Genomic DNA, 57,671 nt, shown 5'->3' on the forward strand with positions numbered 1-57,671 from the left:
AGAGGTGGTCCCACATGTTTGAACAACTAAAAGCTTATTTATAAGTGATACTCTGCTCTAGTTAAGCTACCTTATTTTGTTGTGGTAGCTGGTCATAGTAAAACTCATCTGGAGTCATTTTGTCCAGACTCGAATGAGGTCGTTTCAAATTATAAAATTCAAAATATGCGTTTAATTGCTTCTTCGCATCCAAAACATTGCTGTAGGCTTTGAGATACACCTCTTCATATTTAACGCTCCGCCATAATCGTTCAACCATCACATTATCAACCCATCGACCTTTACCATCCATGCTGATTTGGATGTCATTTGATTTCAATACATCAATAAATGCATCACTGGTAAACTGACTGCCTTGGTCTGTATTAAATATTTCAGGTCGACCATATTTTTCAATAGCTTCATTTAATGTTTCTATGCAAAATGTAACCTCCATACTAATCGATACTCTATGCGCAAGTACCTTGCGGCTATGCCAATCAATCACAGCACATAAATAAACAAAGCCTTTTGCCATAGGGATATACGTTATATCCGTAGACCACACTTGATTACTGCGCTGAATAGCCAATCCTTTGAGCAGATATGGATATTTGCGGTGAGCTTGATTAGCCTGGCTTAAATTTGGTTTGCAATATAACGCATTAATGCCCATTTTCTTCATTAAAGTACGTGTATGACGTCGTCCTATATGATGTCCTTGACGATTCAACAAATCACGCATCATACGGCTACCTGCAAAAGGGTATTGCATATGTAACTCATCCATACACCGCATCAGCTTCAGATCTGATGCACTCACAGGTTTTGGGCGATAGTAATAACAACCACGGGAGACTTTCAGCAGCTGAGCTTGCTTAGATACTGAAATCTGAAGTGAGTCATCGATTAACTTTTGTGGTTGAAGCGGCCCAGTTTCTTCAACACACCTTCTAAAAAATCAATTTCTAATGCCTGCTCACCGATTTTTGCATGTAGTTTTTTTAGATCGATGGGTGGTTCTGTTGGAGCTTTTGATTGATCGAAAGCTTGCGAGGAAGCTGAAATCAGTTGATTTTTCCAGTCGATAATTTGGTTTTGATGAACATCAAATTCAGCACTCAATTCAGCAAGTGTTTTTTCTGCTTTAATCGCAGCAAGTGCTACCTTAGCTTTAAAATCATTTGAATGATTTCTTCTTGGTCTACGTGCCATAAAATACTCCATATATTGATGTTTATAACATCATTTGGGGAGCAAAATATCACTTATAAGTGTTGTTCAAATTTCCTGATCCACCTCTGTTGCAGTTTTGCATGACTTTACAGGGACTTATAAGGCAGGTTGGATTTTTCATTTATGTAGTGTGATATTGGTCATTGTGTTAGTGGTAAGGCTAGCTCCAAGAAGTTATAACAAAATTCACTAATAAAGGTTTAGGTGAGTAAAGAATATTACGGACCTAAAGAAATACTATTTTGAAGGGAAGATGGTTAAAGAAAAGTGATAGGATAATATTGAAACTTTTAGTTTTTAAATGAACACAACAATATTTGATTTTTATGACATCTTCTTTGAAAAAAATAGCTTTATTAAAACAGGGCTTAGGAAAAAATAGTCCATTCGCAGCAGGTAGGCAAGGAACATTAGAGGCGATTGAGCATTTAGGTTATGTACAGATTGATACCATATCTGTCGTTGAACGTGCTCATCACCATATATTGTGGAGTCGAGTGCCAAATTATGATTTAAGCCATTTAAACAGTTTGGTTCGTGAGCGGCAGATTTTCGAATATTGGTATCATGCGGCCTCTTATCTTCCTATGAAAGATTATCGATATGCATTACTGGCAATGATGTCTGTCAGAAAAGGGGAAAGTCGCTATTTTAATAGAGGCGATCAACACCTTATGAATGAAATTCTGGCACGTGTACGTGCCGAAGGTAAAATTCGGTTAAGGGATATTGATAAGAAAAATAAAGAGAGTTTAGGGAATTGGTGGAATACCGGTCCAGGCCGCCGTGCTTTTGAGCAGTTATATATGCAAGGTGACCTGATGATCTGTGAACGTAACGGTATGGAAAAAGTTTACGATTTGACTGAACGCTGCCTACCTGAAAATATTGATTTAAGTTTGCCTACGCTTTACGAATATGCTCAGTATTTATTTAATAATACGCTTCGAGCTCATGGTGCATTTACGTGGAAACAATTGGTTCATTTAAAGAAAAATGATTTAAAAGAAACCATGCGTGTCGTGCTAAAAGAGCAGATTGATGCAGGTGTCGTATCAACGATTAAACTTGCCGACGGACAAAATTTATATGTTGATGTAACTGCAATAGAGCAACAATTGGATACTGATTTTGGTCTAAAAATACTTTCGCCTTTTGATAACTCTCTTATTCATCGTGACCGTTTAACTTCTTTATTTGAATTTGATTATCGGATCGAATGCTATGTGCCAGCGGCCAAACGGGTATTTGGATATTTTTGTTTGCCTATTCTTTATCAAAATGAGTTAGTAGGACGAGTCGACTGTAAAGCACACCGGACAGTAAAAGAACTAGAAGTGATTAGTCTACATTTAGAAAAAACGGTAAAAGATAAAGAGCATTTCTTTTTTGAATTAGATCAGGAACTCAAGCGTTTTGCAGCATTTAATCAATGCTCAAATGTGAATGATAAGGTAGTCAAACTCATTCGCAGCAAGCTTTAAGTACCAATCTAATTGGATGTCAAAAATGATTAAAGCTAAAACACCAAAAGAGTGAAAATTTTTGGTGTTTAACTTCGCTTAGTTCAAAGACATACGGTATTGAATAACGCCGGGCTTTTGTGCAATCCAATCATAGAGCTTTTGGGCTGTTTGATTACTTTCTTGAGTATGCCAATATAAACGTTCACAGCTATGTTCGGTGGCTTGCTTCTGTACATACTCAATAAGTTGTTTACCAATTTGTCGTCCACGAACTTCAGGTGATACATACAGATCTTCTAAATAACAGTAGTTATTTTCTGCCCAAGTAGACCGATGAAACATATAAGTGACAAAACCTAAGATACGTTCTTTATTTTTGGCAACTGCACAATAAATAGGTTCTTTTTCATCGAAAAAACGATCCCAAGTCATTTTTGTGATATGGAGGGGTAAATTGACCTGATAGAAATTTTGATAGGCAACCCAATATTCTAACCATTGAGTATAGTCTTGTTGTTGAACTGGCGAGACTTCGATCGTTTCATTTTGAATCATAATTACACTTCATTCTGACTAATTGATGAAATTATATATTGGATATGAATGTTTTATAGAAACATTAAAGTATTAAAAACTAACACAATAAATTTGATGAGAAAAGAAATTGCTTATTTTTATAACTTTCTAAAATAAAATTTTTTTTATTAATCTTATTTTAAGCTAGCTTTATTATTCTAATAAAACAAAGCTCGTCTAAGTACACCTTTTAGCCACATTCTCCAGATGTGGCTCTTTTTATTTGCGGTTAGAAAATCTAGAAGTAAATAAATATGATTAAATATTTATTTTTGAATCTCTATAAGTTTTTTAATCATTTTCCATTGCATTACTATAAAACTTAACACCTATTTTAATGCGATCTCGACCATTACTCATACGCCAGCGATTCGTATCACGTAGGGAATACACGCAGCCACAATATTCTTGTTGGTAAAATTCTTCACGTTTACTAATCTCAATCATGCGGCTAGAGCCACCATTTTTTCGCCAGTTGTAGTCCCAGTACTGAATATCGGGATAGTGTGAAGCAGCGCGAATCCCGCAATCATTGATTTGCGCCATATTTTTCCATCTTGAAATCCCTAAAGAGCTGCTGATTAGACTAAACCCATTTTCATAAGCATATAAAGCGGTACGCTCGAAGCGCATATCAAAACACATGGTACAGCGGATACCGCGTTCAGGTTCATTTTCCATACCTTTAGCACGGGCAAACCAATTATCGGTGTCATAATCTGCATCAATAAAGGGGATATTATGTTTTTCTGCGAAGCGGATATTTTCTTCTTTACGAATGAGATATTCTTTTACCGGATGAATATTAGGATTATAAAAGAATATAGAAAAGTTTATATTAGACTCAATTAATGACTCCATTACTTCTCCAGAGCAGGGAGCACAGCAAGAATGGAGTAATAATTTATTATGTCCAGATGGGAGTTCGAGTTTTTGACGTTGAATAGCCATAATTAAAAAATAAGTTATATTTTTATATATTTTAGATTTTTTAACTGCTTATAAAAATGAATTTTTTTCAATTAATGATGAAAATATCTAATCTTTATTATTTGTGCTGAATAATAAAGTATTTTTTAATTTTATTACATATAATAAATAATATATTATATTTGCGTAATATTATTAAAAATAATTTTAACTTTCTATTGTCAAAAAAGTACACTCTATAGAAAATAGGAATAATTTTATATTTGTGTAACTATTTGTCTTTTATATATTTATCTACTTAGTTTTAGCTAGAAAAATTGTGTGATGAACGTCTCAAATAAGTATTATTTTTTAAATTTAAATATTTTTTTAGATTTATATTTTTAATAAATTTATACTAAAACAGTTATTCTATTTTTCTCATTTGAGTATGTGATATTTTAAGATATGGACGATTGGCAATGTAAGTATTGTAATGGTTACATTATGGTTAATCATTCAAGGATAGAGGTAGGGGAAAAAGTTTACTTTTTGGTATATAAATTCGATGCAAAAAATGAAAGAAAAAAACTATATAAAAAAGGAACTGTAATTGCACGTTGCGATAGTATTTTACATATCGAATCAAGAAAAAAGACATATAAAATAGAGGAGGCTAAAGTCTATCCTTTAGGTGCACCTATGCCATTTGTTTATAATATGTTCTGGATATGTGGTTGTGAAAACAGACCATAATATTTTTATTGAATCTAAAATGAATAGTGAATTTAAATAATTTTGATGATTTTTTATTCAATTTTGCAAATTATAGTTTTTAATTTTTATAAATAACTTAAATTGCTGAACGGTTAAAGTTAGATTGCAATTTGACAAAATTTTAGCATCCTTTTATAAGACCTCAACTAAGCTTGAGATTAATAAAAAATGAGTGAAAGGAATCAAAGTCGTTTGTTAACGGTTGGTGAGGTTGCAAAACGTAGCGGTGTTGCGGTTTCAACCCTTCATTTTTACGAATCTAAAGGTTTAATTAAAAGTATAAGAACTAATGGTAACCAACGCCGTTTTACTCTAGTGGTGTTACGTTACATTGCGATTATTAAAATTGCTCAAAAAGTTGGTATTCCATTATATGAAATAAAACAAGCCCTAAGTAAATATCCGATGGGTTCTAAATTAACTGCACAACAATGGAAAGAGCTATCTCTCGATTGGCGGAAGAATTTGGATGAGCGTATTCAAAAACTCACAAGACTCAGAGATGAAATGGATTGGTGTATTGGATGTGGTTGTTTGTCATTAGAACAATGTCCATTAAGGAATCCAAATGATGTGTTGGGACAAGAAGGTGCCGGGCCACGTATTTTAGAAAGACCATAGAAGATAAATTTTATTGTTAGATATAACGCATCATAATTTAACATTTGCAATAGAGAATTATTTTGTAAGTTGCTCTCTATGAAGGTTTTTTATTGTAAACAAGTCATATAAAACATAAATTTTTTTGATATCTTTATTTCTTTTAGTAAGAAGCAAAATTTATGAAAAAAATTATCTTTCTTGGTTTAGCGCTTGTTTCGTTAACGGCTTGTTCATCAGTACAACATAAAGATTCAACTCCTCCAAAAATTGGTTCACCAAATCCTGCTAGTCAATATTGCGTTGACCAAAGCGGGAAATTAGAAATTAGAAATGAAGCAAATGGTCAGGTAGGTTATTGCCATTTGCCAAATGGACAAGTCGTCGAAGAGTGGAAATTATTCCGTGATAATCAGGCGAACTGTGTTTCAGAAGAAGCTCAAAAATTAGTTGGGCTATCTGGTTTAACTGATGATCAAATTAAGCAAAAAACGAAGTCAGAAATTGTTCGTAAAGTTGCTCCAGGTCAACCGATGACAATGGATTATCGTTCAAATCGTGTAACTGTCACAATTGATCCAACTTCTAAAAAAATTACTCAAGCAACATGTGGTTAATTCTTTAATTAAAGAATTAATTTAAGTTCAAACAAGAAGGCCTGTCAAAAGACAGGCTTTTTTTAGGCAGCCAAATAAATTGTTAAGCTTAATCACATAATTTTTCATAATGCACAAAAACCTGTTAAACCTCATTCAAAGAAAAACAAACATAGGTGCTAAGTTTTAAGTTCCTTTTAAATCATGTGTAGGAACGAGCTATGATGCAAGCAATGTTTTTCTTTAGTGCTGGAGCAGTTTTTGGTTATTGCTATCGTCATTACGATGCTAAAGTTAAAAAAGCCATTGATTCAAAATAAATGATTAAAAAGCCTGCTTCTTGAGTAGGCTTTTTTCTTTTTATTATTCCCACCCATTGAATAGAACATATTTTAAGTAATCATAAAAAAAGCCCCTAGCGGACTAGAGGCAGAAAAACTTCAGATGCAGGTAACAGGTGAATTATGCATCTGAGTTAAGTAGGTTGTATCAAACCATGTAGAGCACTTTACCAGTAAAAATGAGTAAAAATAGGGATGTGCGACTAATGGCTAATGTTTTCTGTATCTTTTTTAACCATTTTTGAAAGTAAATAATTTTCTTCAGACCCGTTTAATTTTTGAATCTTTATTATTAATAAATCAGAAAAAAGCTTTCAAAACATATCCTATTTATCAGTTCTACAGTTTTTATCTTTGTTTTTTATACGTTTTTTTAGATGAAAAGAATTTTAGAACAAAGACTATTCTTTTTTATGTATATCGTATACGATATATGAAGAATGATTGGACAGCTATTGATACCCATTCCATAACTTTTGAGATGGATTAACTCAAAAGTACAACTACCAATAGTTTTAACTATATTACTGAGGAATAATTATGAGTAATATCTTCACAGGATGTATCCCGGCGCTAATGACTCCATGTACTCCTAACCGTGAGCCAGATTTTGATGCGCTTGTGAAAAAAGGGCATGAACTTATTGAAGCGGGAATGAGTGCGGTAGTGTATTGTGGTTCAATGGGCGATTGGCCTTTATTGACCGAAGCTCAACGTCAAGAAGGTGTAGCACGACTTGTAGCTGCTGGTATTCCGACAATTGTGGGTACTGGGGCAGTTAATTCAAAAGAAGCAGTTTCTCATGCAGCTCATGCAGAAAAAGTAGGTGCACAAGGGCTTATGGTAATTCCACGTGTATTATCACGTGGTGCATCACCAACTGCACAAAAGGCACACTTTTCTGCGATTTTAAAAGCTGCTCCTAGCTTACCTGCGGTAATTTACAATAGCCCGTATTATGGATTTGCGACTCGTGCAGATTTGTTTTTTGAATTACGCCGTGAATTTCCAAACTTAATTGGTTTTAAAGAGTTTGGTGGTGCTGCTGATATGCGTTATGCAGCTGAGTTCATCACTTCTCAAGATGACTCTGTGACATTAATGGCTGGTGTAGATACTCAAGTTTTCCATGGTTTCGTTAACTGCAATGCAACGGGAGCAATTACGGGCATTGGTAATGCTTTGCCTAAAGAAGTTTTACAGTTGGTTGACCTTAGTAAGAAAGCTGCAGCAGGCGATGCGAAAGCTCGTCGTTTGGCACAAGAATTATCAAGCGCTTTAGAAGTTTTATCGTCTTTTGATGAAGGTACTGATTTAGTCCTTTATTACAAGTACTTAATGGTACTTAATGGCGATAAAGAATATACCTTACATTTTAACGAAACGGATGCGTTGAGTGAATCACAACGTAAATACGTTGAAACTCAGTATGAATTATTCCGTACTTGGTACCGTAACTGGTCAGCTGAAATCTAAGCAAATATCTATAAAAAAAGAGGCTAAAGATTTAGCCTCTTTTTTTTACTTCTATTATTTATTTTTTAGTGAGAACTATAACGCATAGGAAAATGAGAATTAAACCTAAATAACTATTCATTGTTAAACTTTCGCCTACGACAACAACTGCCAATAAAGCTGCCACAGGAATTTCGACCAAAGCTAACGTCATGGCTTGACTGGCTGGAATACGTTTTAAACCAAAGCTAAAAAATAAATAGCCTAAGAACATAGGTACGATTGGGATATAAAGGGCTACCCAAATATTATTTGGATAATTAAATAGGTGAGTTGCTGTAATTAATAAAGTAGGTAATAACAGAACTGCTGAAATCCCAAAGATCACGCCCATGGCAGCTCTTGAGTCGATGCCTTTATGGATTAAGTTTTTCATAATCCATGAATATGTTGCATAACTCAGACTTGAGAGTAAGCCAAAAAATACACCTAATAGCCGTTCGGATTGGACGCCTTGATGTTGGTGACTATGTTCGCCTGCATATGAGAGTAAAACAACTCCTAAAAAGCCAAGAATAAAACTGATAAGCCATTTTAAAGAAAGCTTACGTTTATCTAATAGCCACTCAAGCATAACTGAGAACAAAGGGGCGCAGCCAATTGAAATAACAGTACCAATAGAAACACCAGCTAATGAAACCGAGGAATAAAAAGCAAACGGACAAAGAATAGAAACAATGACGGCAATCAAAACTTTGGTCTTATAGTCAAAAAGCTTTCGGTAATCTTTTTTAATGGCTTTTAAACTTAAAAATGTATGAATTAAACCACCGAAGCCCACAGAAATGGTAGCAATCACAAGTGGACTGATGCCCTTTGCAAAAGATGCTGCTGTGCCTGCCGTACCCCATAGAAAAGCAGCAAATAGTACAGATAAGAAACCCGTATAATAAGTCAGGGAAAATTTTGCTTCTGTTGGCGTACTCATATGAAGTGACTCAAACTCTGAAAGTTTTATGCAGCAAGATTTCTACAAGATAATAATTTTTACCTTGTAAGGAATAATCAGCTCAATGGATAAGAATTTTTGACAGTTTCCCGTCAAGAGAACAGAGTAGTATGCTGGTATTTATGACAATTTGCTTGGTTAAATACACTAAAATAATGACGATTTCGGCATAGTCTAATAATAGTTTTGTGAATTAAATGGTATAAAGTATACTTTGTATATGAATGATTTTAAAAATTATTAGTTTATAGTGATATAAAAGTAGTTTTTAAAAGCTTTATATGAAGGATAAGCCGTACCGAAAATGATGCTTTCAAAGCAATAATTTCATTATGGTGGATGACTAAAATTATCATCCTTTTGTTTGTGTCATATTTTGAGGTTAAGAGAATATTCGTGACGCTACCATCTTTTAATGTATCAAATCTTGGTGCAATGCCTTCGGTATCTGAAGTTATTGTCAAATATATTAGAGAAGCAATTATTGCAGGGCATATTGCTGAAGGTGAGCCTATCCGTCAGGATGAAATTGCCAAGCTATTTAATGTCAGCAAAATTCCGGTACGTGAAGCCTTAAAGCAACTTGAAGCCGAAGGCTTAGTAGAGTTTATAAAAAATCGCGGTGCAATTGTGACCCGTATTTCTGAAGAAGAATTAGCACAGATTTTTGAAGTCCGAGTGATGTTGGAAACGAAGCTGATTCAGCTCGCCGTGCCAAATATGACAGAAGAAACTTATAAAAAGGCAGATGAAATTTGTAATGCCTTTATCGATAACATGGATATTGGAAGCTGGACCACACTAAATTGGCAGTTACATGCCTGCCTGTATGAACCAGCACAACGGCCTTATATGCTCGGATTAATTCGTTCTATTTACGATAAAATTGAGCGCTATTTAAGATTGCAGATGAATGTTTCCGAAGGCAAATCACGTGCAAATGATGAGCACAAAGAAATTGTGAAAGCCTGTAAAGCCAAGGATGTTGATTTGGCGGTTAAGTTAATTGAAGAGCATATTAATGGTGTTTGCCAATCACTTTATGAGCACTTACCTCACCATAAAAATGTGAAAAAATAAGCGCTGCATTCTTTATCATTTCAATTAGGCCAATGGCCTAATTTTTTTGTCTTTATTTTAGCTGGAGTAAGTTTTCACTATGCTGATTTCGTCATAGATTTATAAGAAAACGATCAAGCTTGCTGTTTTCAGATCAGTCATCCTAAAGGAAAATGTAAGGATACTTCTATGAAAACAGTAAAAATTTTGGACTCTCATACTGGTGGCGAACCAACACGATTAGTACTTGAAGGTTTTCCTGATTTAGGCACAGGAGATATGGAAAGCCGCCGAAAAATATTATCAGAACAATATGACCATTTCCGTAGAGCAACCATGCTAGAGCCGCGCGGTAATGATGTGTTGGTTGGCGCATTATTGTGTAAGCCAGTGAATCCCAAAGCGAGCGCGGGCGTTATTTTCTTTAATAACACGGGCTACCTAGGCATGTGTGGTCATGGCACGATTGGTTTAGTGGCTTCGTTAGCACACTTGGGAAAAATACAAGTTGGTACACACTTAATTGAAACTCCAGTAGGTGATGTTGAAGCGACATTGCATGAAGATCATTCAGTGAGTGTGCGAAATGTACCGGCATATCGTTATAAAAAAGCAGTCGAAGTTGATGTTGAAAAATATAGAAAAGTTACTGGTGATATTGCATGGGGCGGTAACTGGTTCTTCTTGATTAATGATCATGGTCAACGTGTTGCAAGTGATAATTTAGATCAACTTACTGAATATGCGTGGACGGTTAGACAAGCGCTTACGGCACAAGGAATAACCGGTAAAGATGGGCAAGAAATTGACCATATCGAATTATTTGCGAGTGACGCCGAAGCAGACAGTAAAAATTTCGTGCTTTGTCCAGGCAAGGCCTATGACCGTTCACCGTGTGGAACCGGAACAAGTGCGAAAATTGCTTGCTTGGCCGCAGATGGCAAACTTGAGCCAGGAAAGTTATGGAAACAAGCCAGCATTATCGGTAGCCAGTTTATTGCCTCGTATGAACAAGCAGGGGAATATGTGATTCCAACCATTCGTGGTGAAGCTTACATGAGTGCCGAAGCAACTTTATTTATGGATGAAAATGACCCATTTGCTTGGGGTATTCAGCTATGAGAACCGATGCCATCGTCATTGGGGCAGGCATTGTAGGTGCTGCATGTGCTTATGAATTGGCTCGGCAAGGGTTAAATGTGCAAGTTTTGGATGCTCGGATCGGTGGTGCAACAGCCGCGGGCATGGGGCATTTGGTCATTATGGATGACTTGGAAGCCGAATTAAAACTTAGTCATTGGTCAGTTCAGCTATGGCATGGATTAGGACAAGAGCTTTCGGAAGAATGTGCCTATCGCCAAACGCCAACTTTATGGCTGGCAAGTAGCGCAGAAGAAATGCAGATTGCTGAGGAAAAATATCAACGTCTCACTGCACAAGGTGTCCGTTGCCAACTTCGAAACGCAGATGAAGTTCATCAGCTTGAACCTCACTTAAAGCAGGGTCTTTATGGTGGTTTAGAAGTTTTTGATGATGGAATTTTATATGCACCTTGTGCTGCTGAATGGTTATTAAAAAAATTTCCCCACAAGGTTCAGGTTCAACAAGCTAAAGTTATCCATATTGAAGAAAATCGGGTTCAGTTAAGTGATGGAACATGGCTAGAAGCTGCGCATATCGTTTTGGCTAATGGCATTCATGCGACAGATTTTTTCCCAGAGTTACCGATTGAACCTAAAAAAGGTCATCTGGCTATTACCGATCGTTATCCCGAATTAAATGTAAAACATACATTAGTGGCTTTGGCCTATGCAGCCAGCACTCAAGCGACAAGTGGAATTTCGGTGGCTTGTAATATTCAGCCTAGACCGACGGGCCAGCTTTTTATTGGGTCATCTCGTCAGTTCAATACGGTTGATCCGACTGTAGAGCCAGAAGTCTTTACTCGGGTACTTAAAGAGGCTGTCGATTATTTTCCAGCTTTGGCTGATCTTAATGTTATTCGGGCATGGACTGGTTTTCGCGCAGCCACACCCGATGGTATTCCGGTAATTGGACGACATCCTGCATTTCAATCGGTTTATTTAGCGGTAGGGCATGAAGGTTTAGGTGTAACCACAGCAACAGGTACAGCAAAACTGATTGCCTCACACATATGTGGATTAACTTTTGATATAGATCCAGAACCTTTTTTACCTCATCGTTTTATAGGAGCTGCATAGATGATTCAGCTTTTTATTAACGGCCAACCGGTTTCTGTGATTGAAGGTACGAGTGTTGCTGCTGCTTTAGCACAAGCGAAGTCTTACAGCCGTTTGTCAGTTTGTGGTGAAAAACGTACTCCATTTTGTGGAATGGGAGTTTGTCAGGAATGCCGTGTCAATATTAATGGACTCAGAGTGCTTGCTTGTCAGACGCTGTGCCAGCAAGACATGAAGGTGGAAACACAATAATGGAAAAACAATACGATGTGGTGGTTATCGGTGCTGGGCCTGCAGGGTTGTCAGCTGCTATTGCAGCCGCCGAAAGTGGCGGGCGAATTTTAATATTGGATAATAACCCACAGGCGGGCGGTCAAATCTGGCGGGCTGGCCCGATTTTTCCTGTACCTGAAATGGCGCAGCAGAAATATCAACAAATTAAGGCTCATTCTAATATTGAATTTATGTTTGGTGCGAAAATTGTCGCCGCACCTTTTGCACGCCAGTTACTCGTTGAGCGACCTCACGACAGCCTAAACTTGTCTTATCGCCAGCTTATATTGTGTACGGGCGCAAGAGAACTGTTTTTGCCTTTTCCCGGTTGGACTTTACCTGGCGTAACAGGGGCAGGTGGTTTGCAAGCCTTAATTAAAGCAGGCACACCTGTCAAAAATGAACGCATTGTGATTGCAGGTTCAGGGCCATTACTTTTAGCAAGTGCGGATACGGCAAAAAAAGCAGAGGCTCAAGTTCTCTATGTTGCCGAACAGGCGGCTTCATCTTCCGTTCGTAAGTTTGCACTACAACTTTGGCGTTGGCCTTCGAAAATAATACAGGCGTTATCTTTGCCTTATCGTTTATATCAACCTGACAGTTATGTGGTTGAGGCGATTGGTCAGGAGCGTCTTGAACGGGTAAGGCTACAAACGCCGAAGGGAATCATTGAAATTGAGTGTGATCGACTCGCGTGCGGATTTGGTTTAGTCCCGAATACTCAATTAGGGCAGTTAATGGGTTGTCAAATTAAGGACAATGCGATTACGGTCGATGACTATCAACGTACATCACAGCCACAGGTGTGGGCAGCAGGTGAGTGTACAGGTTTTGGCGGAAGTGAGCTGGCGATGGTTGAAGGTAGCATCGCAGGTTATGCCGCTATAGGCCAAAATGAAAAAGCGAGACAATTATTTGCTCAAAGACAACGGTATCGTTTATTTGTACATCTCCTTGAGAAAAGCTTTAAGTTACGTGCTGAGTTAAAAACGCTTGCACGCCCAGAAACTATTTTTTGTCGATGTGAAGATGTGACTTTTGATAAGGTTGCCGAGCGTAGTAGTTGGATTGATGCAAAATTACATACACGTTGTGGAATGGGACCATGTCAGGGAAGCACATGTGCAACAGCAGCAGCTTGTTTATTTGATTGGCAGTTGCCTAACTCTAGACCACCATTACTGCCTACTCGTGTAAAAAGCCTCATGGCGATGTCTACTTCTCCTTTAAATCAAAAATGAAATGTTCTAGAGTAGACAAGTTATAACTTTGTCCGCTCTAGCTCATGACTTTGGTTCAAATTCCGAAACTAACCACCACTTTGGAAGATTTCTTGAAAAATCTGGAAAGTATAGAACCATTATTTGATGCTTTATCTTCGGTGGTATTTTTCATCAAAAATACTGAAGCACGCTATGTCTTTGTTAATCAAACATTAGTAAATCGCTGTGGTCTAAAAGATAAAACTGCGTTACTTGGAAAGACCTCGGAAGAAGTCTTTCCTCACTCTCTTGGAAAAATATATACATCGCAAGATTTACAAGTCATTCGCCGTGGTAAAAAGTTAACAGAGCAATTAGAGCTGCATTTATATGCAAAGAACCAGTCGGGTTGGTGTTTAACCTACAAAGAACCTTTATTTGATGCGGATGGAAAGTTAGTAGGAATAGCAGGTATTTCTAATGATTTAAATGTGCCTGAACATACACATCCTGCTTTTTACAAAATGGTTCAGGTTGAGGATTATATTAAAAAGAATTATGCCGAAACCATTACTTTGGCGCATTTGACTGCAATTGCTGGTGTATCTGTGGCTCAGTTAGAACGTTATTGCAAAAAAATATACCATTTAACGCCTCGGCAAATGATTAGCAAAATACGACTTCAAGTCGCCACTGAACTGCTTGCGACTGACTTACCAATCACTCAAATTGGTTTGCGCTGTGGTTATACCGACCATAGTGCTTTTTGTCGTCAGTTTAAGTTGCATACAGGCATGTCACCTACTTTGTATCGGGCCTCTATCAAAAATATTTAGACAAAAAAATTGGGCTGTATAAAACAACCCAAATCATTATTAAGTACTGAATTTGTATATTAAAGATTAATCTTTAAAAGCTAGAGATCGGCCTTTGGTTTCTTTCACCAGCAAAATCGAGACAATAGAAATCAGGCTTGCGGCAACCAAATATAAAGAAATCGGAATCGAACTATTAAATTCTTTGAGTAATGTTAGGGCAATTAATGGAGCAAGCGAACCTGCCATAATGGGTGCGACTTGATAACAAAATGAAAGCGCCGTATAGCGGATGTGAGTTGGAAATAACTCAGTCATTAACGCAGAGTAAGGCGAGTAGGTCATGGACTCAATAAATAAACCAAGCACAATTGCTAACATAATGAGCCAGTCATTGCCTGTATCCATTAAAGGAAAGCCGACAAAACCCCAAAAAGCAGTAAGTACAGCTCCAATAAGATAAATAGGTTTGCGGCCAAATATATCGCTTAAATGCCCCATAAAAGGAATAATAAAGAAATGGATCAGATGAGCGCCGAACATGAGCAGTAAAATTTGTGAAGTATCTTTATGGACGACTAACTTTAAATAACTGATCGAAAAAGTAACCACCATATAGTACAAAATGTTTTCTGCAAATCTGGCACCGATACCCGCAATAACAGATTTCTTATGATATTTTAAAACCTCAATAATTCCGAGTTGTTGTTTTTCAAGAAGCTGTTGTTTGGCCTGTGCTTCTTTAAACACTTCGGCATCGTCTACATTTTTTCGAATCCATAAACCAATCAGTACCACGACTGCTGAGAACCAGAATGCACAGCGCCACCCCCAGTCTAGGAATTGTTCGGGTGAGAGGTTTTTTGAAAGTAATAATAAAACCAGTGTGGCTACTAAATTTCCGAGCGGTACGCCAGTTTGTGGCCAGCTTGCCCAATAACCTCTGCGATCATCTGGACTGTGCTCTGAAACTAAAATAACTGCGCCGCCCCATTCACCACCAAAAGCAAAACCTTGAATTAAACGCAGTATCACTAGGAGTGTAGGAGCCCAATAGCCAATTTGATGGAAGGTAGGAATACAGCCCATTAAAAAAGTAGTGATACCGACAATAATCAGGCTAATTTGCAATAATTTCTTACGTCCAATTTTATCGCCGTAATGCCCAAACACGAGGCCACCGAGGGGTCTTGCTAAAAATCCAACGGCATACAGGGCAAAGGCCGCCAAAATGCCATCTATAGCATTGCCAGTTTGTTGAAAGAAAAGTTCGCCAAAGACAAGGGCTGAGGCGGTTCCATAAAGGAAAAATTCATACCATTCTGCTACGGAGCCAACCATGGAGGCCGCGACTACCTTTTTTAGTGTTGTCGTCATATACCAATATCCTTATTTGAAAATATGTTACGCATTGATTTGATGGAGCATCTTGCTATTCATTTTTTGCACTTTTTTATTTAAATAATGTGCGGTTACGCTGGAGGCTTTGAACTAAAAAAAGGAGTTCATCTCTTGGATAAACTCCTTTAAAAAAATTAAAGAGCAGCTTTACTCATTTCACCATTGACCAAGCGCGCAATACCAAGCGGATTGGCATTTTGAAGGGCGAGTGGCAATAAGTGATCTGGATAGTTTTGATAACATACTGGACGTAAATAACGCTCGATTGCCAAGGTTCCTACCGATGTACCGCGTGCATCTGAAGTTGCAGGATATGGCCCGCCGTGTACCATGGCATCGCAGACTTCCACACCTGTTGGGTAACCATTTAGAAGTAAACGTCCTGCTTTTTCTTCGAGTAATGGAATAAGGGTCGCGAAGTTCTCAAAATCTTGTGGCTCGGCAATTAATGATGCTGTAAGTTGACCACGCAGACCGCTTAATGCGAGAGCAAGCTGCTCTGCCGATTCAATTTCAATCACAATCGTCGTTGGGCCGAACACTTCTTCTTGAAGTAATTCATCATGCTCTAATAAAAGAGATACATCGGCTTTAAAGAGCTGAGGATAGGCTTGATGGCCTTGTTGGGGTTGACCCGCTAAATGCTCAATTTTGTCATGTGCGAGTAATTCTTTAAGACCATGCTCGTAGCTTCTTAAAGTACCTTTGTTAAGCATAGTTTGTGGCGGTTGCTGAGCCATTGCAGCCTTGAAATGGTCAAGGAATTGGCTAAATTCAGGTGATTTAATTCCAATAATTAAACCCGGATTAGTACAAAACTGACCGCAGCCTAAAACCACTGAACCACTAAGTTCGGTCGCAATTTTATCACCACACACTTTTAGAGCTTCGGGTAATAAAATCATTGGGTTAATGCTCGACATTTCGGCAAAAACAGGAATGGGTTCAGGACGTGCAGCAGCTAAATCGCATAGAGCACGACCACCTTTGAGTGAACCGGTAAATCCAACGGCTTTAATTGCAGGATGTTTTACCAGTGGCTCACCGACACCTTGACCATAAATCATGCTAAAGATACCTTTTGGCATGGCGCATTTCTCAATCGCACTACAAATGGCATTTGCAATTGATTCGGCTGTTGCCATGTGACCGCTATGAGCCTTCACAATAACTGGACATCCAGCCGCAAGTGCTGAAGCGGTATCGCCACCAGCAGTAGAAAAGGCGAGAGGGAAGTTACTTGCACCAAATACGGCAACTGGTCCAACACCGATTTTATATTGACGTAAATCTGGACGTGGAAGTGGCTGGCGCTCAGGCAAAGCCAAATCAATACGGGCACCTAAATAGTCACCACGGCGTAATACTTGAGCAAATAGGCGTAATTGACCTGTAGTCCGCCCACGTTCACCGCGAATACGCGCTTCCGGCAAAGCAGTTTCTTGACAGACTGTTGCAATAAACTGGTCATCAAGCGCATCAATTTCACTGGCAATCGTTTCTAGAAAAACGGCGCGTTGTTCTGGCGTAGTTTGTCTAAAAGCCGGATAAGCCAATGCAGCTGCTTGAGCTGCCTGATCAATTTCTTCAGGAGTGGCCTGAGCAAACTGATAGGGTAATGCTTCATCTGTTGCAGCATCGTAGCTTAATACAAACTTACTGTCTGCACTTGAACGTTGACCTGCAATAAAATTTTGACCAGTAATATTTAACATTATCAACCTCACTTGAGAGTGAACGTCAAAAGTGGTTCTTCTGACGTTGGAGAGTTATCAAAGCGAAGGTTTTACATTTGAAAATATTGTATTTTGTATACGGTATTAATCAAAAGAAAACCTTAACTTATATGTGTTTAAGCAAACGATCCCTAAGCTTCATCGTCATTTTTAATCAGTGCTTTTGGTAAACCTGAGCGTATACCCCAGTAGTAGCAACCAAGAGAAATCACCATGACGAATAAGGTGTCGAAAGGCGCTGCCAATAGGTGTGATGCGCCATCACCGAAGCTGCCAAGGTAAGAGGCAAGAATCATTAAAATGTAGTAAACAAGGAGCCATGTTGATGACTTTAACTGTTGGGCTAAGCTGACTTCTTGGGTTGGCACGTAGCGCTTAAAAATGACATAGAGTGCAAACAACACGATTTGTGCGCCTAATAACCATGAAATGACATTCCAGCCAGACCAATACACAATAAAAGACGCAATGACAAAAGCGAGCGGCCCGAGAACAGTAAATCCTTTTACATAGAATGGACGTTCAAGCTCCGGAGCATTACGGCGTAAAGCACCCACTGTGACAGGAGCAAGGGCATAACTTAAAACTAAAGCTGCCGAAACTACGGAAATTAATTTATCCCAAGATGGAAACGGCATGGTCCAAAATACTGAAAGTGCAAACGTTAACCATAACGCATAACGAGGAATACCTGATTTTGGATCTACACGCGTAAAAATACGGAAGAATGTATTACTGTTTGACCATGCATAAATGACACGTGGAGTTGCAGCCATATAGATATTGCCGCAGCCAGACGGAGAAATAATGGCATCTGAAACAACTAACAGTGCTAACCATCCCAAACCTAATAACATGGCAATGTCACGGTAAGGTAATGGGAACTTGTCACTAAGTCCTGACCAGCCATTTGCTAACATATCGGTAGGTACTGCACCTAAGAAAGCAACTTGAAGCACTACATAAATAACCGTTGCCAAAACGACAGATAAGATGAGTGCAAAAGGAATCGTAAATTGAGGACGTTTTACTTCACTTGCTACCGAAATAATCGGCGTTAGACCCAAATACGCAAAAATAATACCGCCAGCAGATACGGCACCTTGTACGCCGTGAGCGCCCATTGGGGCAAACTCGGTCATTGAAAAGTTTGCAGGTTTAAAATGGTATAGAAGAGCAACCATGACTAAAACGGGAACAGCAAATTTCAATGCACTAATCAGGTTGTTGGCAATTGCAAAGGTTTTTACGCTGTAATAGTTCAATGCAAAAAATACGCATAAAAGTGCAAACTGAAACAACCATCCAATGGTAGTTGGAGTTCGAACACCATCATGTACGGCGGTAAGAGAAGGGAACCATGCGGCTGCATATTCGCGGGCAGCGACGACTTCAATTGCAATTAAACTTGAAAAGGCAATGACGGTCACAGAACCCAATAAATATCCTTGTAATGGGCCATGTGAAAATACGGGATAACGGATAATACCGCCTGCTCGGGGTAAGGCTGCGCCTAACTCACAATAAATAATTCCCAGAATTAAAACGGCAAAGCCCCCAATAATCCATGACAATATACCCGCAGGGCCGGCTTGAGAGGCCACATGACTTGCTGAAAATAACCATCCTGAACCGAAAATGGCGCCTAAGCCAATGAATGTAAGATCCATTAGAGATAACTGTTTTTTAAACTGACTTGTCATTACGTTTTCCTTAACGACAGAACTATTGTTCTTTCATATATCGTATACGATATATGGTTATTGGTAAATAGGGGAATTTTTATTCTATTTATGGGCAATGAATGATTTAAATACTATGTAAATATTTGTTTTTAATTGATTTTAAATAGATTAAATTTCAAGTAAATAACTTGAAAACCAAATATTTTTTATAAAAAATTGGCAAAGGTTTGTGATTTTATTTGCTCAAAAGAACAATTCTTCAATATTGGTTGAGTCATTTACCATTTAAATTAATGGAAAATTCAATTTTTTAAAAAGGCTGTATTAGCAATTGATTGTGTTGTTTTTAGGCAATGAACCATTTATTTTCAGTGCTTTATAGATGGCTTAATGATAATTTTAGAGCTATCCGAAAGGACACAATAATGACGAACATACGAATAATAATGAATCGAAGGTAGGACCACGTGTTTATTAGTGTATTTGATCTTTTTAAAATTGGCATCGGCCCATCTAGCTCCCATACAGTTGGACCCATGCGAGCGGCATACAGTTTTGTGGATGATTTATTGAAGCAAAACGATTTACAAGCAACGGTTAGAGTTCAGGTGAAGTTATACGGTTCGCTGTCGGCAACCGGTGTTGGTCATGCGACAGATAAGGCTGTTCTGTTAGGTTTAATGGGTTTTGACCCTGAACATATTGATACTCAAGTAAGTACAAGCTTGATTGAAGATGTTCTTGAAAATAAAGCCATCCAGCTTAATCAGCAAAAGAGTATTTCTTTTGACTATAAGCATGATGTGCTTTTTTTAGATGAATCTTTGCCTTATCACCCCAATGCAATGGAACTGATTGCGTATAACGGGGCTCAAGAAATTTTATATGCAGAAACTTACTATTCGGTTGGTGGTGGTTTTATTGTTAGCCAAAGGCAATTAGCAACAACTCAAACTGAAACTAACGACGTTAAGGTTCCATATCCGTTTCACAGTGCGGCTGAACTTTTAAGCTTATGTAGAACTCATCATTTATCAGTTAGCGAGTTAATGCTTGAAAATGAAAAAAGCTGGCGGAGTGAAGCTGAGATTCGTAGCAAGATTATGGAAATCTGGAAAGTGATGCAGCAATGTATTCACAACGGATTAATTAATGAAGGCATATTACCGGGCGGATTAAACGTAAAACGTCGGGCTAAAAAAATTCACGATAAGTTATTAAATAAGAAAAACTCAAACCTGATTGTGACGACTTTTCATGCGATGGAATGGGTCAATTTATTTGCCTTAGCGGTAAATGAAGAAAATGCTGCTGGAGGTCGAGTGGTGACGGCACCCACAAATGGGGCCGCAGGAATTATTCCGGCAGTTTTATATTACTACGTGACTTTCTCTAAAGACTTTTCCGAAGATAAAGTGGTTCGTTTCTTTTTAAGTGCGGCAGCCGTTGGCATTTTATGTAAACTCAATGCTTCTATTTCTGGTGCAGAAGTAGGGTGTCAGGGAGAAGTCGGCTCGGCATGTGCGATGGCTTCGGCAGGTTTAGCCGAAATCTTAGGTGCCTCACCTGAGCAAGTGGAGCATGCGGCTGAAATTGGGCTTGAACATAATTTAGGGTTAACGTGTGACCCGATTGGTGGTTTGGTTCAGGTGCCTTGCATTGAACGAAATGCAATTGCAGCCGTAAAAGCCATTAATGCAGCCCAAATGGCACTTCATGATGACGATGAACACTTTGTCACCCTAGATAAAGTCATTCAGACTATGAAGGAAACAGGTAAAGATATGTCTGAGAAATATAAAGAGACTTCAAAAGGTGGTCTCGCTGTTAACGCAATTGAGTGCTAAAAAAATGAGATGGGGACGAGGTGACCCCATCTCATTTTAAACATTAAGCCTCGCGAGCAACTAAGGTTAAAATGTCGTAAGTTGCGACAAGTTCACCACGTTGGTTTTTGACTTTAATATCCCATACCACAACGCCATGCGCAGGTTGAGACGGGTCTTTTTGTGGTTTAGGTGTTTTTTGTTTACAGGTGAGTTCAACTTGGATTGAGTCACCAATTTTAACCGGTTCAACAAAACGTAAGTTGTCCATACCATAATTGGCAATCACAGGACCTTGTGCTGCATCGACAAATAGACCTGCTGCAGCAGACACAATGAAGTAACCGTGTGCCACACGCTCTCCAAAGAAAGACTCGGCCGCTGCGATTTTGTCAGTATGTGCATAGAAGTAGTCACCGCTTAAACAAGCAAAATTGACAATATCTGCTTCGGTGACTGTACGACGCGCTGTTAATAAACGTTCACCAATCACTAACTCATCAAAAGACTTTTTAAATGGATGTACGCGATCTTCATTAACTTTTGAGCCAGCAGTCCATGAGTGGGTAATTTGAGTCAGACTGTTTGGAGAACCCTGAATTGCAGTGCGCTGCATGTAGTGTTTAACGGCGCGAATACCACCTAACTCTTCACCGCCACCTGCACGACCAGGACCGCCGTGTACTAAATGCGGAAGTGGTGAACCATGTCCTGTACTTTCTTTTGCTGACTCTGCATCAAGTACATGCACACGGCCATGCCAAGGCGCAATTTTTTGAATAATCTGCTCAATATTCTCATCGTTATTTTTAACGACAGAAGCCACTAAGCTACCTTCACCACGTGAAACAAGGTCAGCTAGTTCTTCAATGTTTTGATATGGCATGAGTGTACATACCGGACCGAAAGCTTCCGTGGTATGAACATTCGTCGCTTGTAAAGGCTGTTCACACACCAATAAAGTTGGAGCGAAAAAAGCACCTTTTTCAGGATGGTCTGCATTAAATGTAAAACTATCGTTTCCACCAAAAACAATTTTTGCATCTTTGCTGAGTTCGGCAACTTTTTCTGCAACGTCATGTTTTTGTTTAATGCTCGCTAAAGCCCCCATGGTGGTTTCTTCTTTTTGAGGGTCGCCCACCACAACTTTAGCAAGTTTGGCAGTCAGCTTCTCTTGTACAGTCGCTAACAAATTTTCAGGAACGAAAGCGCGACGAATGGCAGTACATTTTTGGCCTGCTTTTGTAGTCATTTCACGGAAGACTTCACGCACAAATAAATCGACAGTCTCTTCATTTGCCTCAGGGCTTAAAATTGCACTGTTTACCGAGTCGGCTTCCATGCTAAATGGAATCGAATATTTATTGAGGTGAGGGTGGTTACGTAGTTTTTGGCCTGTGTAGGCAGAACCTGTAAAGGTCACACAGTCTTGTGGGCCTAACTGTTCTAACAGGTCATAAGTCTGACCGCAAATGAGTTGTAGTGAGCCTTTTGGTAAGACATGTGTTTCCTCAATGGCTTTTACAACTGCTTGAGTTAATTGGGCACCATCGGTTGCTGGTTTCACAATACATGGCACGCCTGCAAGTAGCGTCGGTGCAATCTTTTCAAGCATTCCCCAAATTGGGAAGTTAAAAGCATTAATATGAACGGCAACACCTACTTTAGGGCTTAAAATGTGTTTAGCGCCGAAAGTGCCGTTTTTAGATAATTGAATCCAGCTATCTTCAGTAATAATTTTTTCATCATTGAGTTCACGGCGAACCAGACTTGAATAAGCAAATAATGTCTGGATCCCACCTTCAATATCAATCCACGCATCTTTACGAGTTGCGCCTGTGGCATAAGCAAGTTTGTAGAAGTCTTCCTTACGTTCAAGTAAATGTTGGGCAATTTGTTTTAACGCATTGGCACGTTGGTGAAACGTCCAGTTAGCCAGTTCTGAACCATTCTGTTTGGCATACTGAACAACACGTTTCATATCTATGCCATGACTACTTACGGCATAAATCGATTCACCTGTAATGGCATGATAAACGGTACGTAATTCTTCGTCAGACGAATGCCATGTTCCATAGACATAAGAAGCAAGATGAGGCAGTTGATGCTCAGACTGCTGAAAATCTGTGTCAGTTGAGGTTCCTTCTAGGTGTGCTTGTTCAAGCATGACCAAACTCCTTTTTTATGTGATACATCAATTATAAAAATTGCAAAAATATGATTCATAATTTCAGATTAATTTGTATAAAAGTCAACTTTATTTTGATTTTTAAAAGTAAAAAAGTTTTTTACATTTAACTTAAATTTATTAATTTCAATAGGTTGAATTGTTTTGTTGTTGTGGATTTAATTTGATACTAAAAAATTAGTTGACTTTGTTTTTTGTGTATCGAAAAATAGATTTAAGGGTGATACCTACAGGGAATGAAAGAATGGAAAACAATTACCAGAAATTTGAACAAAATATTGCCAATGAAATTACGATCGAGGCTAAGGATCAAATGCCTGATGCCTACCGCAAAACATTGATTCGTCAAATCGGGCAACATGGCCATTCTGAAATTGTAGGTATGTTGCCTGAAGGAAACTGGATTACTCGTGCGCCAACTTTAAAACGCAAAGCGGTTTTGCTCGCGAAAGTACAAGATGAAGCGGGTCATGGTTTATATCTGTATAGCGCAGCAGAAACTTTAGGTGCTGACCGTGATGACATGATGGAAAAGTTGATTAATGGGAAAATGAAATACTCATCAATCTTTAACTATCCAACTTTGACTTGGGCAGATGTTGCTGCAATTGGTTGGCTTGTCGATGGGGCAGCCATTGTGAACCAAGTTGCGCTTTGCCGTACTTCATATGGGCCATATGCACGTGCGATGGTACGTATTTGTAAAGAAGAAAGTTTCCACCAACGTCAAGGTTTTGAAGCCATGATGGCTTTGGCAAACGGTACACCGGAACAAAAACAGATGGCACAAGATGCAGTGAACCGTTTCTGGTGGCCAGCACTGATGATGTTTGGTCCAAGTGATGAGCACTCTCCAAACAGTGCACAAAGCATGGCGTGGAAAATCAAACGTTTTAGTAACGATGAATTACGTCAAAAGTTTGTCGATAACACCGTACCGCAAGTGTTGCAACTTGGCTTGGAAGTACCGGACCCAGATTTAAAGTTCAATGAAGAAACAGGCCACTATGAGTTTGGTGAGATTGACTGGCACGAATTTAATGAAGTGATTGCCGGACGTGGACCATGTAATCACGAGCGTATCGAAGCACGCCGTAAAGCATGGGAAAACGGCAAATGGGTTCGTGATGCAGCAGTAGTCTACGCGAAAAAACAGCAGCTTGAAGCGAACAAAGTGGCTTAACAAGATTTATGGAAAAATTTGAGGAAATCAAAATGGAAGATAAAAACAACTGGTCGCTCTACGAAGTATTTGTACGTAGTAAACAAGGCTTAAGCCACCGTCATGTAGGCAGCTTAAGAGCACCTGATGATGAAATTGCACTGCAACATGCTCGTGATGTTTACACGCGTCGTAATGAAGGAATTAGCATTTGGGTAGTTCGTTCAGAACTGATTAAGTCATCACAGCCAGATGAAAAAGCTGAATTTTTCGATCCTTCTTTAGACAAGGTTTATCGTCATCCGACTTTTTACCATATCCCAGATGGCATTGAGCACATGTAAGGGGAATGGCAAATGAATCATTCAGTTTTATCTAAATTCTTATTACATATTGGCGACAGCCAACTGGTTTTATCTCAGCGTTTGGCTGAATGGTGCGGGCATGCACCTGAGCTTGAAATTGATATTGCCTTAGCCAATATCGGCTTGGACTTGTTAGGTCAAGCAAGAAACTTTCTGACTTTGGCTGGTCAATATGATGAAGCTCAACGTGATGAAGACCAACTTGCGTATTTCCGTACAGAACGTGAGTTTTTAAACCTATTGTTGTGTGAACAACCCAATGGTGACTTTGCACAAACGATTGTACGCCAGTGGTTGATGGACCATTACCATCTTCATTTATTTACGGCTTTAGCGCAAAGCTCACTTCCTGAATTAAGCGCGCTTGCTGTGAAATCTTTAAAAGAAGTGAAGTATCACATCCGCTTTTCAACAAGCTGGATGGAACGTTTAAGTTTAAGTACAGATGAAGCACATCAACGTGTGCAAGACGGTTTAAATAATTTATGGCGCTTTACCGCTGAATTATTTGAACTGAGTGCAGACGAAAAAGCATTAGTTGCAGAAGGTGTGATTCCAGATTTTTCAAATGAAAAAGAACAATGGAACCAAACCATTGCAGATGAGCTTAAGCGTTTTGAATTAAATGTTGCTGTGAACGGTGCTTATCGCCGTGGTGCGAAACAAGGATTGCATACCGAGCATTTGGGTTATTTGTTGGCTGAAATGCAATGTATTCAAAGAACTTATCCGGGAATGACCTGGTAAGACAAGGAGGTGAGCCATGCAAATGATTCGTCATTGCATCGACCAGTGTTGGGACGTTCTACAAACGGTAAGTGACCCTGAAATTCCGGTTTTATCGGTTGTCGATTTGGGCATGATTCGCGGTGTAGAGATTAACGATCAACAAGAAATTATTGTTCGTCTAACTCCAACATATAGCGGTTGCCCAGCAACAGATATGCTCAAAACACAAATTGTTGAGGCATTTACCGCAGAAGCTTTGACACCGGTCAAAGTCATGGTCGATTTATCAGAAGCATGGACCACGGACTGGATGTCTGAAGCAGGGAAAAAGAAACTGCAAGTTTATGGCATTGCACCACCTGAAGGGTTGGCGCATCAGTGTGGAACTCACGTTCATTTAAATGATGGTGTCGAGTGCCCACGTTGCAAAAGCCGACATACCCGACTGTTAACAGAGTTTAGTTCTACCGCCTGTAAAGCACTTTATAAATGTCAGGACTGTCTTGAGCCTTTTGATTACTTCAAATGTATTTAAGTCTTTAGATAAGGAAATCAGCCATGAGCCAATTTGTACCATTAAAAGTAAAAAGTATTACGCCGCAAACCGATCAGGCAATTTGTATTGCATTTGACGTTGTACCTGAACAACAAGAACAATTTCAATTTCAACCGGGGCAACATTTAACCATTCGCCATTTAACTGAAGCGGGTGAAATCCGCCGTTGCTATTCAATTTGCAGCTATGCGGGCAAAGAAGACATCAGTATTGCGGTTAAAAAAATTGATCAGGGTCAATTTTCAAACTGGGCCAATGACCATTTAAAAGTGGGCGATGTGCTTGAAGTCATGCCACCACAAGGTGTGTTTTTTCAAAAAGCAGCCAAGATGGGCGGACAAAACTATTTAGGCGTTGCGGCAGGCAGTGGTATCACGCCAATTCTATCAATTATTAAACAAGTTTTATTTGAACAACCTGAAGCTAATTTTACCTTGCTCTATGGCAATCGCTCATGGAAACAAACCATGTTTGCCGAGCAAATTATGGATTTGAAAGATCAGTTTAAAGAACGCTTTCAACTCATCAATATTTTTTCTCGTGAGTTCAACGATAGTGAACTGATGAACGGTCGTATTGATGCAGAAAAGCTTAAGCAACTTTTTGATTTTGAAGTGCTTGAAACAAACTTTGACCATGTGTTTGCCTGCGGCCCAGACGAAATGATGAATGCCGTAGAAAATACATTGCCAAACTTTGGTATTGCCAAAGAGCGCATTCACACTGAACGTTTCCATACAGGGCAAGCGCGTAAACGTAGTGTTGAAGCGGATGCAAACCGTAAAGAAGAAAAAGTAAACATCATTTTAGATGGTCGTGAGCTGATTGTTTCTGTGGCTCAAGATGATGAAAGTATTCTTGATGCGGCTTTACGTGCGGGTGCCGACTTACCGTATGCATGTAAAGGTGGAGTGTGTGCGACCTGTCGTTGTAAGGTGCTTTCTGGCGAAGTCGACATGTTCCTTAACTATAGTCTTGAAGAAGATGAAGTTGAAAAGGGTTATGTGCTGAGCTGTCAGACCTTACCAAAAGGCTCAAATGTTCGCTTGAGTTTTGATGAATAGAGGCTGTCATGCAAGAGTTAATCAAAGCCAGCACAGCAACTGACGGTGTTTTGTTATTAACCTTAAACCGTCCAGAAAAAAGAAATGCTTTAAACAATGCAACATTGCAGTGTTTATGCGAGTTGCTCGAAGAAGCTGAGCACAATGCTCAAGTCAAAGCGGTAGTTTTAACAGGTAACGCTCAATGTTTTGCGGCTGGAGCAGATCTTAGCGAATTGGCTGCAATGGACGCCGTGTCTTTGCAACTCGATATTCGCCCGAAGCTTTGGCAAAAAATTGATGCGTTTAGTAAGCCACTGATTACAGCAGTGAATGGCTATGCCTTAGGCGCTGGGTTTGAGTTGGTTTTGCATTCAGATATGGTGATTTGCGGTGAAAATGCCCGATTCGCTTTACCTGAAATTGGCCTTGGGATGTTGCCGGGTGCAGGCGGAACACAGCGTTTAGCACGCTTGGTTGGACAACAACTCACCATGCGCTGGAGTATGACAGGTGAGATGATTTCGGCAAAACAAGCCGAGCAACATGGCATTTGCAGTCAAGTGGTTCCGACCGAATTAACCGTTGAATATGCGGTTCAACTTGCAGCCAAAATTGCCAAACAAGCGCCTTTAGCGATTCGCGTGATTAAACAATCAATTAAAAGTATTCATGAAACAACACTAAGTCAGGGACTCAAGTTTGAACGTCAAAACTTTGTCTGGCTGGCGGCTACAAAAGATCGAAACGAAGGGATTAATGCTTTCTTTGAGAAAAGAAAGCCAGTGTTTAGAGGTGAGTGATGGACTATCAAAATATTATTGCTGAAGAAAAAAATGGTGTTGGCTACCTGACATTTAACCGCCCAAAAGCACTGAATAGCTTTAACGTTGATATGCACCGTGAAGTGGCTGAGGTTTTAAACCTGTGGACTAAAAATCCAGATGTTCGATGTGTTGTGATTAGTGGCGAAGGCCGTGGCTTCTGTGCAGGGCAAGACTTAGGTGATCGTGTAGTAGACCCAAACGCTGAAGCTCCAGATTTAGGATATTCCATTGAAACTTACTATAACCCGCTCATTAAAACGATTGTAAATATGCCAAAGCCTGTCATTTGCGCCGTAAATGGTGTGGCAGCAGGTGCAGGGGCAAATATTGCACTGGCTTGTGACTTGGTGATTGCAGCTAAATCGGCAAACTTCGTACAAGCATTTTGCCGCTTAGGTTTGGTTCCAGACTCTGCGGGTACATGGTTTTTACCACGTGCTGTAGGTCATGCGCGTGCGATGGGATTGGCTTTGTTAGGTGACAAGTTACCGGCAGAAACCGCAAAAGAATGGGGCATGATTTGGGATGTGGTTGAAGACGCCGAGCTTAAAACAAAAGTGACTGAACTCGCTGAACGTTTAGCGAAACAGCCTACATTTGGTCTATCTCTCATTAAAAAAGCCATTCATCAATCAAGCAATAACACTTTTGATGAGCAAATGCTGTTAGAGCGAGATTTACAACGTATTGCGGGTCGTTCCGAAGATTATCGTGAAGGGGTACAAGCCTTTATGAATAAACGTGAACCAAATTTTAAAGGGCGCTAAGTATGACAGATTTAGACTTATCTCGTGCCCGAATTGCCGTTATTGGTTCTGGCACCATGGGCATCGGCATTGCCCAGTTAGCCATCGTCAATGGGCACTCGACCGTTTTATATGATCTGGACGCTCAAAAAGCGCAACAAGCCGTTCACGGCTTAGGGCAGACATTTAAAAAGCTGGTTGAAAAGAGCAAGCTCACACAACAGCAAGCGGATGAAGCTTTAGCGCGTTTAAAGGTGGTCAATCAAATTGAAGCTTTAAGTGAGGCTGACTTAGTCATTGAAGCAGTGGTTGAGAAAAAAGAAGTTAAACAGTCTTTATTTAAACAGCTCGCTGAAATTTGTAGTGCGCAAACCATTTTTGCAAGCAATACATCTTCAATTTCAGTGACTGCAATTTCGGCTGGCATTGCTCACCCTGAGCGTGTGGTCGGCTTACACTTTTTTAACCCTGCGCCAGTCATGAAACTGGTTGAAATTGTGCAAGGCTTAAAAACCCCAAATAGCTTATGTTTGGCTCTAAAAAACTTGATGTTGAATTGGAAAAAAATTCCTGTACTCACCAAGTCGACTCCCGGTTTTATTGTTAACCGAATTGCACGGCCGTTTTATGCAGAAGGCTTTAGAGCACTGCAAGAACAAGTCACCAGCTACGACCAGCTAGACTATGCTTTAAAGCAATGTGGTGGTTTTGCGATGGGACCGTGTGAACTTACCGACCTTATTGGGCAAGATGTTAACTTTTCGGTGACCCAAAGCGTTTACCAAGAGTTTTTTTACGAACCACGCTACCGTCCAAGCCTCATTCAAAAAGAATTGGTCGATGCAGGTACTTGGGGCCGTAAGTCAAAACAGGGCTTTTATCGCTATAACGAAAAAAATCAATACGAGACATTTCAGCCTCAAGCTGTGGTTGCCAAGCCAGTTGATGCACATATTCAGCTAAAAGGGACTTGGTCTCAGCTACCTGCTTTTTTAACGCGTTTGGGTTTAAAAAGCGGATCTGCGAGTGATGACAATATTCTTCAAATTGATGATATCGATTTACGTTTAAGCCAAGGGGAGTCAGCCAATATTCATTACCTAAGCCGTAAAGTGGTTTTAATGGATTGGCATCATGATTTTGAGCAGGCGGAGGCTTTAGTACTCAGTCATAACGAGCTTTGTGAAGCAAGTGATCTGGCTAAAGTTGAGGCTTACTTTGCACAGTTTGGTATCAGCGTGATGTGGATTAAAGACCATCCGGCACTGTTAACCTTACGCACCATCGCTTTACTCATTAATGAAGCCTGTGAAGCAAGTTTACATGGTGTTGCGAGTCTGGAAGATATTGATAATGCCATGAAATATGGAGTGAATTATCCTAAAGGCCCTTACCAGTGGTTGACACAAATGGGCGGCGCTTATGTCCTCCAAACCTTAAATAACTTATATGCACTGTATGGAGAGGAAAAATATCGCGCGAGTATCTACCTCAAGCAATATGTAGCGAAAACTCAAAACATTGCTACTCAATATTCACGTGATATGACCGAATTTGCATAATCAGGAGTCAACATGGAAGACGTTTTAATTTGCGATTTTATTCGTACCCCAATTGGACGATATGCAGGTGCCCTAAGTGCTGTACGTGCAGATGATTTAGCTGCATTGCCCATCAAATATTTAAAAGATAAACACCCGAACCTACCGTGGAATACGGTAGACGAAGTGTTTTTAGGATGTGCCAACCAAGCAGGTGAAGACAACCGTAACGTTGCACGTATGGCAACACTGTTAGCAGGCTTACCTGATACAGTGCCAGCCATGACCGTCAATCGCTTATGTGCTTCGGGTTTAGATGCAGTAGGCCTTGCAGCACGCTCAATTAAAGCTGGTGAAGCACAATTTGTGTTGGCAGGTGGTGTTGAGTCAATGAGCCGTGCGCCATTTGTACAGGCTAAACCGACCGAAGCGTTTAGCCGTACACCTGAAATTTATGATACCACCATTGGCTGGCGCTTTGTAAATAAGCAGCTTAAAGCGCAATACGGCACCGACAGCATGCCTGAAACTGCCGAAAATGTAGCTGAAAAGTATCAAATTAGTCGTGAAGACCAAGATGCTTTTGCATTACGTAGCCAACAAAAAACCGCTGCTGCACAACAAAACGGTTTCTTTAACGACGAGATATTGCCTGTCGAGCTTGTAGACCGTAAGAAAAACGTGGTTGTGGTGAACCGCGATGAACATCCGCGTGAAACGACACTTGAAGCACTCGCAAAACTAAAAGCGCCTTTTAAAAAAGAAGGCGGTTCGGTGACTGCCGGAAATGCCTCTGGTGTAAATGATGGCGCTGCTTGTGTGTTAATTACCAACCGTGAATTTGCAGATACACATGGTTTAAAACCTTTAGCACGTGTGATAGGCATTGCAAGTGCAGGGGTTGAACCCAAATATATGGGTATAGGTCCTGTTCCGGCTGTACAGAAAATTTTAAAGCAAACAGGTTTAACGCTAGATCAGATGGATGTGATTGAGCTGAATGAAGCATTCGCAGCCCAATCTTTGGCTTGTATGCGTGAACTTGGTCTAAAAGATGACGATGAACGCGTTAACCCAAATGGTGGTGCGATTGCGTTAGGCCATCCGCTCGGTATGAGTGGTACACGTTTAGTCATTACCGCAACACGTGAGCTAAAAAAACGCGGTGGACGCTATGCACTTTGCACGATGTGTGTAGGTGTTGGACAAGGTGTTGCACTGATTTTGGAAAACTTAAATTAATTCAGACGGTTTTTAAAATTACATAATGAGGAGAGAGGCGATGGACAGCCTTACAATGGATAATGTTGAGCAATTAACACTTGCAGAGCTTAGAGAGCTGCAAACGAAACGGTTAAAGCAAACCCTGACTTTTGTATATGAAAATAGTCCGGTCTATAAGAAAAAGTTCGATGAAGCAGGTGTGCATCCTGATGACTTCGTGACTTTAGACGATCTGGCGAAGTTTCCATTTACCACCAAACAGGATTTAAGAGACAACTATCCGTTTGGAATGTTTGCCGTACCGCAAGAACAGATTGTGCGTTTACATGCATCATCGGGTACAACCGGTAAACCGACCGTGGTGGGTTACACCCAAAAAGATATTAACACTTGGTCGGACATTGTTGCGCGTTGCTTACGCATGGCAGGTTTAACCGCGAAAGATATGGTTCAGGTGGCTTATGGCTATGGACTATTTACAGGTGGTCTAGGTGCACATTATGGTGCCGAGCGCTTAGGTGCAACGGTTATTCCAATGTCTGGCGGCCAAACTGAAAAGCAAGTTCAGCTTATTCAAGACTTTAAACCGACTGCAATTATGGTTACGCCATCGTATTGTGTGAGCATTATTGAAAAGCTCGAGCAACAATTTGGTACTGCACGTAATACGTCTTTAAAAGTCGGTATTTTTGGTGCCGAGCCTTGGACCAACGAACTGCGCCGTGAGATTGAAGAACGCCTTAATATTAAAGCACTCGATATTTATGGTTTGTCTGAGGTGATGGGACCGGGTGTTGCGATGCAGTGCTTAGGTGAGGGCGAGGGATTAACCATTTGGGAAGATCATTTCTATCCGGAAATTATTAACCCTGAAACAGGTGAAGTCTGTAAAGATGGCGAACTTGGCGAGCTAGTCTTTACCACCATTACCAAAGAAGGCTTACCGATTATTCGTTACCGTACTCGTGATTTGACCCGCTTACTACCGGGTGAAAATCTGGCAATGCGCAAAATGGATAAAATTGTGGGTCGTAGTGACGACATGCTAATTATTCGCGGCGTGAACGTTTTCCCGACCCAAATTGAAGAGCAAATTTTGCAAGTTCCGCATTTAGTTCCAAATTATGAAATTTTGGTGACTAAAAAAGGCCATATGGATACTTTGCATATCCGTACAGAGATGTGTCATAACTGTACTATACAGGCCAATCAACTTGCTCAGGAGTTGATGAAACGCATTAAAACCATGATTGGGATTAGCGTTACTGTAGAGGTTGTGACAGAAGCGACCTTACCTCGTTCGGAAGGTAAGGCAAAGCGGGTAATCGATATGCGTCAGATTGCTTAACATCAAGATCATTCAGGGTATAGAATCTATACCCTGAAACTAAACGCCAAGATATGAGTATGAGTGCAAAAATACAGCAAATAATTGATTCTGTTGTAAAGAATGAAACCTTAAGTGGAACTTCGCTTATTTCGACAATTTTTGGAGATTCAGTACTTCATCGGGGTGGAAACATTAGTCTTGCAAGCCTGATTCAGTTATTAGAGCTGTTTGGTTTTAATGACCGCGCTGTAAGAACCTCTGTTTTTCGTTTAGTTAAAAATGATTGGTTATGTTCAGACAAAATTGGTAGAACCAGTTTTTATCGAATTACCGATTCGAGCCGTTCGACTTATTTGCAAGCCGAGCAACGCATTTATAACGACCAGATGAAAGAGTGGGATCATTATTGGGATCTTATTCTGATGTCTAGCCTCGACACTGAAAATAAAGCGTTGTTAAAGAAAGAACTCGAATGGTTAGGATTTGCCAATATTTCTACAAACCTAATGGCTTATCCGGGTTGTAACCGTATTGAACTGCAACGCTTGTTGGTTGACTTAAATATGAGTGAGCAAGTGGTGGTGTTTAAAGCTGAAACCTTGCAGCTCTTTAATAACTCGGTTGATACCATTGGGCGTATGCTCAGAACCAACTGGCCTATCGATGAATTACGCCAAAGATATCTACAGTTCCTCGATATTTTTAGAGAAATTGGCGTGTTGCTGATGCAGGAAAACGAACAACTTGAACCTGTTCAGGCCTTTCAAATTCGAACTTTGCTGATTCATTATTATCGACGGATTTTATTGAAAGACCCTGCATTACCGCTTGAATTGTTGCCAACTGACTGGCCCGCGATTAGTGCACGAACGTTATCAATGAATATTTATAAAAAAGTATTTGAACCTGCGGATGAATACTTCTTGTCTGTTGCCGCAACAGCAGAAGGACCAATGCCAAATGCCACAGCACATTATTGGCGCCGTTTCGGAGGTTTGGTGGCGACAAATGAGAGGTTAAATCATGCCTTGTTATAGTATTGACGGTGTTATTCCAGTCGTTAGCCCAGAAGCTTTTGTACACCCAACTGCTGTTTTAATTGGTGATGTGATTATTGAAGCGGGCGTATATGTAGGGCCATTTGCTTCATTGCGTGCCGATTTTGGTCGTATTCATATTAAGCAAAATGCCAATATACAAGATAGCTGCACCGTACATGGCTTTCCGCAAAGCGTGACTTTAGTTGAGGAAATGGGCCACATTGGACATGGGGCAATTTTGCATGGCTGCCGCATTGGAAAAAATGTTTTGGTCGGCATGAACAGTGTAATTTTGGACTATGCCGAAATTGGTGAAAACACTATTATTGGTGCAAATAGTCTGGTCAAAACCAAAGATATTATTCCGGCAAATGTTTTGGCAATGGGCAGTCCTGCCAAGGTTGCGCGTGATTTATCAGAACAAGAAAAAAAATGGAAAACTAGAGGCACGCAAGAATACATGGAGCTTGCACAGCGCTGCTTAAATTCAATGCAAGAAGTTCAGCCTTTAAGCTCAGAGTTGGATGACCGCCTGACCTATAAGGACTTTAGTTCTTCAAACTATCAAATTAAACAAGATAGCGTTTAACGACTCTTAACAAGTCGATTTCAATACATATAGGTTTATAACACTTAAGGAATACTCGCACGAGTAGGGAGACGTTTGTGCAAAAAATGGAAACCACTGCGGTTGATCAGTTCGCAGAGCTTTTGGGTGTACAAGTGCTGCATCGCAGTTTTGATGAAGCGCGTTGCAAGCTTAATGTGAAAGACGAGCACATGAATGCATTGGGCGGCGTGCATGGCGGTGTCATATTTTCTTTAGCCGATATTGCTTTTGCGATGGCTTGTAATGCAGGCGAGGCGCCATATACAGGCCTACAGGCGGATATTCGCTATATGAGCGGTGCGAAAGATAAGGTGTTATTTGCAACGGCAACTAAGGTCGGAAGTAGTAAAAAATTCGCGCATTATGAAGTGGTGATAACAGACGGTTTGAATAATAGAGTCGCTTTATTTACGTCTACCTGTTACAGACTTGCACCGTAAGATAAAGCAAAGCCTGTTAACTCATCTAGTTGCTACCACCATGAGCAGCGATGAACATTTTAACAGCCGATCGACAATAGGATTCGATTTCATTATCGTCCATTGCTCTAGCTTCATCAAAGCGCGCAATCATTAATAGATCAGATCCTTTAAAAAGCGCGGCAAACATTCGCGCAGATTGATGAGGATTAGGCACGTTCAGAAGCTTTTTGGTATGCAACTGACATAGCATGGCTTCGATTTGGGCGATGACATGAGTAGGCCCCGCATCGTAATGAAGCTTGCTTAATGATTTTTGATTTGTTTTGTCGGCTACGATCATAGCCTCGACACTGCGAACATCCGAGCTTAATAATGTACGCAGTAAAGATGAACCGGCTGCCATAAGCTGTTCTTCGGCCGAACCTTCGATTCCTTCAAAAAGATTTTGTGGTGCAAACTGTTGGCATCGGGCCAATATTGCTGCACTGAAAAGGGCTTCCTTGTTCTCAAAGTGCCGATAGATACTAAGCTTCGATATCTTTGCTTTTTGGGCAACTTTGTCCAATGTTGCCGCCTGAAAACCCAATTCTACAAAAAGTTCAAATGCCGTATCAACTATCGTTTTAGCTAATTCTTGATTTACTGGCCGACCGCGCTGACTTCTCTTTTTTTCGCTCACAATAATTATAGTCCTTGACAGTGTCTTAATTACTGAATTACGATACCATAAAGTATCCTAAATGTGCAATCGATTGATAAGATCTTAGCGAGATCCTTCAAAGCTAAATCTCTTCGTGTATATCTAACGCAATGTCGTTCGGTTGGTTAGCACAGTGATGGGTGACTTTCTCTGCAATGCAGAAGTGTATTCATTGCCTGTTACAACTAAATATCTGAGCAAGGTATTGAACATTAGGCATCACCTAACTTCTTGATTTAAATTAGGAGCCTATCACTATGGATGACGTCATCATTATAGGCGGCAGCTTTGCTGGTCTTGCTGCTGCACTGCAACTCGGCCGTGCTCGTCGTAAGGTTACTGTTCTTGATACGGGCCTGCCGCGCAATCGCTTCGCTGGTCATTCTCATGGTTTGCTTGGACATGACCATAAGCCACCGCTGGAAATCTTAGCTGAAGCACGTCGGCAGTTAGAACGCTATCCAACTATTAAGTTGGTCAATGCTCGGGCTGAAAGCATCTCAGGTTCTATCGATAACTTCTCGGTCCTTACAAGCGATGGTAAGACTATGGGCGCACGCCGTCTTATCTTAAGCTATGGTGTGGTCGACCAGATGCCTGATATTTCTGGTTTTGCTGAAAATTGGGGCGCATCCATCGTGCCTTGTCCTTACTGTGACGGTTTTGAAGTTGCTGAACAACATTGGGGACTCATTTGGTCTGGTCCAAAGTCCCATAATTATGTACGTCTATATCATGATTGGACGAGTACATTAACGGTCTTCACCAATGGCCACGAGATTTCTGCTGATATTCTGACAGATCTCGAACGCCGTAATGTAAATGTGGTAGAAGGCCAGATTACCGAAATTGTCCACAACGAAGGGCGTGGTGCAACGGTATGTTTCGATAACCATCAAAATGTCATGGTTGATATTCTATTCGCACATCCAGACACTAAGCCGTCCGCAGGCCTACACGAACCACTAGGTCTTGCAACAGTCGATACACCTTTCGGTATAGCGATTAAGGTTGATGAGCGTCGTGAAACCAGTATGTCTGGTATCTATGCTGCTGGTGATCTCGCTAATCCACTCATGTCTTCAGTTACCGCAGCATCATCGCAGGGTGCAATTGCGGGTATCTCTGCTCAGCAGTCGATGTTGGTTTAAGCGCATATAAATTAGCTCTTATCAGAGATATCTGATCTGGTTCATGTAATTAGATGTCCCTGAATAGGAACGGTGCGAAAGATAAGGTGTTATTTGCAACGGCAACTAAGGTCGGCAGTATTAAAAAGTTCGCGCATTATGAAGTGGTGATAACAGACGGTTTAAATAATAGAGTCGCTTTGTTTACTTCTACGTGTTACAGACTTGCGCCGTGATGTGTGGTTATGAAATTCATTTCATATAAATAAAATAGCTGAATCAACAGATAGTAACATGGCAAGAACTTGCTGTTTATTTAAATATTGCTGTTTGTTTAATTTCAAAATAAGACATATATCATTTAATATTGTAACTTTAGTTTTTTAAATACGTCTTTAATTAGATTTAATAAAATAGATAAGGGGGCAATAGTGCCAGAAATTGATAATAAACAACAACTTAATCCTGAGTATTCATTAAAAGTTGATTGTGCATCAGCTTTGAATTTTGTTTTACAGCAAAACTCAGTACCCCTTATTCGACAAGTTCTAATCTCTTCAACTGAAACAATTTCTGGTTCTCGAATCGTTATTCGATCTAATCCTGAGTATTTCAAAGAACACACCATCAATATTGCGAACTTGGAAGGCAACCAAGTCTTGGCTCTTGATAAACCAAAATTAGTTTTTGATATTAAATTATTGCAAGAGATACCCGAGAATATTAAAGGGAATATCGAAGTAGTTTGGATAAGTGAAAATGAAGAACTACTAGCAGAACAGCAGATAGAAATCGATGTATTGACTATTGATACTTGGGGTGGAGAACGTCAGCCAATTGAGTTATTGGCAAGTTTTTCGCAGCCTAATGCTTCAGCTCTTAGTCCAATTCTTGTTAAAGCGAGTGAAATTTTAAAAACAAAAGGACTAGGTTCATTAAATGGTTATCAAGACCGAGATCGAGATTCTGTTTTATCTCAGCTGAATGCGGTATGGGAATCTTTATTACAACAAGATATTCATTATATTGTTAACCCAGCAAGCTTTGTTAAATCGGGCCAACGAATCCGTTTGGCAAAGCAGATTTTTGAAGAAAAGTTAGCATGTTGTTTAGACACGACAATACTTTTAAGTGCCTTGGCTGAACAAATAGGCCTAGATACTTTACTTATTATTGAAGAAGGACATTCGTATCTTGGTGTTTGGTTAAATGAGACGCCAAATGTCGATTTAATCATTGATGATATTCAAGCTTTAAGAAAACGCTATGATTTAGGTGAGATAGTCTTTATCGAAACCACGTTGCTTACACAACAAGGCAAATTTACAACTGCACTAGAAACTGCAAAACAATATATAAAGGATGAATCTAGTCAGAATAAGTTTTATCTTGCGATAGATGTTCGTCAATCCCGTTTACGTGGTATTAAACCGATTTCTGCAAATCTGGAAAAGAAAAATTATTTGGATGATACAGAGATTGAATGGGCGACAGCATCTATTCCTGTTTACGATAATGAGTGCCCTCTTGAAAACAAAGCCACACGTGTTGACCGTTGGTTACGCCGTTTATTGGATTTAAGCCTCCGTAACAAACTCTTAAATTTTAAAGATAACCGTTACAGCATCCCATTACAGTGTTCTGAATTAACACTTAGTAAACTTGAAGATGCGTTAGCAAATCAGGAAGGTTTCTTATTTAAAAGTGTTGATAGTATTTCTCTAAAAGATGTTCAACGTGACAACGAAAATCAGCATATTAATCAATACGTTGATGAAAACCTTTCTAGGAAATTATTATTTAGTCCTTTAGATACACCTTTATTAGAAAAACGCTTGATTGAAGTCTATCGTGCTTCACGTACTGCTTTAGAGGAAGGCGGGGCTAATACATTATTTCTTGCGGTTGGTTTTCTTGAGTGGAGAGAGTCTGAGCGCTCGAAACGTACATTTAAAGCACCTTTACTCCTCATTCCTGTACAGATTACGCGTGAGACAGCTAAAACAGGTTATCGTCTATTTATGTATGATGATGAGCCACGTTTTAACTCCACCTTATTACAATTATTAAGACAGGATTTTGAACTTGATATTGCAGGCTTAAACCCTTTACCAACAGATGATTCTGGTATTGATGTCAATCAGGTTTTACATATTGTACGAAAGGCAATTGTAAATATAGCAGGATGGGAAGTAAAAGCTGAAGCTGCAATCGGTCAATTCTCATTCTCAAAATATTTAATGTGGCTTGATTTATCGTCAAGAATGGATCAACTAAAAAATCAATCTGTGGTAAATCATCTGATTGAGTCTCCACGGGAACCTTTTATTAAACAAGATGAATTCCCGCAACCTGCTCAATTAGACCAACAATATAAGCCACAACAATTATTTACGCCATTATCGTCTGATTCTTCGCAGTTGGCAGCTGTCATGTCCGCAGCGTTAGGACGTACTTTTGTGTTGTCAGGCCCTCCTGGTACAGGTAAGTCGCAGACTATTACCAATATGATCTCTCAATGTTTGGCCGATGGTAAATCTGTATTATTCGTGTCTGAAAAAATGGCTGCTTTAGAAGTCGTTTATCGCCGTCTAACACAAATTGGCTTAAGTGAATTGTGCTTACAGTTACACTCATCAAAATCTCAAAAAATGGAAGTACTTGATCAACTAAGAGAAAGAGCGCAGAAAAATAATGATCCTTACTTCTTAAGTGCTCAGCCCAAAACAACTGAATGGCAGAAACTTTCAGATAGATTAATTCAAACCCGTGATGAACTGAATCAGCATGTAAAAAATCTCCATACATCACATGCGATTGGCTGGAGTTTATATGCTGCAATGAGTGATGAACTTCGATATAGGGATACACCACATTTACGTTTTCCGGATATCAGTATTGCGACTTTGACAGCAGAAAAACGTGAGCTAATGAGTGAGACAGTGACTCAAGCTGTAAGTTTGCGTCAGCTCGTCAACGAAAATGCGAAAGATGTATTGAATGGTTTTGCCGAAGGTTTAGCTGAGCCAATTTGGAGTTTGGCATGGCAAGAACAGTATCAAATGTTACAAGATCAGCTTGTAGACCAGATACAACGTTTACAAAATTCAGTGTCTACTTGGCAAGAAGTTTTTGGATTTGATGCAAAGCAAAATCTGAGTCAGGTTAAAAATGATATTTCTATTTTTAAGACATTATCTGATCTTGTTCAACAAACTGATTTAAAATTACTAAGTGTTGTTAAAGACTTAAATTTAGGAACAATCACACAAGCGAAACAAATAGTCCAAGATTTAAAACAGCAGCGTTCTTCTTTGGTTGGACAATACCAATCCCAAATTTATCAAGCAGATTTAAGTCAAATTGCTTTTAAATGGCGTGAAGCAGAATCAAAAATTTTTCCATTCTCATGGTTCGCTAAGTTTCAGTTGAGAAATTTAGTCAAAACTTATCAAAGCTCAACTCAACGCCCTACAGCTTTGGCAGTTGCACATGACTTACCAATTTTGCAACATATCCAAAGTCAACAAAGACAGTTTACTGAATGTGAAAATCAGTTAGCGAGTAAACTTGGCCCTTACTGGCAGGGTGAAGATAGCACGTGGCAAATTTTTGAAGCTATGCACAATCAGTGGCAAGAAATTAAGCAAATAGTTGCTTCGACAATTATTGATCAGGCAACTTTATTAAAAGCTGTGGAATTTAGTAAAAATAATAATCTGGATGGAATAAAGCAAAACATAACTCAAGTAGAAAATACATTCAGTCAATTGTTGAATGATCACGTACTAAAAAATGATGCTCAGCTCACTCCATATTCAGATATTAATTTTACTGAAATCCTCGAAAGACAGCAGCAACTACAACAACACAGCTCCTCTTGGAGACATTGGTTAAATTGGCAGGCCATAAAGAGCCAGTTAGTTAAACAGGGGTTAAAACCCTTGGCCTTTGAACTCTTCGATACTCCATTAGAGCTGGATGCTGCTTTAAAGCGTTTGAATATTAATTTAGCGAGACATTGGATTACTCATCAATTTAGTCAACATCCAGAACTAAATCAGTTTAATAGCCAACAGCATGAACAGAAAATCCAGACTTTTGCACAACAAGACAAAGATCATCAGCTTGCTGCGAGTCATGAGATTATTCATCGTTGGAATGCTATTTTCAGTGAACAAGATAAATATAAGGCTCAGTGGACTGTTCTCAATAAAGAATTAGGTAAGAAGCGCCGTCATATTCCTGTACGCGAATTAATGCGTCAGATTCCTGATGTGTTAGTTGGGTTAAAACCATGTTTATTAATGAGTCCGTTATCAGTTGCTCAATATCTGGATACTGAAGCAAAATTTGATGTGGTGATTTTCGATGAAGCATCACAGATTCCTGTATGGGATGCGATTGGTGCTTTAGCAAGAGGTAAACAGTCAATTGTGGTGGGGGATAATAAACAAATGCCGCCAACAAGTTTCTTTGGTAAAGGAGATTCTGAGGAAGAGGTCGATGAGGAAGTAACCGAAGATTTAGAAAGTATCCTAGATGAATGCCTTGCTGCTCAGTTACCAGAATTGGCCTTGAACTGGCATTACCGTAGTCGCTATGAAAGCCTCATTCAATTTAGTAATCAGAAATACTACAAAGGCGGTTTGTTTACTTTCCCTGCACCTGTTGCTAAGGATACAGCTGTAAAACTACATGTGGTTGAGGGTGTATACGACAAAGGCGATACACGTACCAATAGTAATGAAGCAAAGGCAATTGTGGAATTTATTATTCAGCATTTACAGTCACAATTAGGACAGGAGAACCCTCTGACCCTCGGTGTTGTGACTTTCAATATGACTCAACAAAAGCTAATTGAGGATTTACTGGATAATGAATTGGCGAATCATCCTGAGTTAGAGACCTTGAGTAAATCAGGTATTGAGCCTTTATTTGTTAAGAATTTAGAAAATGTGCAAGGAGATGAGCGCGATATTATCGTTTTCTCAATTACCTACGCAAAAGATCAGGATGGTCGCTTATCAATGAATTTTGGTGCGTTAAACCGTCAAGGTGGACAGCGCCGTTTAAATGTAGCAATTACTCGCGCTCGTCAAGGATTACATGTTTTCTCTGCTTTGAGTCCGGAAGAAATTAATTTAGCACGTACTAATAGCGAAGGTGTGAGAGATTTAAAAGATTTCCTCGTTTTTGCTCGAAGTGGTCAGTTGCATTTAAATTATGCTGATCAAAGTAAACACAAGACTAAAAAAGAATTCGTACAGTACCTACAAGCTAAGTTGCAAGAACAAGGCTGGAGTGTGGACGTTGGAGTCGGTCAGGGCGATAGTTGTGTAGATATAGCTATTAAGGATGAGTTGAATTCGGGTAGTTATATTGCAGGTATTATAGTAGATGGTGAAAACTACGCTAAAGCAGCTACGGCAAGAGACCGAGATCAGCTGAGACCAACAGTTTTAAATGGATTAGGCTGGGAGGTTTTATCGGTTTGGACGGTAGATTGGTGGTTAGACCCAGAGCAAAACTTAACTAAATTGGTAAATGTATTAGAAGAGATAAAATCGAAGAAAGACGTTGCTTAAATTCTATAAAACCAGATAAGGGCTGACCTTATCTGGTTTTATCTTTGAAATAAATGGCATCACACCAAAATTTGTCAATGTTATCAAAGTCTTTTTTAGAGAATTTCCAACAGCTTAAGATTGAAAAATTACTTTCAAACCATTCATCTTTGTAGTTGAGGTGAATATAGGTATGAATGGCCTCGGCCGTAAGTTTTTCTAGTTGTAGAACTCTTCTCTGAATGCATCTTTTACTCGAATAAATGAACTTTCTATATTGATCTTCTTGGTATTTGTTTCTTTCCATATTTTTAAATATTACTGATTTTGATTCAAAGCTAAGTCATGGTTATTGTACTTAGCTTTGGTTTTTTGAAAAGGATATATTGAGTTAGACTTCATTTAAAAGCTAATCAACTTTTTATTAATAATGAGTTGTGAAGGGGTTTTATTTTTCAGGGTCTAGATAAACAACACCTAAATTAACTTTTTTATAAGGTCTGAATTCACCTTCATCAGCTTTTATTCTTTTATATTTCTCCTCAGAATAGTCTATATCCTTTACTTTAAACCCATCAAAACTAATATAAATTAAAGCAGCCATGTTAGAGTATGCTTGCATGTCTGGTTTAAAAAAGTAATATTTTTTTGCAATTGGCTTTAATGTGAAGCTACCATCTTTATTTAAAACAAGCTCGGGAGCATCATTTGGAGTTAAACTATTAAATCCAATAAAGCCTTTTTGTTGTCTTAGAGGTTCTTTCGTAGCGTTATTATAAATATAGCCTGTCACCTCCGGAGTAAGATAAATTTCTTTCTGTGAGCAAGCCGTAAGAGTTACCGTCATACAAAAAAAGAGTAGCAATGTTATTATTTTTTTCATTGTTTTGAAGTTCCTAAAAGCCTAAAAGTAACTTATACGAAATTTATCAGTTCAATAAGTAAAAATCTGAGTGTTTCTAATTGGCTGATCAACCAAGTTGTATCTAAACTGCTGCATTAAATCTTTGGAAATTGGTTGAGGTTGTTGTATCTGCATCATCAAAAGCTGTAAAAACTGTCCATGACTAAACACAGCTAAATTCTTTTGGACATAATTTTCATTTAATGCTTTTAACTTCTCATGAAAAGCTTGAACCCGCATATATAGATCTTCAAAAGATTCGGCATCACCGGCATCTTTATGTTGATAATCCATTTTTTCCCAATATGCATTTACCCAAGCTTTACGGTCGTCCATATTGGTATTTTCACATTTACGCTCAGACAAATAGCTAAACTCATGCAAATGTTTATCTACTTCAAAATTGAGATTATATTTTTCTAAGAGTGGGGCGGCGGTTTGATGTGTACGCAAATATTGAGACACAATCACATGATCAATCACGGGCAGTTTTGAACAGAGTGCTTGTGCTTGTTTATGCCCATTTTGACTTAAAGCAATTGAAGCATGCGAAAGGGTCTTACCATTAATATTCGCTTCACTTTCAGCATGTCGGATTAGAAAAATACTCATTTTGATTCCATTAGACTCTTTAGGTCGATGTTTCTCACTTAGAGATTATTAATTTTATAAATTGAGAGTAGGGTAAATCCTTTTACATACCTAAGTATGTGTTATTTCTTTATCAACATATCTTATGAGTAATAGGTAAATTACAGTTTTTTATAATTCTAATTAATAGATTATGCTAACTTATTCCGTATTAAATTTTTTAATTATAAAAAGATGTCAAATATTAAGATTAAAATTTTAAGTATTAACGAGCTTAAAGATTTCAGAACTATCAGACTTTCCGCTTTAAAAAAATCACCAAAAATGTTTGGATCTACCTATGATGCAGAGGTAGAGAGACCTTCAATATTTTTTGAAGCGTGCCTATCAAATTCAATGGTATTTGGTGCCTACTATAAAAATGAAATAATAGGCTTAGCCACATTAACACAAGAGATTGGAGTAAAGCTTTCTCATAAAGCATATTTGTCGAGTGTGTTTATTGAGCCTGAATTTCAACAAAAAGGTATTGCAAGTCATCTACTTAATGCAGTCATTGAATATAGTAAAAAGCACGTTGAACAAATTTTACTTACTGTTGCAGAAGACAATAAAGCAGCAATTCACCTTTATAAAAAACTTGGTTTTCAAATCTATGGAATTGAAGAAAAAGCTCTAAAAGATAATGATGAATATATTGACGAAATTCTGATGAAGCTTTTTGTGATCTAATATTTTTATTATTTCGCCAAAACTAATTCCTGACTTTCATTGTAAAAAGTTAAGGTATAGCTTTTTAAAGTTTTGCCATTCGAACTTATACAAAATTTTCCTGACACTGGAACTTTCCATTCTGATCCAACATTGCTTACCAAGCCAATCCATGCGTGTCCATTAAAAGTAAATACTCGTTCATTTTCTATATGAAAGTCTTCGAAATAAATGGCATCGCACCAAAATTTGTCGGCATTATCAAAGTCTTTTTTAGAGAATTTCCAACAACTTAAAATTGAAAAGTTACTTTCAAACCATTCATCCTTGTAGTTGAGGTGAGTATAGTTATGAATGGCCTCGGCCGTAAGTTTCTCTAATTGTAGAACTCTTCGCTGAATGCGTCTTTTACTCGAATAAATGAACTTTGTGTGTTTTTCTTCTTGGTATTCATTTCTTTCCATAGTTTTAAATATTACTTAGCAATTTGTCTAAAGTTAGTTAGCGTATTCATAAAATTTGAATAGAGGCCGGTTTAGGGGAGAGTCGCTACATATTTTATTAATTCACTTAGAGCCGATTCAACTGAATTAATCGGTACATGTTCAGCATATATAATTTCTTCACTTAAGTTTGGATATATAAAAAATGGATTTTTATGTAACTTAAATAAGAAAAAAATGGATTCTTGATTCCGAACCCCAATTTTTGAAAAATCGTCAAAAGTTTCTTCTAAGGTTAATCTGTAATGCTCAATCAACTCTTGGTTTATGCAGAGATTTTCTAAAAAGTTTTCAATAGTTAAATTATAGTTTTTATGGAAGGGCCCTTGCACTAATGCTTTTAAATCTCCAATAAAGCTAGGCATGTATGTTGGTGAATCTAATGTACCAAATGAAAGCCCATTAATATTGATTGTAAGAGGTAAAAGATTCTTTTGAGGATTGATATTCAGAATAGTAAAAGAAAACTCTTTCGTACCAATTTCAATGTAATTTGGTTCTATCATTTCATCATTAAGTTTTTTAAATAAATATTATACGCATTAAAAAAATGGGAGCAAATAGCTCCCATTTTTAATTTTTGTTCATGTTCTTAGCTATAATTTCCCCAATCTCTAGGAAGATGCCAAGAGTTTGGTTTGAAATTCCAAGTAATAATATTTGAAGGTTCAAACTTTTCGTTTAATATTTTTATCTCAATAACTTGTTCATCGACAAGAGATAAAGTGTGTGGCCCAGTGTCGCTATCATAATCCCAGAAGTGATAACGATCTGCTGTATCTTTTTTAATATTACTGCCCGGTCCTATATCAAATGGAGCACATAAGCGAGTTAAAGGACTTTTATCTTCTTTAGAAAAAAAGGTGACTTCTAGTTTGCTTTTAGTGTTAATAGCCTGAGTAAATATTTCTTTAAATTTCATTATATAAGCCCTTTGTTTATCTTAAAAGATTATCTATTTTTTGATCCCAATCAGGATCGTGAATAATTCTCTTGATTGCTAGATTATTGTTAATAATCTCAGTCTTGGTTTTTTTAGATAGTTGTTCCCAGTCAGAATGATTAAATACATACGTAGCATTATTAGGGCTGTCAGACTCTAAAACTGAGATACTTTTTTGGGGGAAGTGATAAATTACATACCCTTTATATCCACCTACTCCAATAACAATACCACTGTACTGATAGGATCCTATTTTATCTAATCTTTTTTCAATTACTGGTTTGACTGTTTTACTCAATTTAGGTGATATGGTTTGTTTAACTTTATCTTTTAATTCTTCTTGGGTATATGTACCTGCTGGAAGAATTAACCAATTTACGATTTTGAATGTTTGAGGTAATGCTACGAAACCATCTTTAGCTGCTACGTGAAACTCCAAATCCGAGCCGAAAATTTCTAAAGCTAAGTTAAGCTTATGTAAAAATAAAGCTGGATCTTCTTGGCTATCACATTCTATTAATAAAAATTTCTCATTTTGGCTTTCAATACAATTAACATGAATATTTTGAGCAGGAATAGTTTCTCTAGGATAGCGTTGATATGTTCTCCATGCCATGTCTTCAATTTCAACTCTATTATCTCTTCCATGAAACTCATAGCGAGTGTAGTAAAATGCTCTCGTAATGGTTTCTTTAGGTAGGTCTCTCCTAACAATTTCTTTGCCATCTGCATTTATTCTGGAAAATTTTCCGATTTTATTTGGAAGAAATGAATCCCCATCTTCCCATGTATCATTATCGGAAATTTTTTTTAGATGGTCTGAGGTTAAATCTGATAATTTTTTACCAATAGAAATTTCCCCGGAATATTAGCTAAAGAGTCAGGAACCTTTCTGAAGGATTTTTGTTTAAATTGCATTTGTTGCTCATATAAAGTTTCTATCTAACCTATTTATAGGTGATTTGTTTTTATTCAATAGTTAAATTAAAATTTTATTAATTATTTAGAAATTAATTTTATATTACTTATCTCATCCCAAAAAACATCCCATCTTAAGGCTGTTTTTATTGCCCCACTTAACAATAATCCACTCATTATTTAGCCTTTCTTTTCTAATGATTTAATTTAAAACAAATGGCATTTTGCGTGCTTGACTGCAAAAGGGTTGGGCACTATTCTTTGCCTGCTGGCCACATTGCCAGCCGGTCGTCGCGGACCGATTACAACAACATCAGAATTATTCCTTTCTGAGGGATAATTTTGTGTGAGCATCTCCTCGTCTCCTCCCGTAGCGGTAGGACGGGAGAGGGACACCCTCGGGTGTGCTGGTTGTTGTACCAGTCCGCGAACCCTTTCTCGTTCTGCCACCATAATTTCTATCCATGTCGGCAGAACTCCCAATAAAAAGGAGTTGGCTTTGCACATCCAATATTTCTTGGCTCTCAATGCCAAAAGCTATAACGACACAGCTTAAAAAATAAAGCAGCTTGAACGCCTTAAGGTTGTCAGGCTTAAAGTCATTTTTACTTAAAACTTAGCAACAACAAAACTTGAGATGTGCCAAGCACAGTCTTTGTGGCTTTGCTGTGCCTTTTTTTCTCCCAAAAAGGGCACAGGCTTTTTTATCTCTACATACAACAAAAATTTTTATAACGGTAAAACTATGCCAAATTTAGTTCTCCCAACACGTACCTTATATGTTGTAAATAAAGCAATTGATCTGTTTCACCACCGTGGATTTCACCTTATTGGGGTCGATAGAATAGTGAAAGAGTCAGAAATTACGAAAGCGACTTTTTATAATTACTTTCACTCAAAAGAGCGGCTTATTGAAATCTGCCTGATGGTGCAAAAAGAAAAACTCCAAGAGCAAGTAGTCGCAATGGTCGAGTATGACTTAAGCACTCCCCCAATAGATAAACTTAAGAAGCTTTATTATTTACATACCGATTTAGAAGGGCCGTATTACTTATTATTTAAAGCCATATTTGAGATTAAAAATAGTTATCCCAACGCTTATCAATCCGCAATGCGCTATAGAACATGGCTCAAAAATGAAATTTACAGTCAGCTTAGAGTGCTAAACGCGGATGCTTCTTTTACCGATGCCAAGCTATTTGTATATATGGTGGAGGGCACAATCATTCAGCTTTTAAGCTCAGATGGGGCAATCGAGCGGGAAAAGATGTTGGATTATTTTTTAAATTCTTTTGTTAGAAATTTTAGTCCATGTATGTTTACTCATGTCGATGCTAGCAAGTGCTAGCCTGTTCTTCTATGACGGCTTATATGTAAAAGCTAGACGAGTTGTTTTGAAGGGGGGAGAGAAATAATAAATAAAGCCTCCTTAGAAAGGCTGCTTGTGTACAAAAGAATATAAAAACAGCAAGTAACACTTACTCAAGTGTCATTTTAAACTGATTGGTATTTATACAATATAGTTATCAGATCACAAGGATATGAACTAATGAAATTTCTAAAATTTTTAACTTTTAGCACGATTCTTACCTTATCCGCACATACCTATGCGACAGTGGGTGGTGGACAAAAAATTGAAGTATTGGGCTATCAGCAAAAAGAGAAGAAACTTTATGTATTAAGACATTATGAAGATGGCCGAGGACGCCTACCACAACTATATTATTATCTATTAAATAGTAAATCGCCTGATAAACTGATTGAAGTTAAATCTCTCTATATCAATCCAAAAACACATAAGATTGATTATGATCAAGATAGTACAGCGTTTAATAAGGCACTTAATAAAATTAAAAGGAATTTAACCCCCTTAGTCGTAAGTAATAGTAAGACTGTAAAAATTCAAACGTTAAAAACTCATCAGAATCAGGTATCGTCTTGGTTTGATCCTTCAGGAAAGATCACGCAATATAAAACAGAATATGTTGTAAAATCGCCGTCTTTACAAAGTAAGACCCATGTTGCGGTTCATTACAGCAAAGCAATAAAAATTTCCCAAAATTATAGTGTGCCTAAACAAAATAAGAGGTTGGTTGTCGTTAAATATTTGGGGGTTCCAGAAGAAACTGGTTACGATATTGAAGACCCTGTTTTACTACTACCTATAAAAAAATAAGCTTAAGCGAAAATTATTTTCTTGGTTCAAAAGGACGACAGGATAAGAAGTCCTGCGTATTTTATAGGATAAAACTTTTCTTTATAAATGCAGCTATATAATTTACACAGGATGAAGAATGAATAATTTGAATTTTAAAACGCTAAAGAAGTACTGGCTGCGATTCGTGGGTATTGCTGTAATCGCAGGCGCTTTAGTATTGGCATTTGCTTGGACCGCTGGTCTATTTGGACATCGAACAACATCCAAAACTTTTTTGGGTGATACATTAAAAAACTTTGATCCCGGATATCGACGTGCACATGGTAAAGGTATTTGTTTTGATGGCACTTACCATAGTAATGGTGCGGCAGCAGCACTCTCTAAAGCCACTGTATTTGCCAAGTCTGATATACCAGCAATTGGCCGATTTTCTATTGGAAGCGGTAATCCGCATGCGGCAGATAATTCTACCGCAACAGTGAGTATGGCTTTATTACTTTCTCCAGCCGATCATTCACAGTGGCGTATGAAATTAAACAACTTTCCTTATTTCCCGACGCGAAATGCTGAAGGTTTTTTGGCGCAGCAAAAAGCATTTAAACCGGTTCCGTCTACTGGTAAACCTGATCCAGCCCTTGTTGAGGCGTTTTTAAAAGAATATCCCGAAGCGCGTAAGTCTATTGAGCAAAAGGCCAAGATGCCATTAACCGGTAGTTTTAGCGGTGCAGAATTTTATGTTGTAAATGCCTTTATATTGCGAGCGGCCAATGGACAAGAACAGCTAGTCCGTTGGTCTATGCGTCCTCATTCAAAATTTATTAGTCTGACCAAAGAACAACGTGATCAAGCTGATCATGATTTCTTATTTAAAGACATCAAAAAACGTTTGGCTGAAGGACCGCTCTATTGGGACTTGGTTTTGCAACTTGCCGAGCCGGGAGACCCGGTGAATGACCCATCTCAGCCTTGGCCAAAAGACCGTAAAGAAGTTATAGCCGGAACATTAGAAGTGAAAAATGTGACTGATCAGGTAAATGGCGCATGTCGTGATATTAACTTTGACCCAACTTTGGTGCCACCGGGAATTGAGTTATCAGATGACCCAGTACTCGCAGCACGAGCGGCGATCTATTCACAGTCTTACAATGCTCGATTACGTGAAATTGGATTTGGCAAAGCAACGGATGCCGTGGGCAAATAGGAGAGATGAACTATGCAAAATAAATCTAACGATAATGCTCCACGTCATTTTAATTTGACTGCGCGAATACTGCATTGGCTTATGGCGGCAGCAATTCTGGCTATGCTATTTATTGGGGTAGGAATGACCACCTCAATGACTTGGCGTCCGTGGTTAATCAATATTCACCGTCCTTTAGGAATCGCAATCTTATTATTGGTCATCATAAGATTAATAAATCGACTCTGTTATCCAATTCCACCTTTGCCGCCGACTGTACCGCGCTGGCAGGCGTTTCTTGCCCATGCATCACATTGGCTACTTTATATTTTGATGTTTAGTTTGCCATTGCTCGGATGGGCGACGCTATCGGCAGGTAATTGGCCTGTCACTTTATTTCCGGGTTGGGATCTTCCACCTATAGCACCAACCAACTCTACGTTTTACGCTTGGTTCCGTACTCTACACGGAATTTTGGCTTGGCTATTATTTGCTGTCGTCATTGGTCATTTATCTGCTGCATTATTACATGCATGGATTTATCGCGATGGCGTATTTTCGAGTATGGCTTTGGGGCCTTCTTCTAAAAAAGAAGAAGCTGATTAGTTTGCTTGAAATTTTTTCGATTGAACGATGAGTTAATGGTGAGGTTTTTATAAGGTTTATTTAAAACATATAAATAAGCTCGCCGATATAACGACTTAAAATAGAATTGATTTCTCAAGTTGAGAAATCAATTCAGCAATTTAGATTCCTTCAACAAAACTCACCATGACATCACAGCAGCCTTGGCGTTTACTTTTGGCAAGCTGATATTCAGGTGAAAAATAACATTCACGTGCAGTTTCCATATCTGGAAACTCAATCACCACGTGGCGTTCAAACTCTTGTCCTTCTAAGACTTCAGAGGCACCGCCACGCGCAAGAAACTTGGCACCATACTTTTGAAAAGCTTGCGGAGCAGTGGCCATATATTGTTTGTATTGTTCCATATCATGAATGGTGACATGAGCAATCCAGTACGCAGACATATCGTATTTCCCTATAACTTATTCAATAAAGGTCTATTTACCTTTTCCTAAAATTTGTGATTTCAAGCATCTAAAATATTTTTTGCGACAGCAGCAGCTTCAGCAATATGTTCAGCAACAGCTTGTTTTGCCTTTTCAGGGTCTTTGTGAAGATAGATGGCCTCACACATATTTTTAATACGTTGATAACCTGAAATTTCACGCTTTGTCGATTTCATGGTCATGGCACGAAGACGGCTAATTCGACCGTTTAAACGTTGAACCACTTCCCAAGCAATATGGTGATTGGCTGTTGTAAAGATGGTTTGATAAAGCTGGGTTGAGGTCGCAATAATGAGATTGATGTCATCGGCGGCAAATGCAGCTTTAAGATCTTCTAATAGAAGTTTTAATTTTTCAGCAGTTTTTTCATCTAGATTTTTAGTGCAGTCAACCACAGCACTTTGCTCTAACAAAAGACGAATTTCATAAATTTGTGAAGCGATGTCCCAGTTAAGTAGTGAAACAATAGGGCCTTTGTTTGGCAAAATCTCGACTAAACCTTCTGCTTCCAAATAACGAATCACTTCGCGAACTACAGAACGGCTCACGCCAAGTTCTTCACATAACGTTCTTTCAACCAATCTTTTTCCTGAAGGGAAATAGCCCGTAATAATGGCATTACGCACTTTATCTAAACACAGCTCTCGTAAAGTTACGGGCGGGTTTTCAATTTTAAGATTCATAGGTAATTAAATTTTCCTGTTTTTTAACATGTTGAGTTTCATTACATGTTTTTCAATAAAAATTAGCATAGCAAACTCTTGCTTTTTTTTCAGTATGTATTATGGTATACCATAATACGAATGACAAGATAATTTACTTGCAAGGAAGAGCAATGGAACTCATACGTAAAACTGTGCTTCATGTAGAAACCACTTATGTAGATGGCGGCAAAGAAGCAGCCAAGCCTTTAAAAATGGTGGCAGCAGCAGCGGTGATTAAAAATCCGTGGGCAGGGCAAGGTTATGTAGAAAACCTAACACCGGAAATTCGTCGCATTGCGCCGATCTTAAGTGAGCACTTAACCAAGCTTATTCTTGATGAAGTCGGTTCGGGCGAAGCCGTTGAAGCTTTTGGTAAAAGTGCAGTGGTGGGCTTAAATGGTGAACTTGAGCATGCATCAGCTTTAATTCATACCTTACATTTTGGTAATACTTACCGTAGCGCTGTCGGTGCGAAATCTTATTTGGCATTTAACAATACCCGTGGCCCAGCAAATGCGCCGATTTTAATTCCAATGATGGATAAAAATGACGAAGGCCGCCGTTCTCATTACTTAACATTGCAATTTGCAATTCCAGATGCACCTGCTGCCGATGAACTGGTTGTTGTGATTGGTGCAGCAACAGGTGGTCGACCACATCATCGTATTGGTGATCGTTATAAAGATTTGGAAGAGTTAGGTCATGATGTCAAAAACCCTGCAGCTGTCAAATAACCGTATTGCTCACTATTTTGAGCAAGGCGAAGGAGAGCCTCTGGTTCTGATCCATGGAGTGGGAATGCAAGCTGCGGCATGGTATCCACAAATTGAATATTTTTCTAAACATTATCATGTGATTTCAGTAGATATGCCGGGACATGGTCAAAGCACCAAATTACCGGCAGACGCAAAATTACAAGATTTTGTTGAATGGACCATCGAATTTATTACAGCCTTAAATTTAGGCCCGGTAAATTTAGCAGGGCATTCAATGGGCTCGCTAATTACCACAGGCGTCAGTGTTACCCGTCCTGATTTAGTTAAACGGATGGCTGTACTCAATGGTGTGTATAAACGGACACCACAGGCACGTCATGCAGTCATCCAAAGAGCTGAAGAGTTAAAAACAGGCCGTATTGATGTTGAAACTCCGCTACAACGCTGGTTTGGTGAAAGTGAAGTCGAGCGTATAGCAGCTGCCAAAGTGAAAACTTGGCTCGAAAATGTTGACTTATCTGGTTATACCACTGCGTATTCTGCGTTTGCACAAGGCGATGAAACCTATGCAGATGACTGGTCAAAGATCACTTGTCCTGCTTTGGTGTTGACCGGTACGGATGATCCGAACTCAACTGCAGAAATGGCAATACAAATGGCAAAACAGGCAAAGCATGGCACTGCAATTGTCATTGAAAATGAACGTCACATGGTGAACTTAACTGCACCTGACAAAGTGAATAATGCAATGCAAGCGTGGTTGGAAACCAGCGTTTAATTTGCCACACATTGCTGAAGGAATATAACAATGAGTGAAATGGATACTATTAATAAAATGCGTGAACTTCGTGATGCCTTCGGGTCATTTATGACAGGCGTTACGGTGGTCACAACCTGTAAAGAAGATGGAACGCCACTTGGCTTTACAGCGAACTCTTTTGCTTCGGTGTCTTTGGACCCAGCTTTACTTCTAGTGAGTATTGCCAAGACATCAAGCAATTATCATAACTTTGCAAATACCACTCATTTTGCAATTAACATTTTGGCAGAAGAGCAAAAGGATGTTTCAAATACCTTTGCTCGTCCAAGCGAAGATCGTTTTGCAAATATTTCATGGTCAAAAAGCGCTTGCCAGAACCCGCTGATCGATCATGTCAGTGCATGGTTTGACTGTACAACCTACCAAGTTGTCGATGCAGGTGACCATGCCATTTTAATTGGTAAAGTTGAAGATTTTGCTTCGACCGGTTTTGCAGGACTTGGTTATTATCGTGGTGGATATTTCACACCAGCCAAACTTTCTGCCGAGGTGATCTCTGGCCCTAAAGTGGTGATGAGTGCCATTATCGGACATGAAAATACCATTTTGCTTGAAGAAACTGCCGATCATAAATGGACTATTCCGCATGTCATGGTAGATAAAGACGGTGCAGATAAAGCGCTCGAGAAAATCTTTGCACAATATCAGCCAGATGCTTCTGCCAACTTCATTTACTCTGTATATGAAAACGTTGAAAACCAGCAGCAATATATTTCATTTTTATGCAACACACCTGTAGCTCAAGCCACTAAAGGTCAGTTTGTCGATTTAAATGATCTTGAGAAACTTGAGTTTGTAGACAGCGCTTTAGAAAGTATGCTGATGCGCTATCGCAAAGAAAACCATTTGAAAACTTATGGTGTTTATTACGGAAATCAGACAACAGGTACAGTTCGTCAAATCGTTAAAGAGGAAGTTTAATCATGCGTTTTTCATTATTCGTGCATATGGAACGTGTTTCTGATCAGCAAACTCAGAAGCAGCTTTATGATGAAATGATTGAGCTTTGTCAGATTGCAGACCGCGGCGGTATGCATGCGGTTTGGACAGGTGAGCACCACGCCATGAACTTTACCATTGCACCAAACCCATTTTTAAATCTGGTCGATTTAGCGAATAAAACCAAAAATGTTCGTTTAGGTACAGGCACGGTGGTAGCGCCATTCTGGCATCCGATTAAACTTGCAGGTGAAGCTGCAATGACCGACATTATTACCAATGGCCGTTTAGATATTGGTATTGCTCGTGGTGCTTATTCGTTTGAATATGAACGTATGGTTTCGGGCATGGATGCATGGAGTGCAGGTCAGCGTTTACGTGAAATGATTCCCGCAATTAAAAACCTTTGGAAAGGCGATTATGAGCATAACGGGGAATTTTGGCAGTTTCCAAAAACGACTTCGGCGCCTCAACCGCTTCAACAACCGCATCCACCAATTTGGGTTGCTGCCCGTGATCCAAATAGCCACGAATTTGCTGTGCAAAATGGCTGTAATGTACAGGTAACGCCTTTACATTTAGGTGACGAAGAAGTTGAAAAACTCATGGGACATTTCAATGCAGCTTGTGAAAAGTTCAGTGATGTACCGCGTCCGGAAATTATGTTGCTCCGCCATACCTATGTGGCAGATAGTGAAGAAGATGCTCAACTGGCAGCAGATGAAATCAATACCTTCTATAACTATTTCGGCGCTTGGTTTAAAAATGAGCGTGAAATTCATCAAGGTTTAATCGCACCTTTAAGTGCTGAAGAAATTGCTGCACATCCTTTTTATACACCTGAGGCGATGCGCAAAAATAACGTGATTGGACAAGCCCAAGAAGTCATTGACCGCTTAAAAGCTTATGAAGCAATGGGCTATAACGAATATTCTTTCTGGATTGATACGGGCATGAGCTTTGAACGTAAAAAAGCCTCATTAGAACGTATGATCAATGAAGTTATGCCGGCATTTGCATAGAGGCGAATATCATGACAGCAGATTTTCAGCTTTATATTAATGGTCAGTTTGAATCTGGTGCAGCGACATTTGAAAGTATTAATCCTGCAACAGGTGAAGTTTGGGCACACATGCCGGAAGCTCGAACCGATGAAGTCAACCGAGCAGTTCAAGCGGCATCTCAGGCATTAAAAGCACCGGAGTGGGCAGGTTTAACGGCCTCCCAGCGCGGTAAATTGCTCTATAAGTTGGCTGATTTAATTGAAAAAGCTGCACCGCAACTTGCCCAAATTGAAACCAGTGATACGGGCAAAATTATTCGTGAAACATCGAGCCAGATTGCCTATGTCGCTGAATATTATCGCTACTATGCAGGTATTGCCGACAAATTAGAGGGTAGTTTTCTACCGATTGATAAGGCAGACATGCAAGCATGGATTGTTCGTGAACCAGTAGGCGTGGTTGCTGCAATTGTTCCTTGGAACAGTCAGTTATTTTTATCGGCAGTAAAGGTTGGTCCAGCTTTAGCGGCAGGTTGTACCGTCGTGTTAAAAGCCTCTGAAGACGGCCCTGGACCATTATTGGCTTTTGCTAAATTGGTCCATGAAGCGGGTTTTCCGGCTGGAGTGGTCAATGTGATTACCGGTTTCGGGCCTGAATGTGGCGCCGTGTTGAGTAGTCATCCTGATGTTGCCCATGTTGCGTTTACAGGTGGTCCAGAAACGGCACGGCACATTGTGCGTAACTCGGCTGAAAATCTTGCAAAAGTTTCACTCGAATTAGGTGGCAAATCACCATTTATTGTATTTGCTGATGCAGATATTCAAAGTGCGGTAAATGCTCAGGTCGCTGCTATTTTTGCTGCTACTGGGCAAAGTTGTGTAGCAGGTTCACGCTTACTGGTTGAAGAAAGCATTAAAGATGAATTTGTTCAACGTTTAGTTGAGCGCGTACAAACTATAAAAATTGGTTTACCTCATGAAATGGCAACCGAGTTTGGACCACTTTGTACTTTACGCCAACGTCAAAAAATCGAGCAAGTCGTTGCAAGTTCAATCCAGCAAGGGGCAAAACTTCTTACTGGCGGTAAAAGCCTTGAGCGAGCAGGTTATTACTATCCACCGACCATTTTAGATTGTACCGATGCACCTCAAGCAGATTGCATTACCACAGAACTATTTGGTCCGGTGTTATCGGTAGATAGTTTCAAAGATGAAGCGGAAGCTGTGCAAAAAGCCAATAGTACGCCTTACGGGCTGGCAGCAGGCGTTTTTACCACCAATTTAAGCCGTGCGCACCGTATGACAAAAGTCATTGGGTCGGGAATTGTTTGGTTAAACACTTACCGAGCGGTTTCTCCACTTGCGCCTTTTGGTGGACATGGGCTTTCGGGACATGGGAGGGAAGGTGGCGCAAATGCAGTTCTAGATTACACCACCACCAAAACAGTTTGGTTACGTACCTCAGATGAGCCAATTGATGACCCATTTGTCATGAGATAAGTCATGACTTGAGGTATGAAAATATAACGGGATTTTAATTTCAAGGATGAAAAAATGAATCAGTCAAACTTAGCAATCGCCTAAAGCTTTAAATAGTTGAAAACGTAAAACTAGATGTATCGATGCTTAATCAAGTATTGATTGGACTGGCTTTACCTTTTTCTTGGCTAAAACAACACAAACAGAGGTATGAGCTGTTTGTAAAAGGAAATAAAAAGATGAAGCCGAGTCATATTGAAATGACTTTGGCTGGGCAGATTTTTTGATGTTGAGGAAATGAATTCCTCAAAGAGAGATTAAGGATATGAGCCAAAACGAAAATAGCAATAATGCTTTCGCTATCGAAAGTCATTCTATTGATTATGTTGCTCCCTCTGAACGTAATGGGAAAGTTCGCGATCTATTCACATTATGGTTTTGTACCAATATTGCACCGCTTGCCGTGATTACGGGTGCAATGTCAATTTTAACCTTTAACCTCAATATTGTAAGTGCATTGCTTGCGATCTGCTGCGGACATTTTTTTGGCGCAGCGATTTTAGCTTTAACCTCTGCACAAGGCCCACAGGTCGGCATTCCTCAAATGATTCAGAGCCGCGCACAGTTCGGGCGTTATGGGGCATTGCTGGTAGTACTGTTTACCACCCTCATTTATTTAGGTTTTTTCATCTCTAACATTATTTTGT

Annotated in this window: 56 protein-coding genes and 3 pseudogenes (1 of these 59 running past the window's edge); 41 read left to right on the top strand and 18 right to left on the bottom strand. The window is 39.2% G+C overall.

Annotation, left to right across the window (positions count from 1 at the left end; all coding sequences use genetic code 11):
- Positions 1-61: 61 nt before the first annotated feature.
- Positions 62-1,206, bottom strand: a protein-coding gene (locus MKL36_RS12635; RefSeq protein WP_085944219.1) for an IS3 family transposase whose coding sequence is annotated in 2 segments (ribosomal slippage) — positions 62-942 and positions 942-1,206 — 1,146 coding nt in all. Because the reading frame shifts where the segments join, the coding sequence is not laid out codon by codon here.
- 76 nt (positions 1,207-1,282) lie between these two features.
- Here MKL36_RS12635 and MKL36_RS12640 point away from each other — a divergent pair.
- Together MKL36_RS12640 and MKL36_RS12645 are read left to right on the top strand one after the other, a co-directional pair.
- Positions 1,283-1,408: pseudogene (locus MKL36_RS12640) on the top strand (MFS transporter); the annotation flags it as partial.
- A 133-nt stretch (positions 1,409-1,541) separates the two neighbouring features.
- Entirely contained in the window at positions 1,542-2,699 is a 1,158-nt protein-coding gene (locus MKL36_RS12645) for a winged helix-turn-helix domain-containing protein (RefSeq protein WP_021510276.1), read from the top strand.
- Positions 2,700-2,777: 78 nt separating this feature from the next.
- Here MKL36_RS12645 and MKL36_RS12650 read toward each other — a convergent pair whose 3' ends face one another.
- Both MKL36_RS12650 and MKL36_RS12655 read right to left on the bottom strand, forming a co-directional pair.
- Positions 2,778-3,236, bottom strand: coding sequence for a GNAT family N-acetyltransferase (locus MKL36_RS12650; protein ID WP_017816965.1), 459 nt, complete (start codon positions 3,234-3,236; stop codon positions 2,778-2,780).
- Positions 3,237-3,548: 312 nt separating this feature from the next.
- A complete protein-coding gene (locus tag MKL36_RS12655) occupies positions 3,549-4,208 on the bottom strand; it encodes an epoxyqueuosine reductase QueH (protein WP_071543225.1) in 660 nt (219 codons plus the stop codon).
- A 426-nt stretch (positions 4,209-4,634) separates the two neighbouring features.
- Here MKL36_RS12655 and MKL36_RS12660 point away from each other — a divergent pair, with 426 nt between their 5' ends.
- From MKL36_RS12660 to MKL36_RS12675, 4 genes are all read left to right on the top strand, one after another.
- Positions 4,635-4,922, top strand: a complete 288-nt coding sequence (locus tag MKL36_RS12660; RefSeq protein ID WP_000342965.1) for a hypothetical protein — start codon at positions 4,635-4,637, stop codon at positions 4,920-4,922.
- Positions 4,923-5,111: 189 nt separating this feature from the next.
- Entirely contained in the window at positions 5,112-5,564 is a 453-nt protein-coding gene (gene soxR, locus MKL36_RS12665; protein ID WP_000004116.1) for a redox-sensitive transcriptional activator SoxR, read from the top strand.
- 161 nt (positions 5,565-5,725) lie between these two features.
- Positions 5,726-6,160, top strand: coding sequence for an I78 family peptidase inhibitor (locus tag MKL36_RS12670; RefSeq protein WP_021510277.1), 435 nt, complete (start codon positions 5,726-5,728; stop codon positions 6,158-6,160).
- A gap of 860 nt (positions 6,161-7,020) precedes the next feature.
- Positions 7,021-7,956: a dihydrodipicolinate synthase family protein gene (locus MKL36_RS12675; RefSeq protein WP_000065199.1), complete on the top strand. Its 936-nt coding sequence runs from the start codon at positions 7,021-7,023 to the stop codon at positions 7,954-7,956.
- A 58-nt stretch (positions 7,957-8,014) separates the two neighbouring features.
- On the opposite strand, the gene MKL36_RS12680 is transcribed toward MKL36_RS12675, so the two are convergent.
- Positions 8,015-8,923, bottom strand: coding sequence for a DMT family transporter (locus MKL36_RS12680; RefSeq protein ID WP_000106977.1), 909 nt, complete (start codon positions 8,921-8,923; stop codon positions 8,015-8,017).
- Positions 8,924-9,340: 417 nt separating this feature from the next.
- On the opposite strand from MKL36_RS12680, the gene MKL36_RS12685 reads away from it, so the two are divergent.
- From MKL36_RS12685 to MKL36_RS12710, 6 genes are all read left to right on the top strand, one after another.
- Positions 9,341-10,024 (top strand): GntR family transcriptional regulator, encoded by a 684-nt coding sequence (locus MKL36_RS12685; protein ID WP_000174668.1) that lies wholly within the window; start codon positions 9,341-9,343, stop codon positions 10,022-10,024.
- Positions 10,025-10,192: 168 nt separating this feature from the next.
- A complete protein-coding gene (locus tag MKL36_RS12690; protein WP_021510279.1) occupies positions 10,193-11,125 on the top strand; it encodes a 4-hydroxyproline epimerase in 933 nt (310 codons plus the stop codon).
- Entirely contained in the window at positions 11,122-12,225 is a 1,104-nt protein-coding gene (locus MKL36_RS12695) for an NAD(P)/FAD-dependent oxidoreductase (RefSeq protein ID WP_021510280.1), read from the top strand. Before MKL36_RS12690 ends, MKL36_RS12695 begins: the two co-directional genes overlap by 4 nt.
- Complete coding sequence (locus MKL36_RS12700; RefSeq protein ID WP_000615327.1) at positions 12,226-12,456, top strand: (2Fe-2S)-binding protein; 231 nt, start codon at positions 12,226-12,228, stop codon at positions 12,454-12,456.
- On the top strand, positions 12,456-13,718 hold the full coding sequence (locus MKL36_RS12705) for an FAD-dependent oxidoreductase (RefSeq protein ID WP_021510281.1): 1,263 nt from the start codon (positions 12,456-12,458) through the stop codon (positions 13,716-13,718). Before MKL36_RS12700 ends, MKL36_RS12705 begins: the two co-directional genes overlap by 1 nt.
- A 44-nt stretch (positions 13,719-13,762) precedes the next feature.
- On the top strand, positions 13,763-14,515 hold the full coding sequence (locus MKL36_RS12710) for an AraC family transcriptional regulator (protein ID WP_021510282.1): 753 nt from the start codon (positions 13,763-13,765) through the stop codon (positions 14,513-14,515).
- Positions 14,516-14,581: 66 nt separating this feature from the next.
- Here the strand turns inward: MKL36_RS12710 and abaF are convergent, their stop codons facing one another.
- The 3 genes from abaF to MKL36_RS12725 form a co-directional block, all read right to left on the bottom strand.
- Positions 14,582-15,871: a fosfomycin efflux MFS transporter AbaF gene (abaF, locus tag MKL36_RS12715; protein WP_000214022.1), complete on the bottom strand. Its 1,290-nt coding sequence runs from the start codon at positions 15,869-15,871 to the stop codon at positions 14,582-14,584.
- A gap of 158 nt (positions 15,872-16,029) precedes the next feature.
- Complete coding sequence (locus MKL36_RS12720) at positions 16,030-17,610, bottom strand: aldehyde dehydrogenase (NADP(+)) (protein ID WP_021510283.1); 1,581 nt, start codon at positions 17,608-17,610, stop codon at positions 16,030-16,032.
- A gap of 152 nt (positions 17,611-17,762) precedes the next feature.
- The gene (locus MKL36_RS12725; RefSeq protein WP_000203777.1) at positions 17,763-19,334 is read right to left on the bottom strand and encodes an APC family permease; all 1,572 of its coding nucleotides are present in this window, start codon (positions 19,332-19,334) and stop codon (positions 17,763-17,765) included.
- A gap of 449 nt (positions 19,335-19,783) precedes the next feature.
- Here MKL36_RS12725 and MKL36_RS12730 point away from each other — a divergent pair, with 449 nt between their 5' ends.
- Entirely contained in the window at positions 19,784-21,163 is a 1,380-nt protein-coding gene (locus tag MKL36_RS12730) for an L-serine ammonia-lyase (RefSeq protein ID WP_021510284.1), read from the top strand.
- 43 nt (positions 21,164-21,206) lie between these two features.
- Here MKL36_RS12730 and paaZ read toward each other — a convergent pair whose 3' ends face one another.
- A complete protein-coding gene (gene paaZ, locus MKL36_RS12735; protein WP_021510285.1) occupies positions 21,207-23,309 on the bottom strand; it encodes a phenylacetic acid degradation bifunctional protein PaaZ in 2,103 nt (700 codons plus the stop codon).
- A gap of 265 nt (positions 23,310-23,574) precedes the next feature.
- On the opposite strand from paaZ, the gene paaA reads away from it, so the two are divergent.
- The 13 genes from paaA (at position 23,575) to MKL36_RS12800 (ending at position 34,943) form a co-directional block, all read left to right on the top strand.
- Positions 23,575-24,513, top strand: coding sequence for a 1,2-phenylacetyl-CoA epoxidase subunit PaaA (paaA, locus tag MKL36_RS12740; RefSeq protein WP_000431128.1), 939 nt, complete (start codon positions 23,575-23,577; stop codon positions 24,511-24,513).
- Positions 24,514-24,545: 32 nt separating this feature from the next.
- On the top strand, positions 24,546-24,836 hold the full coding sequence (gene paaB / locus MKL36_RS12745) for a 1,2-phenylacetyl-CoA epoxidase subunit PaaB (RefSeq protein WP_000389648.1): 291 nt from the start codon (positions 24,546-24,548) through the stop codon (positions 24,834-24,836).
- A 12-nt stretch (positions 24,837-24,848) separates the two neighbouring features.
- A complete protein-coding gene (gene paaC / locus MKL36_RS12750; RefSeq protein ID WP_001016798.1) occupies positions 24,849-25,604 on the top strand; it encodes a 1,2-phenylacetyl-CoA epoxidase subunit PaaC in 756 nt (251 codons plus the stop codon).
- 16 nt (positions 25,605-25,620) lie between these two features.
- Positions 25,621-26,121 carry a 1,2-phenylacetyl-CoA epoxidase subunit PaaD gene (gene paaD, locus MKL36_RS12755; RefSeq protein WP_001177941.1) on the top strand — a complete coding sequence of 167 codons (501 nt, stop codon included), beginning with the start codon at positions 25,621-25,623 and terminating at the stop codon, positions 26,119-26,121.
- 23 nt (positions 26,122-26,144) lie between these two features.
- Entirely contained in the window at positions 26,145-27,206 is a 1,062-nt protein-coding gene (paaE, locus tag MKL36_RS12760; RefSeq protein ID WP_000077460.1) for a 1,2-phenylacetyl-CoA epoxidase subunit PaaE, read from the top strand.
- A gap of 8 nt (positions 27,207-27,214) precedes the next feature.
- The gene (locus MKL36_RS12765; protein WP_021510286.1) at positions 27,215-27,988 is read left to right on the top strand and encodes an enoyl-CoA hydratase-related protein; all 774 of its coding nucleotides are present in this window, start codon (positions 27,215-27,217) and stop codon (positions 27,986-27,988) included.
- The gene (gene paaG / locus MKL36_RS12770; protein ID WP_000386291.1) at positions 27,988-28,779 is read left to right on the top strand and encodes a 2-(1,2-epoxy-1,2-dihydrophenyl)acetyl-CoA isomerase PaaG; all 792 of its coding nucleotides are present in this window, start codon (positions 27,988-27,990) and stop codon (positions 28,777-28,779) included. Before MKL36_RS12765 ends, paaG begins: the two co-directional genes overlap by 1 nt.
- A gap of 2 nt (positions 28,780-28,781) precedes the next feature.
- Positions 28,782-30,320 (top strand): 3-hydroxyacyl-CoA dehydrogenase, encoded by a 1,539-nt coding sequence (locus tag MKL36_RS12775; RefSeq protein WP_021510287.1) that lies wholly within the window; start codon positions 28,782-28,784, stop codon positions 30,318-30,320.
- A gap of 12 nt (positions 30,321-30,332) precedes the next feature.
- Complete coding sequence (gene pcaF, locus MKL36_RS12780; protein WP_021510288.1) at positions 30,333-31,541, top strand: 3-oxoadipyl-CoA thiolase; 1,209 nt, start codon at positions 30,333-30,335, stop codon at positions 31,539-31,541.
- Positions 31,542-31,581: 40 nt separating this feature from the next.
- Positions 31,582-32,871 (top strand): phenylacetate--CoA ligase PaaK, encoded by a 1,290-nt coding sequence (gene paaK / locus MKL36_RS12785; protein ID WP_000377856.1) that lies wholly within the window; start codon positions 31,582-31,584, stop codon positions 32,869-32,871.
- 53 nt (positions 32,872-32,924) lie between these two features.
- Positions 32,925-33,890 carry a phenylacetic acid degradation operon negative regulatory protein PaaX gene (gene paaX, locus MKL36_RS12790; protein ID WP_000062822.1) on the top strand — a complete coding sequence of 322 codons (966 nt, stop codon included), beginning with the start codon at positions 32,925-32,927 and terminating at the stop codon, positions 33,888-33,890.
- Complete coding sequence (locus MKL36_RS12795) at positions 33,877-34,482, top strand: DapH/DapD/GlmU-related protein (protein WP_021510289.1); 606 nt, start codon at positions 33,877-33,879, stop codon at positions 34,480-34,482. Before paaX ends, MKL36_RS12795 begins: the two co-directional genes overlap by 14 nt.
- A 77-nt stretch (positions 34,483-34,559) precedes the next feature.
- Positions 34,560-34,943, top strand: coding sequence for a PaaI family thioesterase (locus MKL36_RS12800; protein WP_021510290.1), 384 nt, complete (start codon positions 34,560-34,562; stop codon positions 34,941-34,943).
- A 25-nt stretch (positions 34,944-34,968) separates the two neighbouring features.
- Here MKL36_RS12800 and MKL36_RS12805 read toward each other — a convergent pair whose 3' ends face one another.
- On the bottom strand, positions 34,969-35,604 hold the full coding sequence (locus MKL36_RS12805) for a TetR/AcrR family transcriptional regulator (RefSeq protein WP_021510291.1): 636 nt from the start codon (positions 35,602-35,604) through the stop codon (positions 34,969-34,971).
- A gap of 278 nt (positions 35,605-35,882) precedes the next feature.
- On the opposite strand from MKL36_RS12805, the gene MKL36_RS12810 reads away from it, so the two are divergent.
- The 3 genes and pseudogenes from MKL36_RS12810 to MKL36_RS12820 all read left to right on the top strand — a co-directional run bounded on the left by MKL36_RS12810 (position 35,883) and on the right by MKL36_RS12820 (position 42,343).
- Positions 35,883-36,776 (top strand): NAD(P)/FAD-dependent oxidoreductase, encoded by an 894-nt coding sequence (locus MKL36_RS12810; RefSeq protein ID WP_021510292.1) that lies wholly within the window; start codon positions 35,883-35,885, stop codon positions 36,774-36,776.
- A 68-nt stretch (positions 36,777-36,844) separates the two neighbouring features.
- Positions 36,845-36,991: pseudogene (locus tag MKL36_RS12815) on the top strand (PaaI family thioesterase); the annotation flags it as partial.
- Between the two features lie 195 nt (positions 36,992-37,186).
- Positions 37,187-42,343, top strand: coding sequence for a DUF4011 domain-containing protein (locus tag MKL36_RS12820; RefSeq protein ID WP_021510293.1), 5,157 nt, complete (start codon positions 37,187-37,189; stop codon positions 42,341-42,343).
- A gap of 40 nt (positions 42,344-42,383) precedes the next feature.
- On the opposite strand, the pseudogene MKL36_RS19050 reads toward MKL36_RS12820, so the two are convergent.
- From MKL36_RS19050 to MKL36_RS12830, 3 genes and pseudogenes are all read right to left on the bottom strand, one after another.
- A pseudogene (locus tag MKL36_RS19050) lies at positions 42,384-42,629 on the bottom strand (hypothetical protein); the annotation flags it as partial.
- Positions 42,630-42,770: 141 nt separating this feature from the next.
- Positions 42,771-43,205: a hypothetical protein gene (locus MKL36_RS12825; RefSeq protein ID WP_021510295.1), complete on the bottom strand. Its 435-nt coding sequence runs from the start codon at positions 43,203-43,205 to the stop codon at positions 42,771-42,773.
- A 51-nt stretch (positions 43,206-43,256) separates the two neighbouring features.
- Positions 43,257-43,838 carry a histidine phosphatase family protein gene (locus MKL36_RS12830; protein ID WP_021510296.1) on the bottom strand — a complete coding sequence of 194 codons (582 nt, stop codon included), beginning with the start codon at positions 43,836-43,838 and terminating at the stop codon, positions 43,257-43,259.
- A gap of 213 nt (positions 43,839-44,051) precedes the next feature.
- Between MKL36_RS12830 and MKL36_RS12835 the strand changes: the two genes are divergently transcribed.
- Positions 44,052-44,549 (top strand): GNAT family N-acetyltransferase, encoded by a 498-nt coding sequence (locus MKL36_RS12835; RefSeq protein WP_002156371.1) that lies wholly within the window; start codon positions 44,052-44,054, stop codon positions 44,547-44,549.
- 8 nt (positions 44,550-44,557) lie between these two features.
- Here the strand turns inward: MKL36_RS12835 and MKL36_RS12840 are convergent, their stop codons facing one another.
- The 4 genes from MKL36_RS12840 to MKL36_RS12855 form a co-directional block, all read right to left on the bottom strand.
- Positions 44,558-44,992, bottom strand: a complete 435-nt coding sequence (locus MKL36_RS12840; RefSeq protein ID WP_021510297.1) for a hypothetical protein — start codon at positions 44,990-44,992, stop codon at positions 44,558-44,560.
- A 71-nt stretch (positions 44,993-45,063) separates the two neighbouring features.
- On the bottom strand, positions 45,064-45,537 hold the full coding sequence (locus MKL36_RS12845) for a hypothetical protein (protein WP_021510298.1): 474 nt from the start codon (positions 45,535-45,537) through the stop codon (positions 45,064-45,066).
- Between the two features lie 86 nt (positions 45,538-45,623).
- The gene (locus tag MKL36_RS12850; protein ID WP_021510299.1) at positions 45,624-45,953 is read right to left on the bottom strand and encodes a hypothetical protein; all 330 of its coding nucleotides are present in this window, start codon (positions 45,951-45,953) and stop codon (positions 45,624-45,626) included.
- 16 nt (positions 45,954-45,969) lie between these two features.
- Complete coding sequence (locus MKL36_RS12855; protein WP_021510300.1) at positions 45,970-46,590, bottom strand: hypothetical protein; 621 nt, start codon at positions 46,588-46,590, stop codon at positions 45,970-45,972.
- A gap of 1,047 nt (positions 46,591-47,637) precedes the next feature.
- On the opposite strand from MKL36_RS12855, the gene MKL36_RS12860 reads away from it, so the two are divergent.
- The 4 genes from MKL36_RS12860 (at position 47,638) to MKL36_RS12875 (ending at position 50,836) form a co-directional block, all read left to right on the top strand.
- Complete coding sequence (locus MKL36_RS12860) at positions 47,638-48,240, top strand: TetR/AcrR family transcriptional regulator (protein ID WP_005132348.1); 603 nt, start codon at positions 47,638-47,640, stop codon at positions 48,238-48,240.
- Between the two features lie 201 nt (positions 48,241-48,441).
- On the top strand, positions 48,442-49,068 hold the full coding sequence (locus MKL36_RS12865) for a hypothetical protein (protein WP_000670344.1): 627 nt from the start codon (positions 48,442-48,444) through the stop codon (positions 49,066-49,068).
- A gap of 118 nt (positions 49,069-49,186) precedes the next feature.
- Entirely contained in the window at positions 49,187-50,251 is a 1,065-nt protein-coding gene (locus MKL36_RS12870; RefSeq protein WP_205665287.1) for a catalase family peroxidase, read from the top strand.
- A gap of 12 nt (positions 50,252-50,263) precedes the next feature.
- Entirely contained in the window at positions 50,264-50,836 is a 573-nt protein-coding gene (locus MKL36_RS12875) for a cytochrome b (RefSeq protein ID WP_021510303.1), read from the top strand.
- 140 nt (positions 50,837-50,976) lie between these two features.
- Here the strand turns inward: MKL36_RS12875 and MKL36_RS12880 are convergent, their stop codons facing one another.
- The gene (locus MKL36_RS12880; protein WP_001277471.1) at positions 50,977-51,261 is read right to left on the bottom strand and encodes a DUF1330 domain-containing protein; all 285 of its coding nucleotides are present in this window, start codon (positions 51,259-51,261) and stop codon (positions 50,977-50,979) included.
- A 62-nt stretch (positions 51,262-51,323) separates the two neighbouring features.
- On the bottom strand, positions 51,324-51,986 hold the full coding sequence (locus MKL36_RS12885) for a GntR family transcriptional regulator (protein WP_001049494.1): 663 nt from the start codon (positions 51,984-51,986) through the stop codon (positions 51,324-51,326).
- Positions 51,987-52,138: 152 nt separating this feature from the next.
- Between MKL36_RS12885 and MKL36_RS12890 the strand changes: the two genes are divergently transcribed.
- The 7 genes from MKL36_RS12890 to MKL36_RS12920 all read left to right on the top strand — a co-directional run.
- Positions 52,139-52,741 (top strand): amino acid synthesis family protein, encoded by a 603-nt coding sequence (locus tag MKL36_RS12890; protein ID WP_000420415.1) that lies wholly within the window; start codon positions 52,139-52,141, stop codon positions 52,739-52,741.
- Complete coding sequence (locus MKL36_RS12895) at positions 52,710-53,501, top strand: alpha/beta fold hydrolase (RefSeq protein WP_000987212.1); 792 nt, start codon at positions 52,710-52,712, stop codon at positions 53,499-53,501. The genes MKL36_RS12890 and MKL36_RS12895 overlap by 32 nt, the downstream gene beginning before the upstream one ends.
- Positions 53,502-53,531: 30 nt before the next feature.
- Entirely contained in the window at positions 53,532-54,464 is a 933-nt protein-coding gene (gene tgnA / locus MKL36_RS12900; protein WP_001293249.1) for a flavin-dependent trigonelline monooxygenase reductase component, read from the top strand.
- Between the two features lie 2 nt (positions 54,465-54,466).
- Positions 54,467-55,504, top strand: coding sequence for a flavin-dependent trigonelline monooxygenase oxygenase component (tgnB, locus tag MKL36_RS12905; RefSeq protein ID WP_021510304.1), 1,038 nt, complete (start codon positions 54,467-54,469; stop codon positions 55,502-55,504).
- Positions 55,505-55,515: 11 nt separating this feature from the next.
- Entirely contained in the window at positions 55,516-56,985 is a 1,470-nt protein-coding gene (tgnC, locus tag MKL36_RS12910; RefSeq protein ID WP_000123061.1) for a (Z)-2-((N-methylformamido)methylene)-5-hydroxybutyrolactone dehydrogenase, read from the top strand.
- A gap of 122 nt (positions 56,986-57,107) precedes the next feature.
- Positions 57,108-57,251, top strand: coding sequence for a hypothetical protein (locus tag MKL36_RS12915; RefSeq protein ID WP_000934372.1), 144 nt, complete (start codon positions 57,108-57,110; stop codon positions 57,249-57,251).
- Positions 57,252-57,289: 38 nt separating this feature from the next.
- Positions 57,290-57,671, top strand: the 5' portion of a protein-coding gene (locus MKL36_RS12920; protein WP_000081159.1) for a purine-cytosine permease family protein. The gene runs 1,025 nt beyond the window's last position; only the first 382 of its 1,407 coding nucleotides appear in the window; its start codon is at positions 57,290-57,292; its stop codon lies beyond the right edge, outside the window.

Origin of the sequence: Acinetobacter sp. AOR12_HL (genome assembly GCF_027855275.1) — a bacterium.
Classification (GTDB): Bacteria; Pseudomonadota; Gammaproteobacteria; order Pseudomonadales; family Moraxellaceae; genus Acinetobacter; species Acinetobacter baumannii.

Coding starts and splice junctions, on each gene's coding strand:
- MKL36_RS12650 (WP_017816965.1), bottom strand. CDS start 3,236: ATGATTCAAAATGAAACGATCGAAGTCTCGCCAGTTCAACAACAAGAC.
- paaD (WP_001177941.1), top strand. CDS start 25,621: ATGCAAATGATTCGTCATTGCATCGACCAGTGTTGGGACGTTCTACAA.
- paaC (WP_001016798.1), top strand. CDS start 24,849: ATGAATCATTCAGTTTTATCTAAATTCTTATTACATATTGGCGACAGC.
- MKL36_RS12850 (WP_021510299.1), bottom strand. CDS start 45,953: ATGAAATTTAAAGAAATATTTACTCAGGCTATTAACACTAAAAGCAAA.
- MKL36_RS12845 (WP_021510298.1), bottom strand. CDS start 45,537: ATGATAGAACCAAATTACATTGAAATTGGTACGAAAGAGTTTTCTTTT.
- tgnB (WP_021510304.1), top strand. CDS start 54,467: ATGCGTTTTTCATTATTCGTGCATATGGAACGTGTTTCTGATCAGCAA.
- MKL36_RS12860 (WP_005132348.1), top strand. CDS start 47,638: ATGCCAAATTTAGTTCTCCCAACACGTACCTTATATGTTGTAAATAAA.
- MKL36_RS12655 (WP_071543225.1), bottom strand. CDS start 4,208: ATGGCTATTCAACGTCAAAAACTCGAACTCCCATCTGGACATAATAAA.
- MKL36_RS12865 (WP_000670344.1), top strand. CDS start 48,442: ATGAAATTTCTAAAATTTTTAACTTTTAGCACGATTCTTACCTTATCC.
- paaE (WP_000077460.1), top strand. CDS start 26,145: ATGAGCCAATTTGTACCATTAAAAGTAAAAAGTATTACGCCGCAAACC.
- MKL36_RS12915 (WP_000934372.1), top strand. CDS start 57,108: ATGCTTAATCAAGTATTGATTGGACTGGCTTTACCTTTTTCTTGGCTA.
- MKL36_RS12720 (WP_021510283.1), bottom strand. CDS start 17,610: ATGTTAAATATTACTGGTCAAAATTTTATTGCAGGTCAACGTTCAAGT.
- MKL36_RS12885 (WP_001049494.1), bottom strand. CDS start 51,986: ATGAATCTTAAAATTGAAAACCCGCCCGTAACTTTACGAGAGCTGTGT.
- MKL36_RS12875 (WP_021510303.1), top strand. CDS start 50,264: ATGCAAAATAAATCTAACGATAATGCTCCACGTCATTTTAATTTGACT.
- MKL36_RS12880 (WP_001277471.1), bottom strand. CDS start 51,261: ATGTCTGCGTACTGGATTGCTCATGTCACCATTCATGATATGGAACAA.
- MKL36_RS12725 (WP_000203777.1), bottom strand. CDS start 19,334: ATGACAAGTCAGTTTAAAAAACAGTTATCTCTAATGGATCTTACATTC.
- MKL36_RS12645 (WP_021510276.1), top strand. CDS start 1,542: ATGACATCTTCTTTGAAAAAAATAGCTTTATTAAAACAGGGCTTAGGA.
- MKL36_RS12795 (WP_021510289.1), top strand. CDS start 33,877: ATGCCTTGTTATAGTATTGACGGTGTTATTCCAGTCGTTAGCCCAGAA.
- MKL36_RS12870 (WP_205665287.1), top strand. CDS start 49,187: ATGAATAATTTGAATTTTAAAACGCTAAAGAAGTACTGGCTGCGATTC.
- MKL36_RS12700 (WP_000615327.1), top strand. CDS start 12,226: ATGATTCAGCTTTTTATTAACGGCCAACCGGTTTCTGTGATTGAAGGT.
- MKL36_RS12810 (WP_021510292.1), top strand. CDS start 35,883: ATGGATGACGTCATCATTATAGGCGGCAGCTTTGCTGGTCTTGCTGCT.
- MKL36_RS12775 (WP_021510287.1), top strand. CDS start 28,782: ATGACAGATTTAGACTTATCTCGTGCCCGAATTGCCGTTATTGGTTCT.
- paaZ (WP_021510285.1), bottom strand. CDS start 23,309: ATGCTTGAACAAGCACACCTAGAAGGAACCTCAACTGACACAGATTTT.
- MKL36_RS12680 (WP_000106977.1), bottom strand. CDS start 8,923: ATGAGTACGCCAACAGAAGCAAAATTTTCCCTGACTTATTATACGGGT.
- abaF (WP_000214022.1), bottom strand. CDS start 15,871: ATGACGACAACACTAAAAAAGGTAGTCGCGGCCTCCATGGTTGGCTCC.
- MKL36_RS12830 (WP_021510296.1), bottom strand. CDS start 43,838: ATGAGTATTTTTCTAATCCGACATGCTGAAAGTGAAGCGAATATTAAT.
- MKL36_RS12670 (WP_021510277.1), top strand. CDS start 5,726: ATGAAAAAAATTATCTTTCTTGGTTTAGCGCTTGTTTCGTTAACGGCT.
- tgnA (WP_001293249.1), top strand. CDS start 53,532: ATGAGTGAAATGGATACTATTAATAAAATGCGTGAACTTCGTGATGCC.
- paaK (WP_000377856.1), top strand. CDS start 31,582: ATGGACAGCCTTACAATGGATAATGTTGAGCAATTAACACTTGCAGAG.
- tgnC (WP_000123061.1), top strand. CDS start 55,516: ATGACAGCAGATTTTCAGCTTTATATTAATGGTCAGTTTGAATCTGGT.
- paaB (WP_000389648.1), top strand. CDS start 24,546: ATGGAAGATAAAAACAACTGGTCGCTCTACGAAGTATTTGTACGTAGT.
- MKL36_RS12890 (WP_000420415.1), top strand. CDS start 52,139: ATGGAACTCATACGTAAAACTGTGCTTCATGTAGAAACCACTTATGTA.
- soxR (WP_000004116.1), top strand. CDS start 5,112: ATGAGTGAAAGGAATCAAAGTCGTTTGTTAACGGTTGGTGAGGTTGCA.
- paaX (WP_000062822.1), top strand. CDS start 32,925: ATGAGTATGAGTGCAAAAATACAGCAAATAATTGATTCTGTTGTAAAG.
- paaA (WP_000431128.1), top strand. CDS start 23,575: ATGGAAAACAATTACCAGAAATTTGAACAAAATATTGCCAATGAAATT.
- MKL36_RS12660 (WP_000342965.1), top strand. CDS start 4,635: ATGGACGATTGGCAATGTAAGTATTGTAATGGTTACATTATGGTTAAT.
- MKL36_RS12765 (WP_021510286.1), top strand. CDS start 27,215: ATGCAAGAGTTAATCAAAGCCAGCACAGCAACTGACGGTGTTTTGTTA.
- MKL36_RS12825 (WP_021510295.1), bottom strand. CDS start 43,205: ATGAAAAAAATAATAACATTGCTACTCTTTTTTTGTATGACGGTAACT.
- MKL36_RS12690 (WP_021510279.1), top strand. CDS start 10,193: ATGAAAACAGTAAAAATTTTGGACTCTCATACTGGTGGCGAACCAACA.
- MKL36_RS12695 (WP_021510280.1), top strand. CDS start 11,122: ATGAGAACCGATGCCATCGTCATTGGGGCAGGCATTGTAGGTGCTGCA.
- paaG (WP_000386291.1), top strand. CDS start 27,988: ATGGACTATCAAAATATTATTGCTGAAGAAAAAAATGGTGTTGGCTAC.
- MKL36_RS12855 (WP_021510300.1), bottom strand. CDS start 46,590: ATGGCATGGAGAACATATCAACGCTATCCTAGAGAAACTATTCCTGCT.
- MKL36_RS12835 (WP_002156371.1), top strand. CDS start 44,052: ATGTCAAATATTAAGATTAAAATTTTAAGTATTAACGAGCTTAAAGAT.
- MKL36_RS12840 (WP_021510297.1), bottom strand. CDS start 44,992: ATGGAAAGAAATGAATACCAAGAAGAAAAACACACAAAGTTCATTTAT.
- MKL36_RS12705 (WP_021510281.1), top strand. CDS start 12,456: ATGGAAAAACAATACGATGTGGTGGTTATCGGTGCTGGGCCTGCAGGG.
- MKL36_RS12895 (WP_000987212.1), top strand. CDS start 52,710: ATGATGTCAAAAACCCTGCAGCTGTCAAATAACCGTATTGCTCACTAT.
- pcaF (WP_021510288.1), top strand. CDS start 30,333: ATGGAAGACGTTTTAATTTGCGATTTTATTCGTACCCCAATTGGACGA.
- MKL36_RS12675 (WP_000065199.1), top strand. CDS start 7,021: ATGAGTAATATCTTCACAGGATGTATCCCGGCGCTAATGACTCCATGT.
- MKL36_RS12710 (WP_021510282.1), top strand. CDS start 13,763: ATGACTTTGGTTCAAATTCCGAAACTAACCACCACTTTGGAAGATTTC.